Annotated in this window: 55 protein-coding genes and 1 pseudogene; 29 read left to right on the plus strand and 27 right to left on the minus strand. The window is 65.6% G+C overall.

The window, feature by feature from the left end:
• On the plus strand, positions 1-749 hold a 749-nt coding region (locus Q0105_RS15625; protein WP_298213057.1), incomplete at its 5' end, for an ABC transporter substrate-binding protein.
• Between the two features lie 170 nt (positions 750-919).
• On the opposite strand, the gene Q0105_RS15630 is transcribed toward Q0105_RS15625, so the two are convergent.
• From Q0105_RS15630 to hpaI, 3 genes are all read right to left on the minus strand, one after another.
• Complete coding sequence (locus Q0105_RS15630) at positions 920-1,534, minus strand: glutathione S-transferase N-terminal domain-containing protein (protein ID WP_298213058.1); 615 nt, start codon at positions 1,532-1,534, stop codon at positions 920-922.
• Between the two features lie 78 nt (positions 1,535-1,612).
• A complete protein-coding gene (locus tag Q0105_RS15635) occupies positions 1,613-2,590 on the minus strand; it encodes a 2-dehydropantoate 2-reductase (protein ID WP_298213059.1) in 978 nt (325 codons plus the stop codon).
• Between the two features lie 44 nt (positions 2,591-2,634).
• On the minus strand, positions 2,635-3,465 hold the full coding sequence (hpaI, locus tag Q0105_RS15640) for a 4-hydroxy-2-oxoheptanedioate aldolase (RefSeq protein WP_298213060.1): 831 nt from the start codon (positions 3,463-3,465) through the stop codon (positions 2,635-2,637).
• Between the two features lie 121 nt (positions 3,466-3,586).
• On the opposite strand from hpaI, the gene radA reads away from it, so the two are divergent.
• From radA to Q0105_RS15675, 7 genes are all read left to right on the plus strand, one after another.
• Entirely contained in the window at positions 3,587-4,963 is a 1,377-nt protein-coding gene (radA, locus tag Q0105_RS15645; protein WP_298213061.1) for a DNA repair protein RadA, read from the plus strand.
• A 61-nt stretch (positions 4,964-5,024) separates the two neighbouring features.
• Positions 5,025-5,441 (plus strand): glycerate kinase, encoded by a 417-nt coding sequence (locus Q0105_RS15650; RefSeq protein WP_298213062.1) that lies wholly within the window; start codon positions 5,025-5,027, stop codon positions 5,439-5,441.
• A 109-nt stretch (positions 5,442-5,550) separates the two neighbouring features.
• Entirely contained in the window at positions 5,551-6,489 is a 939-nt protein-coding gene (locus tag Q0105_RS15655; RefSeq protein WP_298213063.1) for a branched-chain amino acid transaminase, read from the plus strand.
• Positions 6,490-6,494: 5 nt separating this feature from the next.
• Positions 6,495-6,701, plus strand: coding sequence for a zinc-finger domain-containing protein (locus tag Q0105_RS15660; protein WP_124514066.1), 207 nt, complete (start codon positions 6,495-6,497; stop codon positions 6,699-6,701).
• 3 nt (positions 6,702-6,704) lie between these two features.
• Positions 6,705-7,520, plus strand: coding sequence for a glycosyltransferase family 2 protein (locus tag Q0105_RS15665; RefSeq protein WP_298213064.1), 816 nt, complete (start codon positions 6,705-6,707; stop codon positions 7,518-7,520).
• Positions 7,517-8,794 carry an O-antigen ligase family protein gene (locus Q0105_RS15670; RefSeq protein ID WP_298213065.1) on the plus strand — a complete coding sequence of 426 codons (1,278 nt, stop codon included), beginning with the start codon at positions 7,517-7,519 and terminating at the stop codon, positions 8,792-8,794. Before Q0105_RS15665 ends, Q0105_RS15670 begins: the two co-directional genes overlap by 4 nt.
• Before the next feature lie 18 nt (positions 8,795-8,812).
• Positions 8,813-9,787: a glycosyltransferase gene (locus Q0105_RS15675; protein ID WP_298213066.1), complete on the plus strand. Its 975-nt coding sequence runs from the start codon at positions 8,813-8,815 to the stop codon at positions 9,785-9,787.
• Between the two features lie 84 nt (positions 9,788-9,871).
• On the opposite strand, the gene Q0105_RS15680 is transcribed toward Q0105_RS15675, so the two are convergent.
• A complete protein-coding gene (locus tag Q0105_RS15680; RefSeq protein WP_298213067.1) occupies positions 9,872-10,969 on the minus strand; it encodes a nitronate monooxygenase in 1,098 nt (365 codons plus the stop codon).
• Positions 10,970-10,981: 12 nt separating this feature from the next.
• Positions 10,982-11,869, minus strand: a complete 888-nt coding sequence (locus tag Q0105_RS15685) for a LysR family transcriptional regulator (protein WP_298213068.1) — start codon at positions 11,867-11,869, stop codon at positions 10,982-10,984.
• Between the two features lie 72 nt (positions 11,870-11,941).
• Between Q0105_RS15685 and Q0105_RS15690 the strand changes: the two genes are divergently transcribed.
• Positions 11,942-13,198 (plus strand): YbfB/YjiJ family MFS transporter, encoded by a 1,257-nt coding sequence (locus tag Q0105_RS15690; protein ID WP_298213069.1) that lies wholly within the window; start codon positions 11,942-11,944, stop codon positions 13,196-13,198.
• A 19-nt stretch (positions 13,199-13,217) separates the two neighbouring features.
• Here Q0105_RS15690 and Q0105_RS15695 read toward each other — a convergent pair whose 3' ends face one another.
• The 3 genes from Q0105_RS15695 to Q0105_RS15705 form a co-directional block, all read right to left on the minus strand.
• Positions 13,218-14,501: an ATP-binding protein gene (locus tag Q0105_RS15695; protein ID WP_298213070.1), complete on the minus strand. Its 1,284-nt coding sequence runs from the start codon at positions 14,499-14,501 to the stop codon at positions 13,218-13,220.
• Between the two features lie 17 nt (positions 14,502-14,518).
• A complete protein-coding gene (locus Q0105_RS15700; RefSeq protein ID WP_298213071.1) occupies positions 14,519-15,241 on the minus strand; it encodes a response regulator transcription factor in 723 nt (240 codons plus the stop codon).
• A gap of 145 nt (positions 15,242-15,386) precedes the next feature.
• The gene (locus Q0105_RS15705) at positions 15,387-16,970 is read right to left on the minus strand and encodes a permease (protein WP_298213072.1); all 1,584 of its coding nucleotides are present in this window, start codon (positions 16,968-16,970) and stop codon (positions 15,387-15,389) included.
• A gap of 33 nt (positions 16,971-17,003) precedes the next feature.
• Here Q0105_RS15705 and Q0105_RS15710 point away from each other — a divergent pair, with 33 nt between their 5' ends.
• The gene (locus Q0105_RS15710) at positions 17,004-17,855 is read left to right on the plus strand and encodes a M48 family metallopeptidase (RefSeq protein WP_298213073.1); all 852 of its coding nucleotides are present in this window, start codon (positions 17,004-17,006) and stop codon (positions 17,853-17,855) included.
• Between the two features lie 131 nt (positions 17,856-17,986).
• Here the strand turns inward: Q0105_RS15710 and Q0105_RS15715 are convergent, their stop codons facing one another.
• From Q0105_RS15715 to Q0105_RS21580, 6 genes and pseudogenes are all read right to left on the minus strand, one after another.
• Positions 17,987-18,280, minus strand: coding sequence for a DUF2218 domain-containing protein (locus tag Q0105_RS15715; protein WP_298213074.1), 294 nt, complete (start codon positions 18,278-18,280; stop codon positions 17,987-17,989).
• Positions 18,277-19,104 (minus strand): ABC transporter ATP-binding protein, encoded by an 828-nt coding sequence (locus Q0105_RS15720; RefSeq protein WP_366145932.1) that lies wholly within the window; start codon positions 19,102-19,104, stop codon positions 18,277-18,279. Before Q0105_RS15720 ends, Q0105_RS15715 begins: the two co-directional genes overlap by 4 nt.
• Positions 19,101-20,105 (minus strand): iron ABC transporter permease, encoded by a 1,005-nt coding sequence (locus Q0105_RS15725; protein WP_298213107.1) that lies wholly within the window; start codon positions 20,103-20,105, stop codon positions 19,101-19,103. Before Q0105_RS15725 ends, Q0105_RS15720 begins: the two co-directional genes overlap by 4 nt.
• A 129-nt stretch (positions 20,106-20,234) precedes the next feature.
• Positions 20,235-21,197 (minus strand): alpha/beta hydrolase-fold protein, encoded by a 963-nt coding sequence (locus Q0105_RS15730; protein ID WP_298213075.1) that lies wholly within the window; start codon positions 21,195-21,197, stop codon positions 20,235-20,237.
• Positions 21,197-22,120 (minus strand): ABC transporter substrate-binding protein, encoded by a 924-nt coding sequence (locus Q0105_RS15735; protein WP_366145934.1) that lies wholly within the window; start codon positions 22,118-22,120, stop codon positions 21,197-21,199. Before Q0105_RS15735 ends, Q0105_RS15730 begins: the two co-directional genes overlap by 1 nt.
• Positions 22,117-22,173 (minus strand): annotated as a pseudogene (locus Q0105_RS21580) (hypothetical protein); the annotation flags it as partial. The pseudogene Q0105_RS21580 and the gene Q0105_RS15735, both read right to left, overlap by 4 nt.
• 437 nt (positions 22,174-22,610) lie before the next feature.
• On the opposite strand from Q0105_RS21580, the gene Q0105_RS15740 reads away from it, so the two are divergent.
• The 9 genes from Q0105_RS15740 to rbsK all read left to right on the plus strand — a co-directional run bounded on the left by Q0105_RS15740 (position 22,611) and on the right by rbsK (position 29,963).
• A complete protein-coding gene (locus tag Q0105_RS15740; protein WP_298213077.1) occupies positions 22,611-23,612 on the plus strand; it encodes a helix-turn-helix transcriptional regulator in 1,002 nt (333 codons plus the stop codon).
• 299 nt (positions 23,613-23,911) lie between these two features.
• Positions 23,912-24,700, plus strand: coding sequence for a FadR/GntR family transcriptional regulator (locus Q0105_RS15745; protein ID WP_298213078.1), 789 nt, complete (start codon positions 23,912-23,914; stop codon positions 24,698-24,700).
• Positions 24,697-25,599, plus strand: coding sequence for an NAD(P)-dependent oxidoreductase (locus tag Q0105_RS15750; RefSeq protein ID WP_298213079.1), 903 nt, complete (start codon positions 24,697-24,699; stop codon positions 25,597-25,599). Before Q0105_RS15745 ends, Q0105_RS15750 begins: the two co-directional genes overlap by 4 nt.
• Complete coding sequence (locus Q0105_RS15755; protein WP_298213080.1) at positions 25,596-26,273, plus strand: amino acid ABC transporter permease; 678 nt, start codon at positions 25,596-25,598, stop codon at positions 26,271-26,273. The genes Q0105_RS15750 and Q0105_RS15755 overlap by 4 nt, the downstream gene beginning before the upstream one ends.
• A gap of 7 nt (positions 26,274-26,280) precedes the next feature.
• On the plus strand, positions 26,281-26,979 hold the full coding sequence (locus tag Q0105_RS15760) for an amino acid ABC transporter permease (protein ID WP_298213081.1): 699 nt from the start codon (positions 26,281-26,283) through the stop codon (positions 26,977-26,979).
• A gap of 11 nt (positions 26,980-26,990) precedes the next feature.
• Positions 26,991-27,725 carry an amino acid ABC transporter ATP-binding protein gene (locus Q0105_RS15765; RefSeq protein WP_298213082.1) on the plus strand — a complete coding sequence of 245 codons (735 nt, stop codon included), beginning with the start codon at positions 26,991-26,993 and terminating at the stop codon, positions 27,723-27,725.
• Positions 27,726-27,769: 44 nt separating this feature from the next.
• Positions 27,770-28,561 carry a transporter substrate-binding domain-containing protein gene (locus Q0105_RS15770; RefSeq protein ID WP_298213083.1) on the plus strand — a complete coding sequence of 264 codons (792 nt, stop codon included), beginning with the start codon at positions 27,770-27,772 and terminating at the stop codon, positions 28,559-28,561.
• A 32-nt stretch (positions 28,562-28,593) separates the two neighbouring features.
• Positions 28,594-29,043 carry a ribose 5-phosphate isomerase B gene (rpiB, locus tag Q0105_RS15775; RefSeq protein WP_298213084.1) on the plus strand — a complete coding sequence of 150 codons (450 nt, stop codon included), beginning with the start codon at positions 28,594-28,596 and terminating at the stop codon, positions 29,041-29,043.
• Positions 29,040-29,963 carry a ribokinase gene (rbsK, locus tag Q0105_RS15780; protein WP_366145933.1) on the plus strand — a complete coding sequence of 308 codons (924 nt, stop codon included), beginning with the start codon at positions 29,040-29,042 and terminating at the stop codon, positions 29,961-29,963. The genes rpiB and rbsK overlap by 4 nt, the downstream gene beginning before the upstream one ends.
• A 12-nt stretch (positions 29,964-29,975) precedes the next feature.
• On the opposite strand, the gene Q0105_RS15785 is transcribed toward rbsK, so the two are convergent.
• Positions 29,976-30,764: a FadR/GntR family transcriptional regulator gene (locus tag Q0105_RS15785; protein WP_298213085.1), complete on the minus strand. Its 789-nt coding sequence runs from the start codon at positions 30,762-30,764 to the stop codon at positions 29,976-29,978.
• Between the two features lie 336 nt (positions 30,765-31,100).
• On the opposite strand from Q0105_RS15785, the gene Q0105_RS15790 reads away from it, so the two are divergent.
• Positions 31,101-33,272 carry a TonB-dependent siderophore receptor gene (locus Q0105_RS15790; RefSeq protein WP_298213086.1) on the plus strand — a complete coding sequence of 724 codons (2,172 nt, stop codon included), beginning with the start codon at positions 31,101-31,103 and terminating at the stop codon, positions 33,270-33,272.
• Positions 33,272-34,930 carry an enterochelin esterase gene (gene fes, locus Q0105_RS15795; protein WP_298213087.1) on the plus strand — a complete coding sequence of 553 codons (1,659 nt, stop codon included), beginning with the start codon at positions 33,272-33,274 and terminating at the stop codon, positions 34,928-34,930. Before Q0105_RS15790 ends, fes begins: the two co-directional genes overlap by 1 nt.
• A gap of 26 nt (positions 34,931-34,956) precedes the next feature.
• Here the strand turns inward: fes and Q0105_RS15800 are convergent, their stop codons facing one another.
• On the minus strand, positions 34,957-35,595 hold the full coding sequence (locus Q0105_RS15800) for an MBL fold metallo-hydrolase (protein WP_298213088.1): 639 nt from the start codon (positions 35,593-35,595) through the stop codon (positions 34,957-34,959).
• Positions 35,596-35,931: 336 nt separating this feature from the next.
• Here Q0105_RS15800 and Q0105_RS15805 point away from each other — a divergent pair, with 336 nt between their 5' ends.
• On the plus strand, positions 35,932-36,228 hold the full coding sequence (locus Q0105_RS15805) for a DUF4148 domain-containing protein (protein WP_298207745.1): 297 nt from the start codon (positions 35,932-35,934) through the stop codon (positions 36,226-36,228).
• Positions 36,229-36,392: 164 nt separating this feature from the next.
• Here the strand turns inward: Q0105_RS15805 and Q0105_RS15810 are convergent, their stop codons facing one another.
• Positions 36,393-37,196: an exodeoxyribonuclease III gene (locus Q0105_RS15810; RefSeq protein ID WP_298213089.1), complete on the minus strand. Its 804-nt coding sequence runs from the start codon at positions 37,194-37,196 to the stop codon at positions 36,393-36,395.
• A 10-nt stretch (positions 37,197-37,206) separates the two neighbouring features.
• Between Q0105_RS15810 and pyrE the strand changes: the two genes are divergently transcribed.
• Positions 37,207-37,905 (plus strand): orotate phosphoribosyltransferase, encoded by a 699-nt coding sequence (gene pyrE / locus Q0105_RS15815; RefSeq protein ID WP_298213090.1) that lies wholly within the window; start codon positions 37,207-37,209, stop codon positions 37,903-37,905.
• A gap of 33 nt (positions 37,906-37,938) precedes the next feature.
• Positions 37,939-38,613 (plus strand): DUF4124 domain-containing protein, encoded by a 675-nt coding sequence (locus tag Q0105_RS15820; RefSeq protein ID WP_298213091.1) that lies wholly within the window; start codon positions 37,939-37,941, stop codon positions 38,611-38,613.
• Between the two features lie 107 nt (positions 38,614-38,720).
• Here the strand turns inward: Q0105_RS15820 and gatB are convergent, their stop codons facing one another.
• The 3 genes from gatB to gatC are packed head-to-tail and all read right to left on the minus strand — an operon-like array spanning position 38,721 to position 41,980.
• Complete coding sequence (gatB, locus tag Q0105_RS15825) at positions 38,721-40,169, minus strand: Asp-tRNA(Asn)/Glu-tRNA(Gln) amidotransferase subunit GatB (RefSeq protein ID WP_298213092.1); 1,449 nt, start codon at positions 40,167-40,169, stop codon at positions 38,721-38,723.
• 1 nt (position 40,170) lies between these two features.
• A complete protein-coding gene (gene gatA, locus Q0105_RS15830; protein ID WP_298213093.1) occupies positions 40,171-41,673 on the minus strand; it encodes an Asp-tRNA(Asn)/Glu-tRNA(Gln) amidotransferase subunit GatA in 1,503 nt (500 codons plus the stop codon).
• 7 nt (positions 41,674-41,680) lie between these two features.
• Entirely contained in the window at positions 41,681-41,980 is a 300-nt protein-coding gene (gene gatC, locus Q0105_RS15835) for an Asp-tRNA(Asn)/Glu-tRNA(Gln) amidotransferase subunit GatC (RefSeq protein WP_298213094.1), read from the minus strand.
• Positions 41,981-42,184: 204 nt separating this feature from the next.
• Between gatC and Q0105_RS15840 the strand changes: the two genes are divergently transcribed.
• From Q0105_RS15840 to Q0105_RS15860, 5 genes are all read left to right on the plus strand, one after another.
• Positions 42,185-43,228, plus strand: coding sequence for a rod shape-determining protein (locus Q0105_RS15840; RefSeq protein ID WP_063460976.1), 1,044 nt, complete (start codon positions 42,185-42,187; stop codon positions 43,226-43,228).
• Positions 43,229-43,369: 141 nt separating this feature from the next.
• Positions 43,370-44,293: a rod shape-determining protein MreC gene (mreC, locus tag Q0105_RS15845; RefSeq protein WP_298213095.1), complete on the plus strand. Its 924-nt coding sequence runs from the start codon at positions 43,370-43,372 to the stop codon at positions 44,291-44,293.
• Positions 44,294-44,324: 31 nt separating this feature from the next.
• The gene (mreD, locus tag Q0105_RS15850; protein ID WP_298213096.1) at positions 44,325-44,843 is read left to right on the plus strand and encodes a rod shape-determining protein MreD; all 519 of its coding nucleotides are present in this window, start codon (positions 44,325-44,327) and stop codon (positions 44,841-44,843) included.
• 10 nt (positions 44,844-44,853) lie between these two features.
• Positions 44,854-46,794: a penicillin-binding protein 2 gene (gene mrdA / locus Q0105_RS15855; RefSeq protein WP_298213097.1), complete on the plus strand. Its 1,941-nt coding sequence runs from the start codon at positions 44,854-44,856 to the stop codon at positions 46,792-46,794.
• Between the two features lie 100 nt (positions 46,795-46,894).
• Positions 46,895-47,998, plus strand: a complete 1,104-nt coding sequence (locus Q0105_RS15860) for a hypothetical protein (protein ID WP_298213098.1) — start codon at positions 46,895-46,897, stop codon at positions 47,996-47,998.
• A gap of 106 nt (positions 47,999-48,104) precedes the next feature.
• On the opposite strand, the gene Q0105_RS15865 is transcribed toward Q0105_RS15860, so the two are convergent.
• The 7 genes from Q0105_RS15865 to Q0105_RS15895 form a co-directional block, all read right to left on the minus strand.
• On the minus strand, positions 48,105-48,995 hold the full coding sequence (locus Q0105_RS15865; RefSeq protein ID WP_298213099.1) for a DMT family transporter: 891 nt from the start codon (positions 48,993-48,995) through the stop codon (positions 48,105-48,107).
• A gap of 83 nt (positions 48,996-49,078) precedes the next feature.
• Positions 49,079-50,377, minus strand: a complete 1,299-nt coding sequence (locus Q0105_RS15870; RefSeq protein WP_298213100.1) for a DcaP family trimeric outer membrane transporter — start codon at positions 50,375-50,377, stop codon at positions 49,079-49,081.
• Between the two features lie 240 nt (positions 50,378-50,617).
• On the minus strand, positions 50,618-51,364 hold the full coding sequence (locus tag Q0105_RS15875) for an amino acid ABC transporter ATP-binding protein (protein ID WP_298213101.1): 747 nt from the start codon (positions 51,362-51,364) through the stop codon (positions 50,618-50,620).
• On the minus strand, positions 51,361-52,143 hold the full coding sequence (locus Q0105_RS15880) for an amino acid ABC transporter permease (RefSeq protein ID WP_298213102.1): 783 nt from the start codon (positions 52,141-52,143) through the stop codon (positions 51,361-51,363). The genes Q0105_RS15875 and Q0105_RS15880 overlap by 4 nt, the downstream gene beginning before the upstream one ends.
• Before the next feature lie 58 nt (positions 52,144-52,201).
• Positions 52,202-52,963, minus strand: a complete 762-nt coding sequence (locus Q0105_RS15885; RefSeq protein ID WP_298213103.1) for an ABC transporter substrate-binding protein — start codon at positions 52,961-52,963, stop codon at positions 52,202-52,204.
• Between the two features lie 238 nt (positions 52,964-53,201).
• A complete protein-coding gene (locus tag Q0105_RS15890; protein WP_298213104.1) occupies positions 53,202-53,960 on the minus strand; it encodes a TSUP family transporter in 759 nt (252 codons plus the stop codon).
• 295 nt (positions 53,961-54,255) lie between these two features.
• Positions 54,256-55,683, minus strand: a 1,428-nt coding sequence (locus tag Q0105_RS15895) for a GMC family oxidoreductase N-terminal domain-containing protein (RefSeq protein WP_298213105.1), incomplete at its 5' end; no start/stop codon positions are given.

The raw sequence follows: 55,683 nt of genomic DNA on the forward strand, positions 1-55,683 counted from the left end.
TGGACCAGTTCCGCGACGAGCTGCCCGGCTCGGACGTGAAGGGCAAGAACCCGCTCAAGGACCTGCGCGTGCGCAAGGCGCTGTACCAGGCGATCGACATCAACGCCATCCAGCGTGTGGTGCTGCGTGGCCTGGCTCAGCCCACGGGCGCACTGGTCGCCAACCAGGTCAACGGCTGGACCAAGAAGGCCGACGTGCGTTACCCCTACGACCCCAAGGCTGCCCAAAAGCTGCTGGCCGAAGCGGGCTACCCCAATGGCTTCGAGGTGGACTTTGCCTGCAGCGCGGGCCGCTACATCAACGATGAGCAACTGTGCCAGGCCATCACCTCGCACTGGGCCAAGGTGGGCATCAAGCCCAAGCTGCGCTCGCTGCCGTTTGCCACCTACTTCCCGATGATCCAGCGCAACGAGGCCAGCATCTACCTGCTGGGCTGGGGCGTGCCCACGTTCGATGCGTTCTACAGCCTGCAGTCGCTGGTGCGCTCACCCGGCGCAGGCGGTGACGGCAACTTCAACCTGGGCCGCTTCTCCGACCCGCAGATGGACGCGCTGATCGAGCGCGTGAAGAAGGAAACCGACGCGCCCACGCGCAACAAGCTGATCGAACAGGCGCTGATCAAGGAGCACGAGCTGATCTCGCACATCCCGCTGTACAACCAGGTGATTCCGTGGGCCGGGTCCAAGAAGGTGGAGATCATCCACCGTGCGGACAACCGCATCGACTGGCGGTATCTCAAGGTGAATTGAGGTGGCGGGACGTTGTGCACTCCCCGTCCGTTCGGGCTGAGCCTGTCGAAGCGCAGCGCTGCGCTTCGACAGGCTCAGCGTGAACGGTGGGTGAGGGTGCAAGGCACCCGGCCAGACGCTGCAAAGCCCCGCGCATTCGCTGCGGGGCTTTTTGTTTTGCTGCGCGTGGGTTATGCCAGCGCGCGTTGCACCGCCGGGCGCTCCAGCATGCGCTGCGTGTGCGCAAACACCTTGGGGAACTGGGCGATGTCCACGCTATCGCTCTTGAGCCAGCCCGCGATGGTGAACAGATACCCGTCGGCCACGGTGTATTGCTTTCCCATGACCCAGGGGCCATCGCCCAAATAGTGGTCCTCGATGAATTGAAAGCACTCGGTCATGTTCTGCGGCACCTTGCGCTGGATGGCGGCAATGGCCTCGGGCTCGTCGGCCCAGCGGCTGGCGCGGGGGCGGTGTGCATGGGCGATGTGCACCGTGGACGCGAGGTAGCTGTGAAACTCCTGCAGGCGCGCAAAGCCGTGGGCATCGGTGGGCGCGAGGCACGCTTCAGGAAATCGCTGCGCCACGTAGGCCAGCAGCGCGGACGTTTCGGTCAGGGTGCCGTGTTCGGTGGCCAGGGCGGGCACCCGGCCCTTGGGGTTGATGGCGAGGTATTCGGGCGTGCGCTGCTGGCCGCTGGCAAAGTCGATGCGCACCAGTTGGTGTTCGGCACCGGCCTCTTCCAGGGCGATGCGCACGGCCTGCGCGCAGGTGCCGGGGGTGTAGTAAAGCGTAAGGGTGGCCATAGATGTTTGCTATAAAATTAATAGCTGTTAGCGCTTGTTGAATAAGCGCTAGAGCCCGATTCTGCTTAAAACTCTTCTTCAGTAGAGGTTCCGCGTTCGCGCCATCAGGCGCACCAGGCCCAGCAGCGCATCGGTGTGGGGTGTGGGCGTGTGGGTGATCTGGCCCAGCTCGTGCACGGCGCCTACCAGGGCGTCGATCTCCATGGGCTTGTTCGCCTCCACATCCTGCAGCATCGATGTTTTGAAAGCGCCCAGCTTGCGCGTGACGGCGTGGCGGTCCTCCGGTTGCTGGTCGATGGGCAGGCCCAGCTTTTCGCCGATGGCCTTGGCCTCCAGCATCACGGCGCTGACAAAGCTGCGCACCAGGTCGTCGTCCAGGATGCGGTCGGTGGTGGCGCCGGTGAGTGCGCTGATCGGGTTCATGGTGAGGTTGCCCCACAGCTTGAACCAGATGTCTTTCTGGATGCGGTCCGACACCTCCACGTCGATGCCGCCGCGCTGCAGCGTGTCGGTCAGGGCCAGCACGCGGGCGCTGCGGGCGCCGTCGGGCTCGCCCACGATCAGGCGGTTTCCGAAATGCTGTTTGACGAAGCCCGGCGCTTCCAGTGAGCAGCTGGTGTGCACCACGCTGCCCACCACGTTGCGTGCGGGGATGGCGTCGGCAATCACGCCGCCAGCGTCCACGGATTCGAGCGCATGCCCCTGGGCTGCGCCGCCAAAGCCGTCCAGAAACCACCAGGGCACGCCGTTCATGGCCGTGAGCACAAGGGTGTGGGGGCCGATCAACGGGGCCATGGCGCGCGCTACCTCGGGCAGGCCGGGCGCCTTGACGGCCACGACGACCAGGTCTTGCACACCCAGCGCGGCTGGGTCGGCGTGGGCCGTAACAGCCACCTGCACCACCGTGCCGTCTGGCCGCCGCAGGCGCAAACCCTCGGCCTGCAAGGCCGCCAGCGTGGCGCCGCGCGCCACCAGGCTCAGGTTGCTGCCCGCCTGGGCCAGTGCCACGCCAAGCCAACCGCCGATGGCGCCCGCGCCGTAAATACATGCTTTCATAGTTGCAGAGCCTTTGTTTTTTGTGTGGTGTGATGGCCGACGATTCAGTAGCCCGCCGGGTGTGCTGGTGTGCTGGTCGTGCCGGTGCGAAACCGTGCCAGCAATGCCTGGGCGGCACTGGCCAGCAGCATGGTATCGACCCCCACGGCCACAAACAGCGCGCCCGCCGCCAGCCACTGGCGCGCCTGCGCCTCGCTGGTGGCCAGGATGCCCGGCGCCTTGCCTGCACGCAGGATGCGCGCAATGCCGTCGTGGATGGCAGCCTGCACGTCGGGGTGCCCAGGGTTGCCGGGGTGGCCCATCGACGCTGACAGGTCGGCCGGGCCGATGAACACGCCGTCCACGCCCGGTGTGGCGGCAATGGCGTCAAGGTTGCGCATTGCTTCCACGGTTTCGGCCTGCACCAGCAGGCAGACCTGCTGGTTGGCCTCGTGCACGTACTGCGGGTAGGCCTGCCAGCGCGACGAGCGGGCCAGCGCGCTGCCCATGCCGCGCACACCTTCGGGTGCGTAGCGCGTGGCGCGCACCAGTTGCTGGGCCTGCTCGGGCGTATCTACCATGGGCACCAGCAGCGTCTGCGCGCCAATGTCGAGGTATTGTTTGATGAGCGCCGTGTCGCCCACCGGCACGCGCGCAATGGGGTGGGGCGCGGGCGTGCCGGGCGGCAGGGCACTGGTGGCGCTGGCAATGGCCTGCAACTGGTGCAGGATGGAGCGCAGGTCGTTGGGGGCGTGCTCGCCGTCCACCAGCAGCCAGTCGTAGCCGGTGCCCGCGATGATCTCCGCGCTGTAGGCGTCGGCCAGGCCGAGCCACAGGCCGATTTGCGCCTGGCCCTGGGCCAGGGCCTGTTTGAAGGGGTTGGAGGGGGTTTGCAATCTGAACTCCTTGCGGCGATGCCAGGCCCGCCATCGTACGGGGTGTTGCCCGCGCTTGCAGGCGCAGGCCGCTATAGTCGGCTGCCTCCCGTTGGGACTGCCGTCTCGCTTTCTATCTGCCATGGCCAAAGAAAAATCCACGTTCACCTGCACCGAATGCGGCGGCACCAGCCCGCGCTGGCTGGGCAAATGCCCGGCCTGCGGTGCCTGGAACACACTCATCGAGCAGGCGGCGAGCGCTGGGCCGGGCAAGAACCGCTACAGCGGCTCGCAGTTTGCGGGCCTGGCGCAGGCACAGGCGGTGATGCCGTTGTCGGCCATCGAGGCCAGCGACGTGGAGCGCACCGCCAGTGGCATCGACGAGCTCGATCGTGTGCTGGGCGGCGGCATTGTGGAAGGCGGCGTGGTGCTGATCGGCGGAGACCCGGGCATTGGCAAATCCACGCTGCTACTGCAGGCGCTGGATGCGCTGCAACGGGTGGGCCTGCCCACGCTCTACGTGACGGGCGAGGAGAGCGGTGCCCAGGTGGCCCTGCGCTCGCGCCGCCTGGGGTTGGACCACAGCCAGGTCAACGTGCTGGCCGAGATCCAGCTCGAAAAGATCCTCGCCACCATCGAAACCATGCAGCCCGCCGTGGCGGTGATCGACTCCATCCAGACCGTGTATTCCGACCAGCTCACCTCGGCCCCAGGCTCGGTGGCCCAGGTGCGCGAGTGCGCGGCACACCTCACGCGCTGCGCCAAGGCCTCGGGCGTGGCCATCGTGCTGGTGGGGCATGTGACCAAGGAAGGCGCCCTGGCTGGCCCGCGCGTGCTGGAGCACATGGTGGACACGGTGCTGTATTTCGAGGGCGACACACACAGCCAGTTCCGCCTGGTGCGCGCCATCAAAAACCGCTTTGGCGCCGTCAACGAGATCGGCGTGTTCGCCATGACGGAAAAGGGCCTCAAGGGCGTGAGCAACCCGAGCGCCATCTTCCTCTCGCAACACTCTGAGCCCGTGCCGGGCAGTTGTGTGATGGTGACGCTTGAGGGCACGCGCCCGCTGCTGGTGGAAATCCAGGCGCTGGTCGACAGCGGCGGCCCCAGCCCCCGGCGCCTGTCCGTGGGCCTGGACAAGGACCGCCTGGCCATGCTGCTCGCTGTGCTGCACCGCCACGCGGGCGTGGCCTGCATGGACCAGGACGTGTTCGTGAACGCCGTGGGTGGCGTGCGCATCAGCGAGCCTGCGGCCGACCTGGCGGTGATGCTGTCCATCACCTCCAGCCTGCGCGGCAAGGCCCTGCCACGCGGCTTTTTGGCTTTTGGCGAAGTGGGCCTGGCGGGCGAGGTGCGGCCCGCGCCGCGCGGCCAAGAGCGCCTGAAGGAAGCCGCCAAGCTTGGTTTCAGCGTGGCGGTGGTGCCCAAGGCCAATGCACCCAAGAAACCCATCGAGGGGCTGACCATCCACGCGGTGGAGCGGGTGGAAGAGGCGATGAATGTGGTGCGCGGGCTGTAGGCGGATGGATCTACGCAATCCCCACAGCACCGGCCATGCAGCGCCATAAGACAATCACCCCATGAATTTGCGCAATATCCTGGTGCCCCTGGGGGCTGTGGCCCTGCTTGGGTTTGGTTTTACGGCCTACGGCTGGGCTGGCGTGGCGGCGGTTGTCGGCGGGCTGATGATGTGGGCCCTGCTGCACTTCACGCGGCTCATGAACGTGATGAGGAAAGCCGCCAAACGGCCCATCGGCTATGTGGGCAGCGCAGTCATGCTCAATGCGCGGCTGGCCGAAGGCGTCAACCTGATGCATGTGGTGGCGATGACGCAGGCGCTGGGCGAGCAGTTGTCCACCGAGGGGGCTGACCCCGAGATCTATCGCTGGACGGACGGCACCCGCTCGCATGTGACTTGCGAGTTTCGCCACGGCAAGCTGGTGAAGTGGACGCTGGTGCGACCTGAGGGCGAAGCCGCCGCTGAGCCCCAGGGCTGAGGGCCCTTGCGGGGCGATTGGCCGAGTGGCCCCTGGGGGGTTGCGCCCTGCTGCGGCGCGCGCCCGTAAAATCGGAGGTCTGCGACCCACAGCAACCAAAAGGATACCCATGAGCCCCGTAATTCCCTCGATGGCCGATCGTGACGGCAAGATATGGATGGACGGCCAGATGGTCGATTGGCGCGACGCCAAGATCCATGTGCTGACCCACACCCTGCACTACGGCTGCGGCGCCTTCGAAGGCGTGCGCGCCTACAACACGGCGAACGGCACCGCCATCTTCCGCCTTGAAGAGCACACCGACCGCCTGTTCAACAGCGCCAAGATCCTGCGCATGAAGATCCCGTTCACCAAGGAAGAAGTGAACGAGGCCCAGAAGGCCGTGGTGCGCGAAAACAAGCTCGAATCCTGCTATCTGCGCCCATTGACCTGGATCGGCTCGCAAAAGCTGGGTGTTTCGCCCAAGGGCAATCAGATCCACCTGATGGTGGCCGCCTGGGCCTGGGGCGCCTATTTGGGCGAAGAGGGCATGAAGCGCGGCATCCGCGTCAAGACCAGCAGCTACACCCGCCACCACGTCAACATCACCATGACGCAGGCCAAGGCGGTGAGCAACTACACCAACTCCATCCTGGCCAACATGGAAGCGCTGGACGACGGCTACGACGAAGCCCTGCTGCTCGACAGCAGCGGTTTTGTGAGCGAAGGCGCGGGCGAGAACATCTTCGTCATCAAGAACGGCGTGATCTACACGCCCGACCTGTCGGCCGGTGCCCTGAACGGCATCACCCGCAACACGGTGTTCCACATCGCCAAGGACCTGGGCCTGGAGATCGTGCAAAAGCGCATCACGCGCGACGAGGTCTACATCGCCGACGAAGCCTTCTTCACCGGCACGGCCGCCGAAGTCACGCCCATCCGCGAACTCGACCGCATCGAACTGGGCAGCGGATCGCGCGGCCCGATCACCGAAAAAATCCAAAGCGCCTTCTTCGACATCGTGAACGGCCGCAACTCCAACTACGCCCACTGGCTCACCAAGGTCTGAAGAACATGTCGCAAGCTTCCGTAGAACTCCTGGCCAAAGACCTGAATGCACAAGGCGGCGTTTTCTGCCCCAGCCCCAAGGCCGACATGAAGCTGTGGAACAGCCACCCCAAGGTGTACCTGGACGTGGCCCGCACGGGTGAAGCCAAGTGCCCGTACTGCGGAACCGTCTATCGCCTGAAAGCGGGCGAGCACGTGCACGCTGGCCACTGATTGATGCCAGTTGCCACCGGCGCGGCCTCGGCGCCGCCCACGTTGACCGTTGCGGTGCTGACCCACAACGAGGCGCACCGCATTGAAGCCTGCTTGAAGAGTGCCGCGTTTGCCGACCAGCTTTTGGTGGTGGACAGCGGCAGCACGGACGACACCGTGGCCATTGCCACGCGCCTGGGCGCCGAGGTGCACAGCTACCCTGACTGGCAGGGTTTTGCCGTGCAGCGCAACCGGTTGTTGGCGCATTCGCGTGGCGACTATGTGTTCTTCCTGGATGCCGACGAAGTGATGACGCCTGCGTTCGCCCAAGAGCTGCAGGCCATCGTGCGTTCTGGCGCGCAGGCCGTGTGGACCATCCGCTGGCGCATGGTGGCCTATGGGCACGAGCTCAAGTACTTTCGCTCGCAGTCGCAGATCGAGCGGCTTTTTGTGCGGGCGCTGGTGCGGGAGTTCACCGGCGTTGTGCACGAGCAGGCCGAGCTGCATCCCCTGCCCGGCGGCGGGGCGGTGCCGCGCCGTCTCATCAAAGCGCGCCTCTTGCACTACTCCCGCACCACGGTGCGTGGCAGCCTGGAAAAGCTCACGCAGTACGTGATGCTGGGTGCTGCCAAGCGGGCTGCGGCGGGCAAGCGTGGCGGGGTGCTGCGGGGGCTGGCGTCGGGGCTTTCCATGTTCTTGCGTTTGTATGTGTTCCGCCTGGGCTTTCTGTGCGGAGGAGCGGGTTTTCTGTACTGCCTGTTCGTGGCCCTGGAGGCTTTTTTCCGGTACGCGGCCCTGGAATACGACCGGGATCAACTGAGCGAAAGCGTGCGCCGTTGAACAAGTCAGATGTTTTTTTCGAGCGTGCATCGGGCGTTGCGGCGTTGATGGTGCCGGGCTTGGCCCTGTGGATGCGCTCTGGGTATTCCTGGGGGGCGGCGGTGTTGCTGATATGCAGCTTTGCCACCGCTGGCGTGTGGTTGCGCCGGCCTCCGGGGCGCGATACCTGGTGGCTCTTCGCCTCGGTGTTGGCGATGGGGGTTGTGTGGGCGCTTGACTTTGATGCGGGGCAGGGCAGTTGGTCCGACCTGGACCGGCCTGCCAAGTACCTGCTGGCCTTGCCCTGCCTTCTTTATGTGGTGGCCTACCCGCCCCGTGCGCGCATGCTCTGGTTGGGCTTGGCGATAGGCGCTTGTGGCGCAGGGTGCATCGGGATGTACCAGGCCATGGTGCAGCACATGCCGCGCGCCAATGGCTACACCAATGCCATCCAGTACGGAGGGCTCAGCCTCTTGCTCGGGTTGATGTGTTCGGCCGCGTTGCTGGTGCAGTGGGACCGGTGGAAGCCTTGGCAACGTGTGGCGTGGGCGCTTTGCATTCTGCTGGGCTTTCAGGGGTCGTTGTTGTCCGAGTCGCGCGGCGGTTGGCTGGTGCTGCCGTTGGCCCTGCCTTTGTGCGCCTGGTTACAAGCGCGCTTTGGACAGCGCAAACTGGCGGTGGTGGGCGCGGCCCTTGTGGTGGCCGGTGTGGCGGGGCTCATGGCGTTCAAGGCCCATGATGTGCGCCTGCGGGTTGGCGAGGCGTTTCAGGAGATCACCGAGTACGAGGCCAGCGGAGACGCCGCCAGCTCGGTGGGCCAGAGGCTGGCGCATTGGAAGCTTGCCTGGGCCATGGGCGCAGACCGGCCGCTGACGGGTTGGGGGCGTTATGGCTACGAGGCGGAAAAGCAGCGCCGCGTGGCAGCCGGTGAGGCCCATCCTTTTGTCCTGCAATTCAGCCACGCCCACAACGAGGTGCTGGATATTTTTGCCAAACGCGGCCTGCCCGGCGTGGCGGTGCTGCTGCTGTTCTACGGCGTGCCGCTGGTGCTGTTTTGGCCCACGCGGCGGCGCGTTTTTCCGAATCCCTCGGGGCCGCTGGATGAGGAAGGGCTGTGCCTGAGGCTGGTGGGCGTGCTGCTGCCGGTGTCGTACATGGGCTTTGGCGTCACACAGGTGTTTTTGGGGCACAACAGCGGCACCATGTTCTACCTTTTCATGTGCATGCTGGTGCTGGCCATATTGCAAGGCCGACACCGTGCCCGGGCGCTACAACCGGCGGCTGCCATTTCCTGAACCTGAAGGACTCCTGCCATGCACATCCTGCTGGTCAACAACTCTCCTATCCCCGTGTACGGCTACGGCGGCACCGAGCGCGTGATCTGGGACCTGGGCAAGACCTTGGTGCAGCAAGGCCACCGCGTGAGCTACCTGGTGCCCGAGGGGTCGAGTTGTGATTTCGGCCATGTGCTGCCCATCCGGCCCGATGCGCCCTGGGAGAAGCAGATTCCGGCCGATGTGGACATCACGCATTTCCAGTTCAACCCGCGCACCGAGCTGACCAAACCCTACCTCGTGACCGAACACGGCAACGCGCGCAAGCCCAAGCCGCTGCCGCGCAACACGGTGTTCCTCTCGCGCGACCATGCGGCGCGCTACGGCTCTACCGAGTTTGTCTATAACGGCCTGGACTGGAGCGGCTACGGTCCGGTGGATTTCAACCGGTCGCGCCCGCACTACCACTTCCTGGGCAAGGCGGCCTGGGGTGTGAAGAACGTGCGCGGCGCCATCCGTGTGGCCAAGCTGGCGGGGGTGGAGCTGGATGTGTTGGGCGGTGACCGCATCAACTTCAAGCGCGGTTTCCGCTGGACCTTGTCGCGCAAGATCCACTTCCACGGCATGGTGGGCGGCACGCAGAAGACCAGCCTGCTCAACGCCTCGCGCGGACTGATCTTTCCTGTGCGCTGGCATGAGCCTTTTGGCCTGGCGGTGATCGAGAGCCTGTATTTCGGCTGCCCCGTGTTTTCCACGCCCTACGGCGCGCTGCCCGAGCTGGTGCCGGTGCACTGCGGCGTGCTGTCGGTCGAGGCGAGCGTGCTGGCCGAGGCTGTGCAGGGCAACCACTTCGACCCCCGCGCTTGCCACGCGCATGTGGTTGAGCACTTTGGCGCCGAGCGCATGGCGCGCAACTACCTGCGCATGTATGAGCGCGTGCTGGCGGGCGAAACCCTGAATGCGCAGGCACCGGTCATCCAGGGCCCCGCGCGCGAACTGCCCTGGAAGAACTGACAGGGCAGGGCCCTGGGTTGTGATGAAAATGGCCGTTTGCGCCGGATGGATAAGCGCAAGCAGCTATCAAAGATATAGCAATCTTCAGGCGCTGGCTGCCTGCAGCTCCTGCTCCAGCACCGCCATCAGCTCGGCCGCAGGCAGCGGTCGCACCTGGGCCACGCCCTGGCCCGCCCACAGCGACAGGTGGTCGGCCCGGCCCGCCTGGGCCGCTGCGCGGCGCAGCGCGCCCGTCAGGGCGTTCTGAATGGGGTAGGGCGGCACGGTGCGCTCGTCGGCCCGCAGCCGGTCCATCATGGTGTTCACGATGCCGCGCGCCGGCCGGCCCGAAAAGATGCGCGTGGTGCGGGTGTCGGTGGCCCCGGCCTGGGTCAGCGCTGTGCGGTAGGCCGGGCCGATGCCCGACTCGGGGCAAGCCAGAAAGGCCGTGCCCATCTGCACCGCCTGGGCGCCCAGGGCCAGCGCGCCCGCAATGCCGCGCCCGTCCATGATGCCGCCCGCCGCGATCACAGGGATGGACAGCGCGTCGGCGCATTGCCGCACCAGCGTCAGCGTGCCCACCATGCTGGCCTCGAAGTCGTCCACCGACGGCCCGCCGGGCGGCGGCGCGTCGTGGCCGGGCGACAAGAAGGTGCCCCGGTGCCCGCCGGATTCCATGCCCGAGGCGCAGACCGCATCCGCCCCCACGGCGGCCCAGGCGCGGGCCTCGGCCACCGTGGTGGCGGTGCCGATGACATAGCTCCCCGCTGCCTGCAGCCGCGCCACCTGCGCAGCCGAGAGGATGCCGAAGGTAAAGCTGGCCACCGTGGGCCGCGCGGCCACGAGGGCCTCGAACTGTGCGGCGAAGTCCTCGCACCACTGCGCGGGCCGCTCGGGCACCAGGCCAAACTCGGCATAGAGCGGCGCCAGGCGCTGCAGCGCGGCCAACACCGTGGCTTCGTCGGGTGTGGGCGTGGTTTGCACGAACAGGTTCATGCCAAAGGGCTTGTCGGTGCGCCGCCGTACTTCGGCAGCCGCTTCGGTCATGGCAGCGGGCGAGCGCATGCCGCAGCCCAGCATGCCCAGGCCCCCGGCCTGGGACACGGCGGCGGCCAGTGCGGGCGTGTCGGAGCCGGTCATGGGGCCTTGGACGATGGGGAGCGCAAGGCCGAGGCGGGCGGTGATCGGGGAAGAAGAAAGCATCAGGAACTCCTGTCAGGCAATGGAACGGGATGGGCGGGGTGCTGCGCTGGCCTGCAGTGCCGCCAGCAGCGCCTCCAGCGCGGGCGACTGGTAGCCGCGCCGTTGCACCAGCACGGTGCCGCAGGTCGTCAGCGGCACCAGGCGCAGGGCCGGGGGCTCGCGCATCAGGTCGATGACGGCCTGCGGCACCACGCCCGCGCAGCGCCCGGCCGCCACACAGGCCAGGATGGCGTGGTACGAGGCCAGCTCCAGCACCTGCGGTGGCGTGCCGCTCTTTTGCTGCATGAAGGACTCGCCCATGCGGCGGTAGGTGCAGCCGTTGCCGAAAGCGGCCAGCGTGTCCAGTTGCAGGTCTTGGGGGGTGTGCACGGGCGGGTGGTTGGCGGGCAGGGCCAGCAGAAGGGATTCTGTGAACACGGCGGTGCGCTCCACCGGCGCGTCGGCATCCACGCCAGGGGGCGGCCAGGCGACCAGGGCGCAGTCGATGGTGTGGGACAGCACCTGTTCCACCAATTGGCGTGAGGGCGCGGTGCTCAGATCCAGCACCAGCCCCGGCCATTGCGCGTGCAAGCGTGCCAGCGGCTGCGGCAGGCGCGCGGCGGCGGTGCTTTCCATCGCGCCCAGGCGCAGGCGGCCAGCGGGCTGGCCGGGGTGCACCGACTGGCGCGCTTCTTCGGCCAGCGCCAGCAGGCGGTCGGCATAGCCGCGCAGCGACTCACCGGCGGGCGTGGTCACCATGCGCTTGCCCTCGCGCAGGAACAGCGTGGCGCCCAATTGCTCCTCCAGTTGCTGCACGCGCGTGGTCACGTTCGACTGCACGCGGCCCAACCGCTCGGCAGCGCGGGTCACGCTGCCTTCCTGGGCAACGGCGCGGAAGATTTCCAGTGCAGCAAGGTCCATGATTGTTCTCTTTGTGAGATGATTTAATAAAAATAAATCTCTAAAAAGAATCATAGACCGGAAAATGCCGCCATGGAATCGCAAACTGCCCCGCATGCTCCCGCCGCCACCACAGCCTTGTCCGACCAGCCGCTGGCCGTGGCGCTGGCGGGCATGGCGGCGCTGGCGGTGGCCATGGGCATCGGGCGTTTTGCCTTCACGCCGCTGCTACCGATGATGCTGCACGACGGCGTGATCACGCTGGCCGGGGGCAGTTGGCTGGCCACGGCCAACTACCTGGGCTACCTGATCGGTGCGCTGGCCTGCATGGCGCTGCCGTGGGTGGCGCCCCGCGCACGGCAGCGGTGGCATGCGGCGCGGTTGGCGCGCTGGGGGCTGGCGGCCACGGTGCTGCTCACGTTGGGCATGGCGCTTCCGCTGCCGGACACCTGGCCTGCGCTGCGCTTTGCGGCAGGGGTGGCCAGCGCGATGGTGTTCCTCAACGTCTCGGTGTGGTGCATGGTGCGGCTGGTGGCGCTGGGCCAGCCCGCGCTGGGCGGGCTGATTTTTTGCGGACCGGGGCTGGGCATCGTGCTCACCGGCCTGTCGGCCAGCGCCATGGTGGCCCTGCAGTGGCCTGCGGCGGCAGGCTGGGCCGTGTTCGGCCTGATGAGCGTGGGGCTGTGCGCCGCCGTCTGGCCGGTGTTGCAGGGCGTGGCCCAACCTGCCTCGGCGGCCACCGCGCATGCCGCGGGCCTTGCGCTGCCCGGCCACGGGCCGTTGGCGCGCACGGGGTTGACGCTGGCCTATGGGCTCGCAGGGCTGGGCTACATCGTCACGGCCACTTTTTTACCCGTGATTGCGCGCGCGGCGCTGCCCGCCGGATCGCCCTGGCCGGACCTGTTCTGGCCGCTGTTCGGCGCGGGCGTGGCGCTGGGGGCGCTGCTGTCCACCCGCACCCCCGCCGCGTGGGACCGGCGCTGGCTGTTGATGGCGGCCTATGGGGTGCAGGCGGGTGCCATCGCGCTCAGCCTGGTGTGGCCGGGGCCTTTGGGTTTTGCGCTGGGCAGCCTGTTGCTGGGCCTGCCGTTCACGGCCATCACGTTCTATGCCTTGCAGGAGGCGCGGCGGGTGTGGCCTGCGGCGGGCGACAGCTTTCCTGGCTTGCTCACGGCCGCATATGGCATCGGCCAGATCGTGGGCCCACCCATGGTGGCGTGGATGCTGCACCACACGGCCACGCCGGGCCAGGGTTTCGTCTACGGGCTGGCCGTGGCCGCTGCGGCGCTGGTGGTGGGGGCCGTGTTGTATGCGGCCATGGCCTGGCGTTGGCCCTTGGCGGCGCGCTGACAGCCGGGCGTTGTCGCTGCTAGTGGGGCGGCTGCACCGCCGCCGGTGTGGGTGCCAGCGGCAGGGCCAGCACAAAACACGCACCGCTCGCGCCATCGGGCCGGTCTTCGCAGTGCACGGTGCCCTGGTGGCGCCCGGCAATCGAGCGCACCAGCGACAGGCCCAGGCCCACGCCGCCCGCGCGCTCGCTGGCGCCCGGCAGGCGGTAAAAGGGCTCGAAAATGCGCTCGCGCTGGCCTGGCGGCACACCGGGGCCGTGGTCGCAGACGCGCACCTCGGCACGCCCTTGGCGGCGGTGCACGGTGACGGTGATCTCGCCGGTACTGTAGCGGCGCGCGTTTTCCAGCAGATTGCGGATGGCACGGCGCAGCAGCTTGGCCACACCGCGCACCTCCAGCGAGTCGGGGCTGGCGCTCACGTCCAGGTCGGCGTCCACGCGGGCGCATTCCTCGGCGGCCAGGCCGATCAGGTCCACCAGCTCCACCGTGCCCACATCGGCCTCGCGTGCATCGAGGCGGCTGGCCAGCAGGATCTCGTCCACCAATTGGTCCAGTTCGGCGATGTTGCGCAAAATCTCCGTGCGGAACGCGGGCGAGGGTTGCTGCCCGCCCATCAGCTCCAACCCCATGCGGATGCGCGTGAGCGGCGAGCGCAGCTCGTGCGAGGCATTGGCCAGCAGCGATTTGTGCGACTTGACAAGGGTTTCTACACGCTCGGCAGCGGCGTTGAACTGGCGAGCCAGGTCGGCCACTTCGTCTTGCCCCTGCTCGGGCACACGCACCGACAAATCGCCTTCGCCAAATTTTTGCACGCTGCGTTGCAGCGCCTCCAGCCGCTGCGTGAGGCGCCGGATGATGGGATAGACCCCGGCGGCCACGGCCAGGCCGACGATACCCAGCAGCCACAAGAAACCAAAGGGCGGGCGCGTCCAGAATGCGGCATCGCCCCGGCCCAGTCCGGGCTTGCCGCCGCCGCCGCCGCCACTGCGTTCACCCCGTGGCTGGCGGGGCGCCATCTGCAGGGTGAAGGCTTGGCCGGAGTCGGTTTCGATGCGGAATTCGGCGCCTTCACCGGGGTCACCGGGTTGGCGCGTGGCCATGCCGTGCAGCAGCAGCTTGCCATCGGGGTCGCGCAGCACCATCTCGCGCGAGGGCGGCACGAACGGTTGGTTGTTCAGCGCCTTCTGCTCCTCGGCCATGCGCCAGGCCCAGCCCACGGTGAGCGTGAGCACCGCGATGCCGCCGACCACGGCCAGCCAGATGCGCAGGTACAGGCGGCGTGAAAAGGGGGTGGAGAGGGACATCCTTCGCCGGGGACCCGTCAGTCTTGCTGCTTGGCGAAAACATAGCCCACGCCACGCACCGTGAGGATGCGGCGCGGGTTCTTGGCGTCGGCCTCGATGGCGGCGCGGATGCGGCCCATGTGCACATCGATGGAGCGGTCAAACGCCTCCAGCTCGCGGCCGCGCACGGCCTCCATGATCTGGTCGCGCGTGAGCACGCGGCCCGCGCGCTCGGCCAGCGCCACCAGCAGGTCGAACTGGTAGGAGGTGAGGTCGGCCAGCTCGCCGCCCACCGTCACGGTGCGCGCGTCGCGGTCGATCTCCAGCGTGCCGAAGCGCAGCACCTGGGTGGCCGCCGCCGCGTTGCCACCGTCGGTGCGGCGGCGCAGGATGGCGCGGATGCGGGCTAGCAGCTCGCGCGGCTCGAAGGGCTTGGGCAGGTAGTCGTCGGCGCCCAGCTCCAGGCCGATGATGCGGTCCATGGGGTCGCCCTTGGCGGTGAGCATGAGCACGGGCACCTGGGCGGCACCGCCTTGCAGCGAGCGGATGCGCCGACACACCTCCAGGCCGTCCATGTCGGGCAGCATGAGGTCCAGGATCACCAGATCGGGCAGCGGTCCGGCGTCCGGCCCCTGCAACTGCACCAGGCCGCTCTTGCCGTCCGCGCAGTGCGTCACCTGCAGACCCGACTGGCCCAGGTACTCACCCACCATCTGCGCGAGGCGGGCATCGTCTTCGATCATCAGCAGTTGCGAGCTCATGGGGCAGTGTAGTTCGGGGAATCAGGCCACCATGGTCTTGGCAGAGCGTCTCCCCGTGTTGAAGCCTCCGTAAAGTTACGGTAAACCGTTGCGGGTGACAGGGAAAAAAATTGCTGCTATTTCGATAGCAGTTTGCGCTTGATAGTCAAGCGCTAGATCCTGTTTTTACCTTGGACGCCAACCACACCAGCACCAGCACCGGCAGCCCCAGCAGCGCCGTCGAGGTGAAGAACTGTGCGTAGCCAAACGCGTCCACGAAGTCGCCCGAGAAGCCCGCGATGAATTTGGGCAACAGCAGCATCATGGAGCTGAACAGCGCGTACTGCGTGGCTGAATAGCTCACGTTGGTCAGGCTCGACAGGTAGGCGATGAACGCGGCCGATGCGATGCCGCTGGCCAGGTTGTCGGCCGACACCACGGCGATGAGCGCCGTCACATCATGCCCGTGGCCCGCCAGCCATGCGAACAGCAGGTTGCTGGCGGCGCTCAGGATGGCGCCCAGCATCAGGATGCGCATCACGCCAAAACGCATGGACAACACGCCGCCCACGAAGGCCCCGGCCAGCGTCATGATCACGCCGTACACCTTGGTTACGGCGGCCACCTCGTCCTTGGTGTAGCCCATGTCCACGTAGAACGGGTTGGCCATGATGCCCATCACCACGTCGCTGATGCGGTAGACGGCGATCAGCGCCAGGATCAGTGCCGCTTGGCGACGGTACCTGTGCACAAAGTCGGCAAAGGGCTCGAATACGGCTTGATGCAGCCACGCCAGTACTGGTGCCACCGTCCGGTGAACGGGAATGCGAATCAGCGTGCGTCGTCCCCAGGATTGGTCGAGCCCCACAAAGCCCGCGATGGTCAGTATGCCGAAGCCGATGGGTGCCATGGGCGAAAGCGTGGAGATGGCCAGCTGGACCATGCAACCCAGCAGGCCCGCCACGCCCAGTGCGGCAATCGCCAGCGGCCATGTAAAACGCATGCCTTGTTCCTTGAACACGTCGGCGGATGCGGCCAAGCGCTCTTTTTCGAGGGCCATATCGCGTGGTATGGGCTCTTTAGAAAACAGGGCAGAGAGCGTGCCAACCAGCATGGATGCGGCCATCACGAGGTAGGCCGTCTGCCATGCGTTGTTCTGATAGGTTGCGGTCAGGCTTGCCACTTCGGAGCGTGCCGCAATCCACAGCACGCCCGCACCGGCCCAGATCATCGCCAGGCGGTAGCCCGTTTGGTACGAGGCGGCGAGCGCCGCCTGGTGGTTGGCATCGGCCGATTCGATGCGGAAGGCATCGAGTGCGATGTCTTGCGTGGCCGATCCGAATGCCACGGCCAGTGCGCACCACACGATGGGCCCGAGCGTTTGGCGCGGGTCGGCCAGCGCCATGCCGATGAGTCCGCCCACCACCAGCGCCTGCGATAGCAGCAGCCAACTGCGGCGGCGCCCCAGTGCCCGCGTGAGCAGCGGGATGGGCAGGCGGTCCACCAGCGGTGCCCACACCCATTTGAAGCCATAGGCCAGGCCCACCCAGCTCAGGTAACCAATGGTGCTGCGGTCGATGCCCGCCTCGCGCAGGCGAAACGAGAGCGTGCCCAGCACCAAGAGCAGCGGCAGCCCGGCTGAGAAGCCCAATGTCAGCATGCGCAGGCTGGCGGGCTCCAGGTATACGCGCAGCGTCTGAAGCCAGGAGGGGCGGGGGGGCTGGGAGGAAGTGTCTGAAGTGTCTGACATGAGCGCCGGGAGGTTTTTGTCTATTATTCCTGCATGTGCCTGTTCTGCCCCTCTCCTTCCGCTGCGCCTTCATCTCCATGGTCGGCGCGCCGTGCATTCCTGCTTGCCGCGGGTGCCAGTGCCGCCGCGCCGGTGCTGGCGCAGGTGGATGTCGGGTCTTCATCCAGCCTGCGCAAACTGATACCGGCGGAAACGCTGGAGAACTCCGCTGCGCAGCAATACCAGCAGATGCTGGAGCAGGCCAGGGCCAAGCGCGCGCTCGCCCCCGAGGGGAACCCGCAGCTGCAGCGCCTGCACGCCATCGCCCGGCGCCTGATCCCCCACACCGCGCCCTGGAACGACCGCGCCAAACAGTGGCGCTGGGAGGTCAACCTCATCGGCAGCTCGCAGATCAACGCCTTTTGTATGCCTGGCGGAAAGATCGCGTTCTACACCGGCATCCTCGACCAGCTCAAGCTCACTGACGACGAGGCCGCGATGATCATGGGCCACGAAATGGCCCATGCGCTGCGCGAGCATGCGCGCGAGCGCCTGGCCAAAACACAGGGCACGAACCTGGCCCTGCGCCTGGGCTCGCAGTTGCTGGGCCTGGGCGACCTGGGCCAGGCGGCTGCCGGGCTGGGTGGGCAACTGCTCACGCTGCAGTTCAGCCGCTCGGATGAGAGTGATGCCGACCTGGTGGGGCTGGAGCTGGCCGCGCGCGCAGGCTACCAACCGGCTGCCGCCGTGAGCCTTTGGCAGAAGATGGGCAACGCCACCGGCAGCAAACAAGGCGGCCTGGCCTTTTTGTCCACCCACCCCTCGGGGCCTGCGCGCATCAAGGAGCTGGAGCAAAACGTGCCCAAGGTGCAGGGCCTGTACGAGGCGGCTCGGCGCAATGGGTGACGATTGTCACTGCATTTGCTATAAAAAACATAGCTACTAGCGCTTATTGATTAAGCGCTAGACGCCAAAAACGCTCTGATTTTGCGCCGCTGCGCAATGGCGCAGGCCTGCCGTCCGCCCGCTGTGGGCTGCTATGCCGCCTGCACCGGCTGCCAATCCACGGCCATGGGGTTCTTGCGCGAAAACAGCTCTACGTGCGAGTCGATGGCGAGCTGCACGCGTGCCAGGCTGGCGTCGTCTTCGGCGCTGCAGTCGAAGTGCAGCGCCGCATCGTCGGCACGCAGCACGCACAGGCCCCAGGGGAACTGGGCCTCGCCCCGGTGCTCGTCGTAGGTCACCGTGATCTTGCGGGTGAAGTGGTAGCACAGGCGCTGCAGGTAGCGGCTGGCGTCGGGCGTGGGCACCTGGCCCTGGCGTCGCATCATGGGTGGGAGTGTGTTGTTGTGGGAGAGAAGGGGGTGGACAGCGGCAGTGCCGTATCGGCCAGCACCAGCAGGTTGCCTTGCGAGCAGCGCTCCACCCGCGCCTGCACGCCGTAGGCGCGCTGCAGCAGCGCGGGGGTGAGCACCTCGGCGGGGTCGCCCGCCGCCAGCACACCGCCACCGCCCAGCACCAGTACATGCTGGCAAAAGCGCAGCGCCAGGTTCAGGTCGTGCACGGCCACCAGGCCGATGGCGCCCTGCTGCTGCACCATAGTGCGCACGGCCTGCAGCACCTGCAGTTGCCAGCGCAGGTCGAGCGCGCTGGTGGGCTCGTCCAGCAGCAACAGGCGCGGCGCACGCACGATGACCTGGGCCAGGCCCACCATCTGGCGCTGCCCGCCCGAGAGTTCATCCAGCCGCCGCAGCGCCAGCGCCTGCAGGCCCAGCGCGGCCACTACCGCCTCGATGGCTGCCTCGCGCTGGGCGGTGCTCCATTCGCTGCGGCTGGCGCGCAGCGCGCTCTGCCAGGTTTCGTAGGCCACGAGCGAGGTGCTCTGCGGCAGCGCCTGGGGCAGGTAGCCCACGCGGCGCAGGCGCTCACGCGGGGGCAGCGTGGTCAGGTCGGTGCCTTCCAGCCACACGCGGCCCTGCGCGGGCCGCAGCCCGGCCACGGCCTTGAGCAGGGTGGACTTGCCCACGGCATTGGGCCCCACCACCGCCATCAGCGTGCCAGCGGGCACGCCGGGCAGGGTCACACCCTGCAGCACGGGCCGGCCGGGGTAGCCTGCGGTGAGTTGTTCGAGGGCAAAACCGCTGCGCTCCATCATGCAGCCCTCCGTTGACGGAGAACGAGCACCATGAACAGCGGCACGCCCACCAGCGCGGTGATGATGCCAATCGGCAGCACCACGCCGGGCACCAGCGCTTTGCTCAGGATGGAGGCGAGCGACAGCATCAGCGCCCCGGCCAGCGCGCTGCCCGGCAGGTAGTAGCGGTGGTCCTCGCCCAGCAGCATGCGTGCGATGTGCGGCCCCACCAGGCCGACGAAGCCGATGGTGCCCACGAACGACAGCGCGGTGGCGGCCAGCAGGCTCACGCGCAAAAGCGTCACCAGGCGCAACCGCTCCACGCTGATGCCGAAGCTGCGCGCCTGGTCCTCGCCCGCGCGTAGCGCCGTGAGCGCCCAGGCCTGGCGTGCCGACCACAGCAGGCAGAGCAACAACACCGTGCCCACGATGCCGATCTTGGTCCAGGTGGCGCGGCCCAGGCTGCCCATGGTCCAGAACACGATCTGCTGCAGCGCGTTGCTGTCGGCGATGAACTGCAGCAGCCACAGCAGGGCCTCAAAGCTGAACAAGAGTGCTATGCCGAACAGCACCACGGTGTCCACTGTGGCGCCCTGGCGCCAGGCCAGCAACTGGATCAGCGCCGTGGCGCAGGCCGCGCCCACAAAGGCACACAGTGGCACGGCCATGTTCTCGCCCCAGGCTATGAGCGTGAAGCCGCTGACCACGGCGGCCGATGCGCCCACAGCGGCGGCGGCCGACACACCCAGGGTGAACGGGCTGGCCAGCGGGTTGTTCAGCGCGGTCTGCATCTCGGCGCCCGCCAGGCCCAGGCTGGCACCCACCAGCACGGCCATCACGGCATACGGTAGGCGCACTTCCCACAGGATGACCTGCTGCGCCTGCGGCAACGCGTTGGGCGCGAACAGGCCGCGCAGCACGTCAGCAAATGCGAAGGTGGAAGGACCGAGCGCAATGTCGGCCACCACGCTGGCGCACAAAACGGCCAGCAGCACTGCCAGCAGCAACAGGCGTCGGCGCACGAAATGCCGGTAGCGCTGCGCGAGCGGGCCGGTGGCGGCAGAGGGGGAGGTGTTCAACAAGGCCATTCAGGGGCAGTGCACGCACGGTGCGAAAAGGGTTCCAGGGGCGGTGGCGGTTTTCTCTGAAAACTACCAGCGGGGCTGCTGGGCCAGCGCCAACGCATCGATCAGGCCGGGTGCCATGGCGCCGCCGTGGTCCAGGCCGGGCAGCATGGCCATGTCTACGCGCAGCTCGGGCCACTGCAATGCGCGCAGTTGGTCGGCCAGCGCCTGGGTGTGTTCGATCATGCGGCGTTCGGCCTGCACAGCGGCGCGCGCTGCGGTGGGGGCGGCCTGGGCTTGCTCCAGGCTGCCCACGCGCAATTGCAGCCGCGCCTTGAAGGGGCGCGGTGCCGTGGCATGGGCCTGCGTGAACTGGTGGGCCGTCTGCAAGAGCTGCGCGCCGTTCCACCACACCGAGGGGCTGGTGGCGGCGTACCGCGTGAATTGCGCGGGGCGCGTGAACAGCGCATGCAGCACCAGCAGGCCGCCGAACGAATGCCCGCTCAGCGTCTGGCGCTCTGGGTCGGTGGCAAAGACCTGGGCCACGCGCGGCTGCAGCTCGCGGGCGATGAAGTCGAGCAGGATATCTGCGCCGCCCGCTTCGGGCGTGGCCGCGCGGCCGGGGGTGGGCGGTGTGTAATCGCGCTGGCGTTCGGCGGGGTGAATCACCGCATCGCCGGGGTGGCCGATGCCGACCACGATGGCGCTGTCCATGCCCATGTCACCGGGCCGCCCCGCGCTGTTGCGGGCCAGTTGGGCTGCCAGTGCAAAGGCGGCGTTGCCGTCCAGCAGGTACAACACCGGATGACCTGTGGCGGGCGCGGGGCCTGCAGGCTGTTGCACCCAGATGCGCCAGGTGTGTCCGCTGGCCGGGTCGCGCAGGTCGAATTGGTGCGTGCCGGGCAGGCGGGCAGCGGGCGCCCGCAGCCACAAAGCCTGCGGTGGTGCAGTGGCCGTGGCTGCGCACCCCACCAACCCGAGGCTTGTTGCGCCCCACGCCGCCAGCAGCGCGCGGCGGCGCGGGCCGCTGGGCGTTGTGGGGGTGGGCATCAGAGACTGGTCCAGTACACACCCGTCAGCGGGATCGGCTGGAACTGGGTGAACATCGTTTGCAGAGTGGCGCGCGGGTCCAGGTCGGCGAAAAGCTCGGGGTGCAGCCATTTGGCAAACACCTGCACGGCCACCACGTTGAAGGGCGAGTTGTAGTAGTGGTGCCAGATGGCATGTGCGCGGCCGGGCTGCTGCACGGCCTGCAGCTGGGCAATGCCCCGGCGCTGCGTGGCGCGCAGCAGCGAGGCGCGGGCCGCATCCGGTGTGGCGTCGGCACCCAGCACGATGCGCAGGGGCGATTTTTCGGCCGTGGCCATGCTGCCGATGCCGGTGCCGATGTACAGCCGGGGCTGCGTGGCGATCAGGAACTCGGGGTTCAGCGTGCCGTGCTCGCCAGGGATGCGGCCGCGCGCCACGTTCTCTGCGCCAGCGGCATCCAGCAGCACGCCCACCAGGCCCACCATGGTGGTGCAGCATTCATCGGACAGGCCCACGCGGTTTTCAAGGAACACGCTCGGGTGGCGCGTGTTTGCGGGCAGGGTGCGCAGGCGCGACTCGACGCGCTCCAACTGCGCCCGCCAATAGGTGTTGAAGGCCTCGGCCTCCTTGCGCTTGCCCAGCACGGTGCCCAGCAGCTCCATGCTGCGCGTCGTGTTTTTGAGCGGGTCGTGGCGAAAATCGACGAACACCACGGCCACGCCCGCTGCCTCCAGGCGGCCCAGGGTTTCGCGGTCGTTCTTGCTCGGGCCGTGGCCACCTGCCAAGCCCAGGATGGCGAGCTGCGGGCGCAGTGCAATCGCCTGCTCGTCGCTGAAGCTGCCACTGCTGTTGCGACCCACGCGCGGCACCTTGTCGAGCTGCGGAAAGCGGGTGCGCCACTGGGCATAGCCCGCAGCGTCCAGGGTTTCGTAGTCGCCCATCATGCCCACCAGGCGGCGGGCCACGTTGTCACGCTCGAACACGCCCAGCGCGGGCAGCAACCGGCCTTCGCCGAGCAGGATGCGGTCCACCTTGGTGGGCACGGTGACGGTGCGGCCCGCCAGGTCGGTCACGGTTTGGGTGGTGCCCTGGGCATGCAGGGGCGAAGAGGTGCCCAGAAGCAGGGCGCAGAACAGGGCCGCCAGCGGGGCCAGGGAGCGAAGGCGTGTCAGCAGCATGAGGGACGGTGTGGCAAGAGGCGGACCATGGCGATGTTTGCATCGATGGCAATATTGAGAATCATTTGCATTTATTATGACAACTTGCTAGCATCCCATGCGCGGGCTTCCGCCGTGTTTGCCAAGAAGAGAAAAACCTTTGCGTAAACGGTGGACATGGTCAGGGCACTGTTCGTGGTGCACCGGCCCCTCGGCTACCCCGCGCTCCTCTTTGCCGCCACGCCTGCTTTTCGTCTGTCTGTTTGTTTGTCTCCCCATGTCTGTCGTCAGCCCCTTGAATGTCCTGTCTGCCGCTCCTGCGTCGGACGGCATGCAGGCGTCGCTGCAGCGCCATCTGCAGCGCCTGCGCGTGCTGCGCCCCGGCCTGCACCTGCATGCCGACGATGCATCCGACGCGCAGGACTTCACCGCCAGTGGCGAGATGGACGCGGGCCTGCGCATCGTTGTGCTGCTGGAGGGCTCGGTGGATGTGAGCTATGGGCCGCGCCGCGTGGCGCTGTCCAGCGCCGCAGGCCATGCGGCCCGTGCATCCGGCCAGCCCGGCCTGCCCCGAGCGCTGCTGGTGTCGGTGGCCGAGCCCGAGCGTTTTGAACGCCATGCGCACAAGGGTGCGTATGCGCGCCGCGTGAGCGTAGGCCTGGGCGGTGAGTGGCTGGAGCAGGTGGCCGGGCCCGCAGCCTCAGATGCCATCGAAGCCTTTCGTCGCCAACACCTGGCCATGCACCACTGGCAGCCTTCGGCGCGTATTTCCGCGCTGGCCGAGCAGATCACCCGTGCGCCGGACCTATCCCCCCTGTTGCTGCATCTGTACATGGAAAGCCGCGCGCTGGAGCTGGTGGGCGAGGCGCTGGGCAGCCTGGCACAGCACGCGCCGGGGCCCGCGCCCGCCCCCGTGCCTGCACCCGCCCCTGCCCCCACGGCGCTGCGGCTGCTGCCCCACGAGCACCGTCGTATGCGGGCACTGCACGCCTTTTTACAGACCGAAGGCGCCATGGACCTGTCGCTCGACGCACTGGCGCGCCAGGCCGGCACCAACGCCAACACACTGCAGCGCCACTTCCGCGCGGTGTACGGCACCACGGTGTTCGACTTCGTGCGCGAAAGCCGCCTGCAGCGTGCCCGCCACGCCCTGGAGCAGGACGGCCTGACTGTGGGCCAGGCCGCTTTGGTGGCGGGCTACAACAGCGCCGCCAACTTCGCCACCGCGTACCGCAAGCGCTTCGGCATGCCGCCCAAGCTGGCACGCGCCAGGGTGTGATGGCAGCTCCTCTGGGAGTGTAGACGCGTTCCTAAAGGGGCTTGAGGGAGCTTCAACCCGTGTCTTCCACGGGTTGGCATGCATTCGCTCGCCGACCTTCGTTTGCGTGCGCTGGGGGCGCAAACACGCCCAATTCCAAGCCCGACCTCATTCCACTCGCTGCCACTAAGGGCGCAGTCTTTGCCAGCGCACCGGCTTGGCACCCGTTCACTTTCTCGCAGCCCACCGTGCAAGTGCAGATCCGACCGTTCGGGATTTCCCTGTAGTACGTATTGGTAAGCCGCTGGTAAAACCACGGTATGACAACAAAGAACAAGGCCCCCAGCGTGACGCGGCCCGCCTCAGAAGCACCGGTATCGGGCTTCGAGAAGGTGTTCGGCTTCCTGCGCGAGCAATTGCTCGATCGCCGGATCCGCAATGGCGATCGCCTGCTGCCCGAGCGTGAACTTGCCGAGCAGCTGGGTGTGAGCCGCCCGATCGTTCGCGAGGCCTTGCGGGCACTGTCGATGTTGGGGGTTGTGGAGATCCGCGAGCGCCTGGGCACGGTGGTGCGCCAGCCCGATATCTCGGTGCTGGGCGATGTCTTCGCTTTCTCGCTGGCGCAGACCGGCGATGCCATCGATGACGTCATGCAGGCGCGCGTCGCGCTGGAGTGCCAGGCGATCCGCCTGGCCTGTCAGCGGGCCACCAATGCAGACATCGATCGGCTCCGGGCCGCCCTGGATCTCATCGAGGCCACGGTGGACGACACCGCCAATGGTGGCTTGGCCGATTTCGACTTTCACTACGCCCTCGTGCGTGCCAGCAAGTCAGACACCATCGTGCAGATGTATGGGGCGATAGCAACGCTGCTGACGCGCTCGCACAAGGACCGCCGCAGGATCGTGGGGGACCACGACGAGTCGATGAAGCGTGCGGTGGTGGAGGACCATCGCCGTCTGCTGCAGGCCGTTGTTACGGGTGACGAGGACGCTGCAGACCAGGCATTGCGTGCCCATTTCAAGATCGGAAACGAGTTTCGGCGGCAGAAGGCACTGGCCCCCAGCGTCAGGCCGCCCACCACCAACGGAAAGGAAATGACATCGTGAGCGAACACAGTCAAAACGGCCAGGTCGGTTTTATCGGCGTTGGCACCATGGGCCGTGAAATGGCCCGCAACCTTGCACAAAAGGGCTACCAAGTCACCGCCTACGACGTGCATCCAGAAGCGGTGCAGCCGCTTGCGCAGTTCGGTGTGCATGCGGCTGGCACGGTGGCGGAGGCCGCTGCCGGGGCGGATGTGGTCATCACCATGCTGCCCGATACGCCCGACGTCGAGGCCGTCATCTACGGTGAAGGCGGCCTGCTCGCGAACCCGCCGCAGGGCCGCCTGATCATCGACATGAGCACCATCGCGCCGGGTGCCGTTCGCCGCATGCATGCCGACTGCGCGAAGCAGGGGGTGGCCTTCATTGACGGGCCGGTGTCGGGTGGGCCGGGCGGTGCGAAGAACGGCACGCTTTCGATCATGGCTGGCGGCGATGCAGAGGCCTTTGAGCGGGCCACGCCTTTCTTCGCCGCCATGGGCACGACGATCACCCACGTTGGCACCAGCGGTGCAGGCCAGACCGTGAAGCTGTGCAACCAGCTGATTTGTGGCATCAACATCCAGGCGATCTGCGAAGCCATCGCCCTTGGCCGTGCCAATGGTGTCGATCTTCACCAGTTGCGCAACGTGCTGCAGGGGGGCTCGGCGGCGTCGTGGATGCTGGACAAGCTCGGCACCGCCATGATCACCGGTGATGCAGCCGCAGGTTTCCGCATCGATCTGATGCTCAAGGACCTGCGTCTCGTCGCGCAGCAGGCGCAAGAAAGCAATGTGCCGCTGCCTGCCACGGCATTGGTCACCACCCAGTACATCGATGCGCGCGCTCATGGCGAAGGAAGCAATGGCAACCATGCGCTGTTCCGCGTCTATGACCGCATGACGGGGCAGGGCCGCAAATGACGCTCGACTTCGACGTGGTGCTTGCGCGCTGGCCGATGTTCCTCGACGGCGCGCTCATGACACTGCGCTTGTCGGTCGGTGCCACAGCGCTTGGCTTCGTCATCGGCGCGCTCTGTGCCGTGGCCCGCCGCAGCGAGCAGGGCTGGGCCCGCAAGGCGAGCACGGCGTATGTCGAACTGGTCCGCAACACGCCGTTGTTGGTGCAGATCTTCATCGTGTACTTCGGCATGGCCAGCGCTGGCATGAAGTTCTCGGCCACCACCGTGGCGCTGACGGCCCTGACGATCAATGTCGGTGCCTACACCACCGAGATCATGCGAGCAGGGTTCGACTCTATCCACAAGGGCCAGATCGAAGCTGCTGAATGCCTCGCACTGGGTCGACGCCAGGTGTACTGGCATGTGGTGCTGCTGCCAGCGCTCGAGCGTGTGTACCCGGCGCTGACGAGCCAGTTCGTTCTGCTGATGCTGGCCTCTTCCGTCTGCTCGCAGATCTCGGCGGAAGAGTTGACGGCCGTGGCGAACTTCGTGCAGTCGGATACCTACAGGCCCTTTGAGACATACATCTTCGTGGGCGCCGTGTACGTGCTTTTGTCGATGTTGATGCGTGCAGGTTTTTGGGGTCTGGGCCTTTTTCTGTTCCCCCGGCGCCGTCGGCTGGGAACTGCGCTGTGAGGCCGCCATGGAAACCGCACTGAACGCCAACCATCTGCAATTTCTTCTGCACGGCGCTGCCTGGACCGTTGGGTTGTCACTGATCGCCTTTGCGGGGGGCGGCCTGTTCGGGCTGGCTGTCGCACTGTGCCGTGTTGCACGCTCTAGGGCGGTGCGAATCGCCAGCGCAGGCTATGTGCAGCTTGTGCAGGGAACCCCGCTGCTCGTCATCCTCTTCATGACGTTCTTCGGCCTGCCGTCGCTCGGATTGAAGATATCGCCCCTGGCTGCCGCAGGGATCTCGCTGACGATCTACGTCTCCGCCTACCTGGGCGAGATCTGGCGCGGCTGCATCGAGTCGGTTCCGCGTTCGCAGTGGGAGGCGGCCGAGTGCCTGGCCCTCACGCGCATTCAGCGCATGCGGCTCGTGATTCTTCCGCAGGCCGTGCGCATCGCAACGCCGCCCACGGTGGGCTTCATGGTTCAGATCGTGAAGAACACTTCGTTGGCGTCCGTGGTCGGTTTTGTCGAACTGGCGCGCTCCGGGCAAATCATCAACAACTCCGTGTTCGAGCCGTTCCTCGTCTTTGTGATCATCGGAGTCATCTATTTCGCGCTGTGCTACCCGCTCTCGCAGTGGAGCCAGCGGCTGGAGCGCCGCAGCGCGCGGACGAGGGGCCCTGCTGTCTTGGCCGCAGAGCAACCATCAATCGCGTCACCCGCGTGAGGAGTTTTTCCATGGAACAAGCAACCGCTGTCGTTCTGCGCAACGTACACAAGAGCTTTGGCCATCACAAGGTGCTGGCCGGGGTCGATCTGGAGGCAAAACGTGGTGAGGTCACGGCCCTGATCGGCCGCAGTGGGTCTGGCAAGAGCACGGCGCTGCGCTGCATCGACCGCCTGGAGCAGGTCGATAGTGGCGAGATCACAGTGTGCGGGCGCCGGGTCGATGACCCGAATGTGGACCTCAAGGCCTTGCGACTCGACGTGGGTATCGTCTTCCAGAGCTACAACCTCTTTCCCCACCTCTCCATCGAAGAGAACATCATGCTGGCGCCCCGCGTGGCCAAGGGCCTGAAAAGAGGCGAAGCCCGCGAGCTTGCGCACACGGTGCTGGCGCGCGTGGGCCTGTCGGACAAGGCGCAGGCATATCCGGAGCAACTCTCCGGAGGCCAGCAGCAACGGGTGGCCATTGCACGATCGCTGGCGATGCAACCCAAGGTGATGCTGTTCGACGAAGTCACTTCCGCGCTGGACCCGGAGCTGACGGGCGAAGTCCTCAAGGTGATCGAAGAGCTGGCTGCCGGTGGAATGACCATGGTGATGGTGACGCACGAAATGGCGTTCGCCCGGCGCGTGGCCCATCAAGTGGTCTTCATGCACGACGGTCGCGTGCATGAGCGCGGTAGCGCCGACATCCTCACCCATCCCAGCACCCCTGAGCTCAAGCAGTTCGTGCAGAGCGACTTCTAGGCACTTGTTTTTCATCCCCCATCACCAACCCAAAGGAGACAACCATGTCCATGATCCGCACCGCCCTTGTGGCGACTGGCCTCGCCGTTGCTGCGCTGTCTGCCCACGCAGATTTGCTCGACGACATTCTGAAAGCCAAAAAAATCCGCATCGCCACCGATATGGCGGTTCCGCCGGCCGCCATGATGGATTCGAGCATGCAGCCCACGGGCTCTGACGTGGAGACCGCCAAGCTGCTGGCGCAGGATTGGGGCATGCAGATCGAGTGGGTGCCGACCACGGGTGCAACGCGGATTCCCAACGTCAACACCGGCAAGGCCGACATCATCATCTCCACGTTGTCCGTCACGCCTGACCGCGCCAAGGTGATCGATTTTTCGAAGCCCTATGCAGTCCTGCAATCCGTCTTTGGTGCGCGCCAGGATCTGGCGATCAAGGACTGGCCTGACCTGAAAGGCCGTAGCGTGACGGTGACCCGTGGCACCACGCAGGACACAAAACTGAGCGCCATGGCGGCCGAGAAAGACTTCAAGGTCGTGCGCTATGACGATGACGCCACGATGGTGACTGCGGGTGCCACGGGCCAGGCCGAGATCGTTGCCACCTCTGTGGCGCTGGTGAACCAGATCTCCGCGAAGAACCCGCAAAAGCCCTGGGAGCCGAAGTTCGTGATCCAGAATTTCGATCTGGCCATCGGCATCAAGCAAGGCGAGCCTCGCCTGTTGGCCAAGCTCAACGAGTGGATCGCAGCCAACATCAAAAACGGCAAGCTGAACGCCATCTACAAGAAGTTCTACAACGTGGACCTCCCTGCTTCCATGCAACAACAGCCATGACTTCTTCTACAACCATCAGGAATGAAAGACACATGAAAATAGTTATCGGATCGGACCACGCTGGCTGGGCCCTCAAGGCCGACGTGATGGCCCACATCAAGCAACTGGGCCACGACGTGGTCGACGTGGGCAGCCACGGGCCGGCGCCAGTGGATTTTCCTGACATCGCGCGCGCCCTCACGCAAAAGGTTCTGGCGGGTGAAGCCGAGCGGGGCGTCATGGTCTGCGGCACAGGCGTTGGTGCCGCGATCGCCGCGAACAAGGTGCGCGGCATTCGGGCCGCCGTGTGCCATGACGTTCACTCGGCACACCAGAGCGTCGAGCACGACGATGTCAACGTGATGTGCATTGGCGCGCAGATCGTCGGCCCCTGGCTGGCCAACGACCTGGTGGCGTCATTTCTTTCTGCGCAGTTTGAAGACAGCGAGGACTACCGTCGCCGGGTCGATAAGCTGCACCAGATGGACGCGGCATTCAAGTGACAAGCCCCACCGTTGTCGTCTTCGGTAGCCTCAACATGGACCTGGTGGTCCGTGTCGAGCGCGCACCCCATGCCGGGGAGACGGTCGCGGCCGAGTCGTTCTTGATGAATCCAGGGGGCAAGGGGGCGAATCAGGCCGTGGCCTGTGCGCGCCAGGCCGCGCGTGTGGTGATGGCCGGTCGTGTCGGCGACGATGACTTCGGGGTGGCCCTGAAGAGTGCGCTCCAAAGGCAAGGCGTGGATGCCTCCTCGGTCCAGGTTGGCTCGGGAAGCAGTGGAATCGCGATGATCACGGTGGACGATGCGGCGCAAAACCGCATTGCCGTCGTGGGCGGGGCGAACGCTGAAGTCTCTGAAGCCGATGCTGACGGTTTGCGCACTCCACTGCGCGAAGCGGGCCTGCTGCTGCTGCAATTGGAGATACCGCTGCCAGCAGTCATTCGCGCAGCCCAGGTCGCTCGCTCGCTGGGCTGCACTGTGCTGTTGAACCCTGCACCGGCGCGGATGCTGCCGCCCGAGCTTCTGGCGCTGGTCGATATTCTGGTTGTGAACGAAACCGAAGCCCAGGTACTGACGGGCCTGAACAACGTGGACGCTTCAAACGCCGCGGAAGCCGCCGCGCTGCTGACCAGGCGTGGGCCTCGGGATGTCATCGTTACGCTGGGCGAACACGGCGTGGTTTGGCATGGCCCGCTCGGAACCCGAAGCGTGCCCGCTGTTCCTGTGCGTGCCGTGGACACCACTGCTGCAGGCGACACCTTCATTGGTGCGCTTGCCGCGCTGCGGGTTGAAGGGCGGAGCATGGACGAAGCCCTTGCCCATGCGGTGAAGGCGGCAACGTTATGCGTTACACGACACGGCGCTCAGGCCTCGATCCCGTCACGCGCTGAGGTGGAAGCGTTCGAGGCGGGAGTGTGTTGATCGCCTTTGCTTTCAGAGAGGATCTTTCTCTGACCTGCCGAGAATGGCTTTGCCACTGGGAGCCAGCGCTTTCTGTCGGCGCAGGTTGTCTCCGATCTTGAAATGGGCACGCAATGCCTGGTCAGCAGCATCCTCGTCACCCGTAACAACGGCCTGCAGCAGACGGCGATGGTCCTCCACCACCGCACGCTTCATCGACTCGTCGTGGTCCCCCACGATCCTGCGGCGGTCCTTGTGCGAGCGCGTCAGCAGCGTTGCTATCGCCCCATACATCTGCACGATGGTGTCTGACTTGCTGGCACGCACGAGGGCGTAGTGAAAGTCGAAATCGGCCAAGCCACCATTGGCGGTGTCGTCCACCGTGGCCTCGATGAGATCCAGGGCGGCCCGGAGCCGATCGATGTCTGCATTGGTGGCCCGCTGACAGGCCAGGCGGATCGCCTGGCACTCCAGCGCGACGCGCGCCTGCATGACGTCATCGATGGCATCGCCGGTCTGCGCCAGCGAGAAAGCGAAGACATCGCCCAGCACCGAGATATCGGGCTGGCGCACCACCGTGCCCAGGCGCTCGCGGATCTCCACAACCCCCAACATCGACAGTGCCCGCAAGGCCTCGCGAACGATCGGGCGGCTCACACCCAGCTGCTCGGCAAGTTCACGCTCGGGCAGCAGGCGATCGCCATTGCGGATCCGGCGATCGAGCAATTGCTCGCGCAGGAAGCCGAACACCTTCTCGAAGCCCGATACCGGTGCTTCTGAGGCGGGCCGCGTCACGCTGGGGGCCTTGTTCTTTGTTGTCATACCGTGGTTGTTCCAGTGGCTAGCCAAATACCATGTTAACCCCCGGCTAACGGCGCGGCCTCTGCAGAGCGGGGCCGTTCTGAGGAATTTGCCAGCGGGGCCGTGGCAAACATCTTTGTTGCCCGCGCAAACACAGGCCGTGGAGCTGCGTGGAATCATCGAACCCACGCCGGATGCTATCTATCGGCACGTCGGGTCACGAAATTCCTGCTCTTATCCCGCTGAGTGCGGCCGTTTTCTGGGCCTCTGTGGGTGTTGTTGATGGAATCGCACTCATTCTTGTTTGCAATTCGATGATCCGGATCCTCTCTATCTCAATTTTGTTCCAGGACCGTTATGCATACTCGCCGCCCTTCCCGGAGTGCCTCACCGGCACATCCTTTTGCCCTGCGCCAGATCGCCCAAGCCTGCGCGTGGACCTTGCTGGCCGGTGCCGGTGCGGCCCTGGCGCAAAGCCCAGCTGCCACCGTGGCTCTCAAGGAGGTGACGGTCAACGCATCCGCTGAAACACCCGAAAGCCTGCCCGCCGCAGCGCCCGGTGGCCAGGTGGCCAAGGGCACGCGCCTGGGCGTGCTGGGCAATGTGGGCGTGATGGACACGCCCTTCAACATCACGGGTTACACCGCCGAGGGCATTGCCGACCAGCAGGCACAGACGGTGGGCGCGGTGCTCAAGAACGACCCTTCGGTGCGCACGACGACCAACGAAGGTCACATTGTTGAAAACTTCACCATCCGTGGCTTTGGTGTACTGGCCGGTTCGATGGCCATCAATGGCGTCTATGGCTTGGCGCCCGAGCAGAACACTCCCACCGAGATTTTCGAGCGCGTGGAAGTGCTCAAGGGGCCTGGCGCCATGATGATGGGCATGCCGGCCACGGGGGATGTGGGTGGCGCCATCAACCTCGTGCCCAAGCGCGCGGGCAAGGATCCGCTGACGCGCGTGACCACCACCTATTCGTCCAAGTCGAATGTGGGCGTGCACGCCGATGTGGCGCGCCGGTTCGGCGAGGACAAGCGCCTGGGTGTGCGCGTCAACGGCGTGGTGTCGGGCGGCGAGACCTGGCTCGACCATCAGACCAAGGCACGCGAGATTGGCCACCTGGCGCTCGATTACCAAGGCGAGGGCTGGAGCATGGAGGCCGATGCCTATTCGCTCAAGAACAAGGTGCGCAAGGGCTCACCCATGCAGCCGATCATCACCGGCTGGACCACGGTGCCCAAGGCGCCCGATGGCTCCACCAATTTCTTCTATGGTGAAGGCGTGTACAGCAACACGCAGACGCAGGGTCTCATCGTGCGTGGCCAGGCCAAGATCAACGCGGGCTGGACGGCTTTTGCTTCCGCAGGCAAGGCCCAGCATGGCTATGACGGCTTTATTTTTGGCACCCGCCCGGTGTGGACGGCAGCCAATGCGGCCACCGGCAATGCCACGGGAACGGCCTACAACTCCTGGGGCGAGTACGACACCACCACGGCTGAGTTGGGTCTGCGCGGCCAGTTCAGCACCGGCGCCGTGGCGCACAAGCTCACCCTGGCCGCCAACTTGATGAACTACGAAGGCGGCGGCCGTGGCAACGGCACTGCGCCCATCCGCAGCAATATCTACAACCCCACGCCGATCACCATGCCTGCAGGGGCAGCTGCATCCACCTTCACCAAGTACAACGACGATGTGATGACGGCCCTGAGCGTGGCTGATACCTTGTCCTTTGCCGATGACAAGGTGCAGCTCACCCTGGGCCTGCGTGCACAGCAGGTAGAGCAAAAACTCAGCAAGTACAAGGAGAGCGCCGTGACGCCTTTGGTGGGCGCCGTGTTCAAGCCCTGGGGCGAGAACGTTTCGCTGTACGGCAATTACGTGGAAGGCTTGAGCGCGGGCACTACCGTGAAGGCACCCTATGCCAATGAGGGCGAGACCTTCAAGCCCTACAAGAGCAAGCAGATGGAGGTGGGCGTGAAGTGGGTGAGCGGCAGCCTGACGCAGACCGTGAGCCTGTTCCAGATCAGCAAGCCCGCCCTCATCGAGGCCAACAATCGCCAGGTGCTCGATGGCGAACAGCGTAACCGGGGTGTGGAGTGGAACGTATTCGGCCAATTGAACCCGGCCCTCACACTGCTGGGCGGTGTGGCCTACACAGAGGCGGATCAGACCAAGACCAACAAGGGTGTGAACCAAGGCCGTGCGCAGTTCGGCGTGCCCAAGCTCACGCTGAACCTGGGCGCGGACTGGGCCATCCCTGGCGTGCAAGGCCTGTCGGTGAACGGCCGTGTCAACCACACGGGATCGCAGTGGCTCACAGGCGACAACAGCGTGAAGCTGCCGTCGTGGACCACCGTGGATGTGGGCGCCCGCTACGCCACGCGCTTTGGCGCCCAGCCAGTGGTGCTGCGCGCCACGGTGACCAACCTCGCCAACCGCGCGTACTTTGAAAGTATCTGGGGCGCGGGCCGGGTGAACGTGGGCGCTCCACGCGCCGTGCGCCTGTCGGCCACGTTCGACTTCTGATGCACAGCGGCACCGGGCGCTGGATGGCGGGAAAGAAGGGCTGGCTATCGAAGGGAGCTGCGTGTGTCCTGGTGGGCGCGCTGGTCCTGACGATGAAGGCGCATGCCGCCACCGACACACCACCCGGTGGGCCGCTTGCCATGGGCGGTGTGGCTGAGGGGGTGCTTGCGCGGATGACAGCCCGTGCCCATCCACTGGACGCACAGCCGGGCGACCTGGTGCGTGGCAGCCTGGGTGGGGACCGCATGCGCCTGGTTTTGGTCAACGCAGCGGGCCAGCGTGAGCGTGTGCTGGCCACCGGGGTCGGTAACCCGCAGGACTTTGTCTTTGTGGCGGGCGCCAATCCGCCGTATGCGCTGGAGGTGCGCGCTCCCGTGGAGGGCGGCTACAGCCTGCGCGTGAGTGAGGTAGTGCCCCGTGCGGCCCAGGTGCCGCCGCCCCATGTCTTGGAAAGCCTCCGTTTGCGGGCCTTGCAACAGGCGCTGGTCAGTGGAGGAGCGGACACCGAAGCGTTTTGGACTGAGATGCGTGAGCGTGGCACCCCGCTGGTGGAGCCGGACGCCCACCCAGCGCCAGATGGCTCGGTGCTGGTTACCTTCTTGTGGCGTGGCGCGCAGCGCAACGCCTGGGTGTTCGGCGCGCCTTCAGGCAACCATGATGCAATGGCCCGGTTGGAGGGCAGCGATGTTTGGTACCGCAGCTACCGTGTACCCCCCGATACCCGGCTGGGCTACAAGCTGGCCCCCGACGTGCCGGAGCTCAATGCCCCTGCACCGGTGCGCCGCCGCGCCATCGTCGCCACGGCGCAGCGTGATCCGCTCAACGCCCGCAGTTTTCCCGCTCGGCCGATCGACATATTCGCAGGCGAATCTGTGCTGGAACTGCCGCAAGCCCCGGCGCAGGAATGGGTGGCGGCCCGAGAGGGCGTCGCGCAAGGGGTAGTGGCCCGACACAGGGTTTCCAGCACGGTGCTTGGCAATACGCGGAACGTCACGCTGTATCGGCCGGTTGGATGGCAGCCGGACGCGGCAGGTAACGCCCTTTTGGTGGTGTTCGATGGCGATGCCTACCAAAACGAGATCCCGACGCCGACCATTCTGGACAACCTGATCGCGGCTGGCGAATTGCCGCCCACGGCGGCCATCCTGATCAGTAACCCCAGCCGCAAGGCGCGCAACGAGGAACTACCGCCCAACCCCGCGTTCATGCGGTTTTTGGCGACGGAGCTCATGCCCTGGGCACGAAGCCAGGGAGTGGCTGCCGACGCAGACCGCACGGTGGTGGCGGGTGCCAGCTATGGCGGGCTGGCTGCGGCTTATGCAGGGCTGCAGCATCCCGAGTGGTTTGGCAACGTCTATAGCCAGTCGGGCTCCTTTTGGTGGAGTGCCGAGGGGCAGGAGCCCTCGTGGCTCACGCGCGAATTCGTGCGGCAGCCGTTGCGGCCGGTGCGCTTTTATCTGGAGGCCGGTTTGTTTGAAGGCAACCGGGCAGAGCAGGTGGGAATTCTCGAATCCACGCGCCACCTGCGCGACGTGCTGCGAGCCAAAGGCTATGCGGTGCATCACCGCGAATATGCTGCCGGGCACGACTACCTGCACTGGCGCGGCACCTTGGCCACGGGACTCATGGCCTTGCTCGGGAAGACGGCCACCAGATAGGAAGTAGCAAGAAAGCAGAGCGCGTTTCAGGTTCCGCCCACGTAGGGGTTGCTCTTGCGCTCTCGCCCAAATGTGCTCTCCGGCCCATGGCCGGGGATGAACACTGTCTGATCCCCCATCGGCCACAGGCGCCCGGTGATGCTGTCGATGAGGTCTTGGTGGTTGCCCTGGGGGAAATCCGTGCGGCCGATGCTGCCTGCAAACAGCACGTCACCCACAAAGGCCCGGTCGATCTGTGGAGCATGGAACACCACATGGCCCGGCGTGTGTCCAGGGCAGTGGCGCACGTTCAGGGTTTCATTGCCGATCTGCACTTGGTCGCCATCGTGCAGCCAGCGTGTGGGCGTGAAGGGCTGCGCGGGCGGAAAGCCGAACATCGCGCTTTGTTGTGGCAGGCCGTCGATCCAGAACTGGTCGCCAGGGTGGGGCCCGACGATGGGAATGGACAGCCGCTGCGCCAACTCACCCGTCCCCCCTGCGTGGTCGATGTGGGCGTGGGTGAGCCAGATCTGTTCCAACGCAAGGCCCAGGCGCTTGGCCTCGGCCTGCAGCACATCCAGATCGCCGCCGGGGTCGATCACGGCAGCCTGCATAGTGGCATCGCACCAGACGAGGGAGCAGTTTTGCTGGAACGCGGTGACGGGGACGGTGAGGTAGCGGAGCATGCGGGCAGGGCGTTGGGTTGAGGTGGACGAAAAGGGCTTCTTGTACACAGAGCGCGGTCGCAGACCGTGGGCCATTTGTTCGCGTGTTCCGTGAAGTATGCCAATGGAGTGCGGGTGATGCTCCCTCAAGGTACAACTATTCCGAAAACTGAAACAGTCAGTTCGTGACTGAATGGTTTTTCATTGCCCTTCACCGGCGTAAAGTTCAACCCATCGATGAGCCGAACCCGCAAGGCGACTCACCGAACCCGGTGTGAAGTGGTTATGAGCATGTCGCTTTCACTCTCTTTACCCCGGCTTTTTTGAGACGCTTTTTAACTTCAAAGGATTTCCATCATGAACAAGACCGCACGTTTCCTCTCCGTCGCTGCTGTGACTGCTTTCGTTTCTTTTGGCGCCCTGGCTGATGAAGCCGATGGTTCGCAATTTGCCCTGCAGTTCGAGACGAACCGCACCCGCGCTGAAGTGAACGCAGAAGCCGTGGTCGAAGCCCGCACCCACAACATGGAACCCGCAGGTTCGCGCGTGGTGACTTACTCGTCCACAGCCGACCGCTCTGCCGTGCGTGCCCTGGCTGCTGAGGCTGTGCGCACGGGCCAGATTCCTCACGGCGAAATCGGCACCATCATGTAATTGAGGAATTGACGCAGTTGCGGGCCTTCCCATGGTGGTGGCATTTCACGGTCGTGGGTGCTGCTGCCATGGGGAGTGTTTTTAGACCCCCGCACTGATGCCAAGCAGACTGGGCTCCTATTGGGAGCCCTTTTTGTTGGTGTGTTGCTGAAGGGCGCGTCAGGTCACAGCCCGAACTCGTAGTCCACCGTGATCGGCGCGTGGTCGGAGAATTTCACGTCCTTGTAGATGGACTCCGTGCGTGCCAGCGCCGCGAGTGCTGGGGTGGCCAGGTGGTAGTCCAGCCGCCAGCCCACGTTGTTGGCATAGGCCTGGCCGCGGTTGCTCCACCAGGTGTAGGCGGTGTCGGTGGCTGTGGGTTGCAACTGACGGTAGACGTCGATGATGCCGCCGCCTTCATCAGTTGTGTGCAACAACTTTGTCATCCAGGCCCGTTCTTCAGGCAAAAAGCCGCTGTTCTTCTGGTTGCTGCGCCAGTTCTTGAGGTCGATTTGCTGGTGCGCGATGTTGATGTCGCCACACAGGATGAATTCACGCTCAGCCTTCAGGCGCATGAGTTGGGGGTGGAACTCGGCGAGGAAGCGGAACTTGGCTTGCTGGCGTTCTTCGCCCGAGGAGCCGCTGGGAAAATAGGCGCTGATGATGGACAGCTTGCGGGCCGGTGTGTCAAAGCGCAGCTCGACATAGCGGCCTTCTGCATCGAATTCTTCAGATCCATAGCCAATCACTATGTCTGAAGGTTCGCGCCGGGTGTAAATGCCTACGCCCGAATAGCCCTTTTTTTGGGCATAGTGGAAGTGGCCCTGCAGGTCGGCCAGACGTTCAAAGCGGTTGGCCATGTCGGGCGCTTGTGCCTTGACTTCCTGCACACAAATACAATCCGGCCGCGTGGCTGCCATCCAGCTTTCCACGCCTTTGCTGGTGGCCGAGCGGATGCCATTGAGATTGAGGCTGGTTAATTTGAACAAGGATTTCCCCATGGTGGATGTTGGCGGGCAAGCCCCTGAGCAGGGCCAACTGGCGCAGGATTTTGTACGTTTTGCCGTCGAGTCGGGCGTGCTGCGGTTTGGCGAGTTCAAGACCAAGGCCGGGCGCCTGAGCCCCTATTTCTTCAATGCCGGCCTGTTCGATGATGGCCGCAAGATCGGCCAGTTGGCGGAATTCTATGCAAAAGCCCTGCTGGCCAGCGGCATCGAGTTCGACATGGTCTTTGGCCCCGCGTACAAGGGCATTCCGCTGGCGGCCACCGTGGCGGTGGAGCTGGCCCGGCTGGGGCGCAACGTGCCCTTTGCCTACAACCGCAAAGAGGCCAAGGACCATGGCGAGGGTGGTACGCTGGTGGGGGCGCCGCTTCAGGGTCGGGTGCTTATCGTGGACGACGTGATGTCTGCCGGAACCGCCGCCCGCGAGTCCATCGCCATCATTCGCGCAGCCGGTGCCACGCCCCATGCGGTGGCCATTGCACTGGACCGGCAGGAAAAAGCCACGGAGAATGGTCAGGACGTGGCGCACAGTGCCGTGCAGTACGTGCGCAATCAATTGGGCATGCAGGTGTGTGCTATTGCGTGCCTGGCAGACTTATTGCTCTATCTGGAGCGTAATGGGGACGAGGTGATGCGCTCCCACCACGAGAAAGTGCTGGCCTACCGCCAGCGTTATGGTGTTAACGAGGGGTAGAAAACTTTGAGCAGCAAATCGGCGTGGAGGTTCATGGGCGGGGTTCTGTTGGTCACCCTGGCCGCCGATTTTGCGTGGGCGCAGGGTACGTCCAGCGGCATCTATACCTGTGTGGACCGCAATGGGCGGCGGCTGACCGCAGACCGCCCCATCGCCGAATGTCTGGACCGTGAACAGCGCGAACTGAGCCCATCGGGCACGGTGCGCAGGCAGATCGGCCCCTCGCTCACAGAGCAGGAACGCGCCGCCCAGGAGGCTCAGCGCCGTAAAGAGGCCGAGGCGCGCAGCCGTGACCTGGAAGAGCGGCGCCGCGAGCGCGTGCTCACCACCCGCTACCCCGACAAGGCCACCCACGACGTGGAGCGCACGGCGGCCATCCAGATGATCGATGACGTGACCGTCACCGCCGAGAAACGCATTGCCGAGCTCAAGCAGCAACACAAGGCCTTTGACGTGGAGATGGAGTTCTACAAGAGCGATCCCAACAAGGCGCCCATGGCACTGCGCCGCCGGATTGCCGAAAACGAAGACAGCATCGCCGAGCAGCAGCGCTTCATTGCGGGGCAAGACCAGGAAAAACGGCGTGTGCACCAGCGCTTTGACGCCGAACTGGCCCATCTGCGCAAGCTGTGGGAGGCGCAACGCCTGCCAGCATCGGCCATGGCTCCCGCCAGCGAGGCTGCATCCCCGGCCCCAGGCACACGCTAACAGCCGCTTGTTTGCTGGCTGCTGCTGGGTATAGGCGGGCAGGAAAAAGGTGGGTCACAAAAGAACAAAGGGGCCTCGTGGCCCCTTCGTTCTTTTTGCGCTTGGCCTCAGCCCGCCAGCTTTGCGCGCAGCAGCTCGTTGACCTGCGTCGGGTTGGCCTTGCCCTTGCTGGCTTTCATGATCTGGCCCACCAGCGCGTTGAAGGCCTTGTCCTTGCCTGCACGGAACTGCGCCACGTTGTCGGCGTTGGCGGCGATGACCTCGTCGATGATTTTCTCCAGCGCGCCGGAGTCGTTCATCTGCTTGAGGCCCTTGGCTTCGATGACGGCATCCACCTCATGGCCCTCGCCGGTCCACAGAGCGTCGAACACCTGCTTGGCCGCGTTGTTGGAGACTGTGCCATCGGCAATGCGTGCAATCAGAGTGGCCAACTGGGCTGCGGACACCGGGGCTTGCTCGATGCCGGTTTCGGCCATGTTCAGGCGGCGCGACACCTCACCCATGATCCAGTTGCTGGCCAGTTTGGCCTGGCCGCAGGCCTTGGCCGCTGTCTCGAAGTAGGCGGCCATGGCTTTGCTCTGTGTGAGTGTCGTGGCGTCGTACTCGGGCAGGCCGTACTCGGCGACGAATCGTGCGGCCATGCTGCGAGGTAATTCGGCCATCAGCGCCCGTTGCTCTTGCACCCACTGCTCTGAAATATGTAGCGGAGGCAGGTCGGGATCAGGGAAGTAGCGGTAGTCGGCCGCGTCCTCCTTGGTGCGCATCGCACGGGTCTCGCCTGTGTCGGGGTCGAACAGTACGGTGGCCTGCTGGATGGCGTGGCCGTCCTCAATCTGCTCGATCTGCCAGCGGATTTCGTAGTCGATGGCCTGCTGCATGAACTTGAAGCTATTCAGGTTCTTGATCTCGCGGCGCGTGCCCAGGGGCGCGCCGGGCTTGCGCACCGACACGTTGGCGTCGCAGCGGAAGCTGCCCTCTTGCATGTTGCCGTCGCAGATGCCGATCCAGGTGACGATCTTGTGCAGCTCCTTGGCATAGGCCACGGCCTCGTCGGACGAGCGCATATCGGGCTCGGTCACGATTTCCAGGAGCGGTGTGCCCGCGCGGTTCAGGTCGATGCCGCTTTGACCAATGAAGTCTTCGTGCAGCGACTTGCCTGCGTCTTCTTCCAGGTGAGCGCGCACCAGCCGCACGGTCTTCTTCTCGTCGCCCAAGAAGAACTCGACCTCGCCGCCTTGCACCACCGGGATCTCGAACTGGCTGATCTGGTAACCCTTGGGCAGGTCGGGGTAGAAATAGTTTTTACGAGCAAAAATGCTCACTGGCGCAATGTGGGAGCCCAGAGCCAGTCCTAATTTGATAGCGCAGACCACCGCTTCGCGGTTCATCACCGGCAGCGTGCCGGGCAGGGCCAGGTCCACAGCGCAGGCCTGGGTGTTGGGCTCGGCGCCAAAGGCGGTGGGCGCGCGGCTGAAGATTTTGCTCTGCGTGGCGAGTTGGGTGTGGGTCTCGAAGCCGATGACGACCTCGTAGCCGTGGATCAGTTTGGCGGTCATGTCAGAAACCCTCCGGACGGCGGAGGTGGAAATCGGTGGCTTGCTGCAGGCGGTGCGCAGCGTTCAGAAGGCGGGCTTCCTGGAAGTAGTTGCCAATGAGCTGCAGGCCCACAGGCATGCCGCCTTCGCCAAAACCAGCGGGCACGCTCATGCCGGGCAGGCCGGCCAGCGAGCCGGGCAGGGTGAAGATGTCTGCCAGGTAGTCGGCCAGCGGGTCGTTGCCATGGTCGCCCAGCTTCCAGGCCACGGTGGGGGCCACGGGGCCGGCGATCACGTCGCAATTCTTGAAGGCGTTCTGGAAGTCGTCGGCAATCATGCGGCGGATTTTTTGCGCCTGCAGGTAGTAGGCGTCGTAGTAGCCGTGCGAGAGCACGTAGGCGCCAATCATGATGCGGCGCTTGACCTCGTCGCCAAAGCCTTCGGCGCGGGTTTTCTTGTACATGTCCACCAGATCGGTGTAGTCCTTGGCGCGGTGGCCGAACTTCACGCCGTCGAAACGGCTCAGGTTGGACGAGGCCTCGGCAGGCGCGATGATGTAGTACACCGGGATGGACAACTCGGTGCGCGGCAAGCTGATGGGCACCAGTTTGGCGCCGAGTTTTTCGTATTCCTTGAGCGCAGCGTCCACGGCGGCGCGCACGTCGGGCGCCAGGCCGTCGCCAAAAAATTCAGCCGGGATGCCGATGCGCAGGCCGTCGATGCTGTTGTTCAGCTTCGCGCTGAAGTTCTCGGCAGGCACGTCAAGCGAGGTGGAGTCGCGGTCCGGGTCAGGGCCGCACATGGCCGACAGCAGCAGCGCGCAATCCTCGGCGCTGCGGGCCATGGGGCCGGCCTGGTCCAGGCTGGAGGCAAAAGCGATCATGCCGTAGCGGCTGGCGCGGCCATAGGTGGGCTTGATGCCGGTGATACCGCAGAACGAGGCGGGCTGGCGGATGGAGCCGCCCGTGTCGGTGCCGGTGACGGCCGGGGCCAGGCGTGCGGCCACGGCCACAGCGCTGCCGCCGGACGATCCGCCCGGGATGCGGTCGGTGTCCCAGGGGTTGCGCACGGGGGCGGGGGCATCAAAGCCCACGGGGGCCACGGCCGAGTTTTCGTTGGACGAGCCCATCGCGAACTCGTCGCAGTTGAGCTTGCCCAGCGTTACGGCACCCGCATCGGCCAGCTTGGTGACCACGGTGGCGTCAAACGGCGACTGGTAACCCGCAAGCATCCTGGAGCCTGCGGTGCTGGGGAAGTTGCGGGTGACGAAAATGTCCTTGTGCGCAATCGGCACGCCCTCCAGCGCGCCTGCGGTGCCCGCAGCAAGGCGTGCATCGGCGGCTTGCGCTTGTGCCAGGGTGGCGTCTTCATTCAGTGCCACGTAGGCGCCCAGATTCTGGTGTGCCTGGGCGCGGGCCAGAAAATGCCGGGCGGCTTCGACGGCAGAAAACTGCTTGTTTTGCAGGCCAGCGGCCAGCTCGGTCACGCTGAGGTCGTGCAGGGCTTTGTGGGTTGTGGTTGTCATGCGGGCCTCACTCGATCACTTTGGGCACGAGGAACAGGCCGCGTTCGACAGCGGGGGCGCTCTTTTGGTTGGCTTCGCGCTGGTTGGGCTCGCTGGCCACGTCTTCGCGCAGCCGCAGGGCCACATCCTGTATGGCGGCCACGGGGTGGGCCAGGGGCGTGAGGCCCGAGGTATCCACAGCCCGCATCTGTTCCACGATGTCAAAGAAGCCGTTGAGCTGTGTGAGCATGCGCTCACTTTCGGAGGGTGTCAGCTCAAGCCGTGCCAGATTGGCAATGCGGCCGATGTCCTGGGGGGTCAGTGCCATAGGGAGAAGAATCAAGAGAAACCAGAAGTAAAGCTGTGCTCCGGGCTGGGCCACGGGGAGTTATTCACAGGGGATGGGGTATTATCCCGGCTTTGCCGCAAAGCTCCCAAAATAGGAGTCATTTGCGTGAAAACAGCCCTAGACAGCCCCCAAAACCAGGCGATAGCAGGCCGACGCGCGCGCTATGCCCGAGAGGATTCTTGAATGTTCGGAGCCTTCCGTCGGTACTTCTCCACCGACCTTGCCATTGACCTTGGCACAGCCAACACCCTCATCTTCGCCCGCGACAAAGGCATTGTGCTCGATGAGCCCTCTGTCGTCGCCATCCGCCACGAAGGCGGGCCGCACGGCAAGAAAGTCATCCAGGCCGTAGGCCACGAAGCCAAGGCCATGCTGGGCAAGGTGCCTGGCAACATCGAAGCCATCCGGCCCATGAAGGATGGCGTGATCGCCGACTTCGTGATCACCGAGCAGATGATCAAGCAGTTCATCAAGATGGTGCACCCGCGCACGCTGTTCACCCCCAGCCCGCGCATCATCATCTGCGTGCCCTGCGGTTCCACCCAGGTCGAGCGCCGCGCTATTAAAGATGCGGCCGAGGCCGCAGGCGCAACGGCGGTGTATCTGATTGAAGAACCCATGGCCGCCGGTATCGGCGCTGGCCTGCCCGTCTCGGAAGCCAGCGGCTCCATGGTCGTGGACATCGGCGGCGGCACCACCGAGGTGGGCGTGATCTCGCTGGGCGGCATGGTCTACAAGGGCAGTGTGCGCGTGGGTGGCGACAAGTTTGACGAAGCCATCATCAGTTACATCCGCCGCAACTACGGCATGCTGATCGGCGAGCCCACGGCAGAGTCCATCAAGAAGAACATCGGCTCGGCCTTCCCCGGCTCCGAAGTGCGTGAGATGGAAGTCAAGGGCCGCAACCTCTCCGAAGGCGTGCCGCGCAGCTTCACCATCTCCAGCAACGAAGTGCTGGAGGCGCTGACCGACCCGCTCAACCAGATCGTCTCGGCCGTCAAGAACGCGCTGGAGCAGACCCCGCCCGAACTCGGCGCCGACATTGCCGATCGCGGCATGATGCTGACCGGCGGCGGTGCGCTGCTGCGCGACCTCGATCGCCTGTTGGCCGAGGAAACCGGTCTGCCGGTGCTGGTGGCCGAAGACCCGCTGACCTGTGTGGTGCGCGGCTGCGGTATTGCGCTGGAGCGCATGGACCGCCTGGGCAGCATCTTCACGAGCGAGTAAGCCAGTGGGCCTGGTAATTGCAGGCACTTTCCACTCTGAAATCCGCTCATGAACTGCATGACCGCACCCGCCCCAAGGCTTCATCTTGAGCATGTGCCCGTGGAACGGCTTCCACGCGGCCAGTCCTGATCGCGGCGCACCATGCCATTGGGTACCCTGGAGCGCAGCGCTCCCCCATTCTTCAAGCAGGGCCCTTCGGCCCTGTCGCGTTTGGCCGTGTTCAGCGCGCTGGCCCTGTTCCTGATGGTGGCGGACGCGCGGTTCAAGATCACCGACCCGTTCCGCAAAGTGGTGGCCACCGTGCTGTACCCGGTGCAATGGCTGATGCTCCAACCGGTGGAATTCGCCAGCCACGGCTCCAGCTATTTCCAGTCGCTGAAGACTGCGCAGAACGATCTGGACGCAGCCCATAAAAAGATGACGGCGATGGGCCAGCGCGCCAACCAGGCCGAGCAACTCGCCCTGGAAAACGGCCGCCTGCGCGCGCTGCTGGCATTGCGTGACCGCCTGGAAACCCCCGCCCAGGCGGCCGAGGTGATCTACGACACCGCTGACCCGTACACGCGCAGCGTGGTGCTGGACCGGGGCCAGGTGGGTGGTGTGGAGCTGGGTTCGCCGGTGATGGACGAGGCCGGGGTGCTGGGCCAGGTCACGCGTGTTTTCCCCCTGGTGAGCGAGGTCACTCTGTTGGTGGACCGCGACCAGGCCATCCCTGTGCTGAACATCCGTACCGGCGTGCGGGGTGTGGCCTATGGCGACCCTGTGGCGGGCCACGGCGGTGGCATGGAACTGCGTTTCATGCCCGCCAATGCCGACATCCGCGAAGACGATTTGCTGACCACCAGCGGCGTGGACGGCCTGTACCCGCCGGGTTTGCCCGTGGCGCGGGTGGTGCGCGTGGAGCGCCGGGCCGATTCTGCCTTTGCCCGGATTTACTGCGTGCCGTTGGCCCAGGTGCAGGGTGCCCGCCATGTGGTGGTGCTCAAGCCGCTGGCCGACAACGAACTGCCCCGGCCTGAACCTGCGCACCCAGCGCCTGCCGCCAAACGGGGAGGACGCAAGTGAGCCACACGCCCCTTCTGAAAGGATGCACGCCATGATCATGCCGCGTGGTGAGCCTCTGCTGATGCCGGTGAACCCGGTGTTCATCTGGGCCAGCCTGGTGGCGGGCCTGGCCCTCAACATGCTGCCGCTGGGCCGCATCGTCTGGACGCCCGATTGGCTGATGGTGCTGCTTGTCTTCTGGGGTGTGCACCAGCCGCTGCGCATTGGCATGGGGGCTGCTTTCGTGCTGGGGCTGTGTATGGACGTGAGCCAGTCGGCCTTGTTGGGGCAGCATGCCTTGTCCTACACGGTGCTGTCTTTTGGCGCCATCGCCATGCACCGCCGCTTGCTGTGGTTCAGCGTTCCCTCGCAGGCACTGCAGGTGTTTCCCCTGTTTGCGCTGGCCCACGCGATCGAGCTCTTGCTGCGCATGGCCGCCGGAGGCATCTTTCCGGGGTTGTTGAGTTTTCTGGCGCCGCTGATCGAAGCGCTGCTCTGGCCCCTGGCCAGCTGGGTGCTGTTGGCGCCCCAGCGCCGCCCGCCCGACAGCGACCAGAACCGACCCCTATGAAGGCCTTGGCATGACCGAACTGCGCAGCAGCGAAGCCGACGCCTCGCGCTTTCGGTTGCGCGCCGTGGTGGTGGGCTTGGTGGTGTTCGCCGCGTTCTGCCTGGTGGTGGCCCGGCTGGTTTTTTTGCAAGTGGTGCGTCATGAGGATCTGGCCGCCCAGGCCGAGAGCAACCGCACGGCGGTGGTGCCCATCGTGCCCAACCGGGGGCTCATTCTGGACCGCAACGGCGTGGTGCTGGCCACCAACTATTCGGCCTATACGTTGGAGATCACGCCGTCGCGCGCAGGTGTGCTCGACGAGACCATCGACGCGCTGTCGAAGGTGGTGGACATCCAGGCGCGGGACCGCAGGCGCTTCAAGCGGCTCATGGATGAGTCGCGCAACTTCGAATCCCTGCCCATCCGCACTCGCCTGACCGACCAGGAGGTGGCGCGCTTCACGGCCCAGCGCTACCGGTTCCCAGGCGTGGACATCAAGGCGCGCCTGTTTCGCAACTATCCGCTGGGCGATGTGGGCGCCCATGCCATCGGCTATATCGGCCGCATCAACCAGAACGAGAAAGCCCGCATCCAGGATTCGGAGGACGAGGCCAACTACCGGGGCACTGAATACATCGGCAAGCTCGGCATCGAGCAGAGCTTCGAGTCGGCCTTGCATGGCGCCACCGGCGTCGAGCAGATGGAAACATCGGCGGGTGGGCGCGCAGTGCGCAAGCTCTCCAGCCACGCGGCCACGCCCGGCGACAGCGTGATGCTGTCCATCGACATCAAGCTGCAAAAGCTGATCGAGGAGTTGTACGGCAGCCGCCGTGGCGCGTTGGTGGCGATCGACCCGCGCAACGGCGAGATCCTGGCCCTGGTGAGCAAACCCACGTTCGACCCCAACCTCTTTGTTGAAGGCATTGACGTGGAAAACTGGACCGCGCTCAACGAGTCCATCGACAAGCCCCTGCTCAACCGCGCCCTGCGCGGCACCTACCCGCCGGGCTCCACCTACAAGCCCTTCATGGCGCTGGCGGCGCTGCAGTTGAACAAGCGCTCGCCCAGCCTGGTGATCAACGATCCGGGCTTCTACACCTTCGGCGGTCACACCTTCCGCAGCCACGAAGGCGGGCTGGGCGGGGTGGACATGCACCGTGCGATCCAGTTCTCCAGCAACACCTACTTCTATTCGCTGGCCGTAGAGATGGGCGTGGACGCCATCCACGACTTCATGAAGCCCCTGGGCTTGGGCCAGTCCACCGGCATCGATCTCAACGGCGAGGTGCGCGGCACGTTGCCCAGCATGGAGTGGAAGCGCAACACCTACAAACGCGCCGACATGAAGCGCTGGTTTCCGGGCGAGACGGTGTCGCTGGGCATCGGCCAGGGTTACAACAACTTCACCATGCTGCAACTGGCGCTGGCCGAAGCCACGCTGGCCAATGGCGGCACCCGCCACCGGCCGCACCTGGCCAAGGCCGTGAAGAACTCGGTCACCGGGGTCATTACCGAAATTGTCCAGCCCCCCGGCGAGAACCTGGGCTACCTGCCCAAGCATGTAGAGCTGGTGCGCAATGCCCTCATGGCCGTGAACAAGGGCGGCACGGGCACCCGCGTGTTTGCGGGCGCGCCCTACACCTCGGCAGGCAAAACGGGCACGGCCCAGGCCGTGAGCCTGGGGCAGAACGTGAAGTACAACGCCAAGGCGCTGGAGGAACACCAACGCGACCACTCCCTCTTCGCTGCCTTCGCGCCTGCCGAAGCACCCACGATCGCGCTGGCGGTGATCGTGGAGAACGCCGGTTTTGGCGCCGCACACGCTGCGCCTATCGCCCGCCGGGTGTTCGACTATTGGCTGCTGGGGGAGTACCCCAGCGAGGAAGACATTGCCGCCGTGCAAAAGGGCCAGGCTTCGGCCCCCATCGGCAAGCCCCGCCGGGCGGCCGACGTGGCGCTACCCTTGCCTTAGCGCAGCGAACATCTGCTAACAGGCCGCGCGCACCTTCGGCGGCAGAATCCGCCCAGCCCCTCCGGGGGGCTTTCACGGACTGCCACGCAACGGAGATGCCATGCAACGCCAACGCCGCCGGGCCCTGGGGGCCCTTCCTGTTCTGCTACTCACCGCTTGCGGTGGAGGCGGCGGCGGGGATGACACGCCCGCCAGCCCATCCAGTCCCCCAGCGCCATCCACGCCTCCTGCGCCGCCCGCGCCACCACCGCCGCTGCCACCGCCGCCGCCACCTTCGGGCAGCGTGGCCTACGGCAACCTCTCGCGCGCAAGCCTGGGGGCGGGCGCGGCGCTCAACGGTGCGATTCCCTTCCCGGTCGACAACCCGTGGAACACGAACATCAGCGATGCAGAAGTGGACCCGGCCTCGGACAGCCTGATCGCCAGCATCGGCGCCGACAAGGGCCTGTACCGCGACTTTGGCTCTGGCCTGTGGGAGGGCGCGCCCATCGGCATCCCCTACCGGGTGGTCGCAGGCCAGCAGGCCAGGGTGGCAGTCGAGTACCAGGCCTACGGAAATGAAAGCGACCCCGGCCCGTTCCCGGTCCCGCTGGACGCTCCCGTGGAAGGGGCGCCGGGGCTGGATGGCGACCGGCATGTGCTGGTGATCGACCGCGACAACCACCGGCTGTATGAACTGGGTCGTGCCTTTGTGCGCGGGGACCGGTGGCAGGCCGATGTGGGGGCCGTCTTCCATCTGGATAGCAACAACGTGCGGCCCACTGCGCGGAGCGGCTGGACCAGTGCCGACGCCGCCGGGTTGCCCATCTTTCCCGGGCTGGTGCGGTACGACGAAGCCTCACAGGGCGCGGGTGGCATCCGCCATGCGCTGCGCTTCACGGCGGCGCGCACACGCCGGGCGTTTGTGCCGCCAGCCACCCACTACGCGTCCTCACGCACCGACACGAACCTGCCGCCCATGGGCATGCGGGTGCGTTTGAAGGCGGGCTTTTCTATTCCCGCCACGTTCAGCCCGGAGGCCAAGGCCATCCTGACGGCGCTCAAAACCCACGGAATGTTTTTGGCCGACAACGGCTCGGACTGGTTCATCAGCGGCGCACCCGACAGCCGCTGGGACAACGACCGCCTGCGTGCCGAGCTGGCCTCGGTCAAGGGGCGCGATCTGGAGGTGGTGAAGATGACCGGGCTGGTCACCCAGGTGTGAGGCACGCCGTACCCGCCTGGGTATGGGTGGTAGATTGCTATTATTTTAATAGCTTTTTGCGCTTATTGAATAAGCGTTAGGGCCTGTTTTTGCTTGAACGCCGCGCTCAGGCGGGCTGCGCCTTTGCAGGCGGTGCAAGCTGGCTGAACACCAGTGCAGCCACGATCAGCGCCGCACCCGCCAGGCCCGCCCAGCCCAGCCGCTCATCCAGCAGCGCCCAGGCCGTAAGAGCGGCAAACACCGGCTCCAGCCCGAACACGATGGCGCTGCGCATCGCGTCCACCCGCTGCTGGCCCCAGGCTTGCAGGGTGACGACCACCACGCTGGCCAGCAGACCCAAGTACAGCAGCGCCACCCAGGCATCGGTAGGCAGTTGTTGCGCGGCGGACTGCAGCCAGTCCATGCCGCCATCGCGGCCGAGCAGCAGCGCTGTAGAGGCCAGCGCCATCACCGTGGCCTGTGCGGCGGCCATGCGTGTGGCCCGCAGCGGCCGCTGTGCGGTGCGGCGCGCGCATTCCTCCAGCGCCAGGATGTAGAGGGCATAGAACACGGTGCTGGCCAGCGTCAGCGTATCGCCCAGGTTCCAGGGCTCGTTTTCGTGGAACATCAAGGTCATGCCTGCGAGGGCCATAACGCAGGCGGCCCACAGGCGCCAGCCATAGCGGCGGCCCAGTGCGGCCATGGCGATCAGCGGCACCATCAGTACGTTCAGGCCGGTCACGAAGGCATTGCGGTTGCTGCTGGTGCGCGCCAGCCCCTCGATCTGCAGCCAGAACGCCAGGAACAGCAGCAGGCCCAGCGCGCAGCCCCACAGGCGCTCGTGGCGCCGCATGCCCCACCACAGCGGTGCCAGCACCACCAGCGCGATCACGAAGCGCAGCCAGATGATCTGCAACGCATCGAGCTGGGCGGACAGCAGCTTCATGGCCGGAAAGGTAGTGCCCCACACCACGGTGACCACCAGCAGGGCCAGCAGGCCCCAACGTTCTGAACGCATTGGAAGAAAGAAGAGAGAGAAAGACGAAAAGGAAAAAGGGCTGGCCGGTTGCCCGGCCAGCCCGTCCGCTGAGAGTAACGGGATCAGTTAAACAGGTAGCGCGCCTGCAGGTTCACGCGCAGCATGTCGCCGTGCTGACCATCGTAGGTGGTGCGGCGGCCGCCGATCAGCTCGCCGCCCAGTTCCACGTTCTTGATCGGCAGGTAGTACATGCCGGCGTGCCATTGGTAGAGCTTGTGGTTGCCTTCGGCGCCATAGGCGGTCACGTAGGCGTCGCCCAGCTTGTTGCGCGAGCGCACCATGCCCAGCGAGACGGTGCCGCGCAGTTTCTCGCTGAACACGTTGGACAGGCCCAGCACCACGCCGTGCGCCTTGTCGAGGCGCACGGTGCCGCCGTCGAGCACGGGGTAGTTGGCGCCCACCAGGTAGGCGCCGTCGCCGTCGCCGTCCATGCGTGTGTACTGCGCCATCAGCGTGGTGGTGCCGGTGAGCTTGTAGCCCGCGCCCAGGCCAATGCCCAGGCCGCGCTTGTTGAAGCCGCTCAGGCGTTGTTCGTGCGACAGCAGGCGGGCGTTCACGTTGCCCCAGTCGAATGTTTTGTCCACGCGGGCCACCAGGTTCGGGCTTCTCGCGCCGTCGGTGGGTTCTTCCACCGCGAACTGGAACTTGGCGATGTCGGGGTTGTTGTAGGTATAGCGGATCTGGGTCGGGCGGCGGGACGTGGCGCCGGGCGGGCCGTTGAAGTCCACGGTTTCGGGCAGGTTGTCCAGGTCCATGAAGGTGGACCAGGTCTGGCCGATCAGCCAGCCCGCGTATTCGCCATAGGCGTGGCGCAGGCGCAGGCGGTTGCGGTTGCACTCGGCGCCGCAGTAGGCGTAGAAGTCGGCTTCGATCTTGGTGTTGAAGGTGCCGACACTGGTGGGCGTGGAGGTCTCGAAACCAAAGCGCGAGGTCTGTGCGGTCAGGCTGGTTTTGCCGTTGCGAGTGTCGCCCAGAGGCTGCTCCATCAGGTTGGTGAAGGTGTCGCCAGTGGCCGTGCCCTTGATGTCCTTGACCATGTTGGCTTCGGCATGGCCATAGATGCGGATCGAGGTCTCGCTGCCGGGCAGGCGGAAGCTGCCGGGGATGTCGCCCAGCACCACGGCGTCTTTTTGCTTGAGTTCCACCGCGTCGATGCGGTCGTTCCAGGCCGAGGCCGACGCGGCGGGCGCAGCGGCCGGCGTCTGGGCTTGTTGGGCCTTGATGGCGTTGAGCTCGGCGCGCAGGGCCTTGAGCTCATTGCGCATGTCTTCGAAATCCTTGGCGGTCTGGGCAAAGGCTGCGGGTGGCAGGCTGCACAGGCCGGCGGCCATCAGGGCAAGGAACGTGTGGTTCAGTTTCATGGTCACTCCGGTAGGGGTTGTTGGCTTTTTTGTGGATGTTGCATGGATCTGGATCTCAGGTGTCCATGGCATTGGGTGCTGGTCAGTGCTCGTCAAGTGGGCGCGGCCTGAGGTGAGTGCCCCCGCGCAAGGGCCGCCCCGCCGCGAAGGCGGCGTATCCAGCCTTTGCGCTGGGGGGCGTCCCCCTCCCGCGAAGCGAGAGAGGGGGAAGGCGCGAAGCGACTCAGGGGGTGGAGCATTTCAGGCGCTCATGCGGCCGATGAAGGCGCGGATGCGGTCGTTGGCGGGGTTGCTGAAGAATTCAGCGGGCGGCGCGTCGTGCGCGATGCAGCCCTGGTCGAAGAACATGACGCGGTCAGACACCTCGCGGGCAAAGCCCATCTCGTGGGTGACCACGATCATGGTCATGCCGCCACGGGCGAGTTCGCGCATCACGTCCAGCACCTCCTGCACCATCTCGGGGTCGAGGGCGGAGGTGGGTTCGTCGAACAGCATCACCTTGGGTTGCATGGCCAGCGCGCGTGCAATGGCCACGCGCTGCTGCTGGCCGCCCGAGAGCTGCCAGGGGTACTTGTGGGCGTGGTCTTGCATGCCCACGCGGCGCAGCAGGACCATGGCCTGCTCGTTGGCCTTCGCGCGTGGCGTGTGGCGGATGCGCCGGGGCGCCAGCGTCACGTTGTCGAGCACGCTCATGTGGCCGAACAGGTTGAACTGCTGGAACACCATGCCCACCTCGCTGCGCTGCTTTTGCAGGGTGTGCAGATCGTCGGTGACTTCTTCGCCGTCGATGGTGATGCGCCCCGAGTCGTGCGGCTCCAGCCGGTTGATGGCGCGCAGCAGCGTGCTCTTGCCCGAGCCCGAGGCACCGATGATCACGGTGACTTCGCCGGTGTTGAACACGGTGGAGACGTCGCGCAGCACCTGGTGGGTGCCAAAGGATTTGCAGACGCGGTCCACCACGATGAAGGGCGTGGCCTGGCTGGTCATTTGTTGCGCCCTTCCACGTCGAAGCGGTATTCCACGGCGTTCGAGATCTGCGTGACCAGCGTGGTCAGCAGCAGGTAGGTGATGGCTACGGTAGACAGCGTGGCAATCGGCTGGAAGGTGGCCGACTGGATGCGGTTGCCCACGTTGGTCAGCTCCACCACGCCAATCGCATAGGCCAGCGACGAATCCTTGAGCAGCGCCACGAAGTTGCTCACCAGCGGTGGCAGCGAGATCTTGAACGCCTGCGGAAACACCACGTCCAGAAACACATGCACCCGGCCCAGGCCCAGGGCCTTGGCGGCCTCGGTCTGGCCGCGCGGCACGGCCAGCAGCCCGGCGCGGATGGCCTCGGCGTTGTAGGCCCCCACGTTCAGGCCCAGGGCCAGCACGGCGGCGGCGAAGTCGGGCAGGTTCAGGCCTGGCACCAGCACGGGCAGCGCAAAGTACACGAACAGGATCTGCACCAAAAGCGGCGTACCCCGGATGACCCAGATGTAGAAGCTGGCCACCCAGCGCACCGCCGCCCAGCGCGCGGTGCGGGCCAGGGCTGCGGCCGTGCCCAGCACCAGCCCCACGCTGCCGCTGATCAGGGTGAGCCACAGGGTGGTGCGTGCGCCGTCAGAGAACGCCTGGGCGTTGGGGCCGATGGGTTCGGGCAGGAAGGAGAGCAACTGGCCCAGCAGCGCCAGCGCCAGGACCATCAGGATGACGGCCGAGACGAGCGTGGCGTTGCTGCGCTGCTGGCGAGACCAGCGCTCGGGCCAAAGGGCAGTGAGCATGGGAAATCCCGTTCAGGGAACGTTCAAGAGTAGAAAAAGCGCGAGGCGCTTTTTCTTTTTAGTTGCAGCGGACGTCTTCGTTGAAGTACTTCTTGGACAGCGCGGCGTAGCTGCCGTCGGCCATCACTTCGGCCAGCGCCTTGTTCCAGCCAGCGGCCAGCGAGGTGTTGCCCTTGGCCACGGCTGAGGCGATACGCTCGATGAACAGCATGTCACCCAGCTTGAAGCCCGCGCCGGGGTTCTTCTCGGCCACGGCCTTGGCCACGAAACGGTCGGTCACCCAGGCGTCCACGCGGCGCGAGTTCAGGGCGCTGCGGGCGTCCACGTCGGTGGGGAAGTTCTTCATTTCCTTGATGGACGAGACCTTCTGCACGTTTTCAAGGTAGCTGGTGCCGGTCTGCACCGCCACGATCTTGCCGGCCAGGTCCTTGGCGGTCTTGATGGCGGGGTCCATGGCGATGATCATGCCGCCCGAGCAGTAGTGGGGGGCGGTGAAGGTGACGGCCTTGGCGCGCTCGTCGGTGATGCCGTGGGAGGCGATCACCAGGTCCCAACGGTCCTGGCGCAGGCCGGTGAGCAGGGCGTCGAAGCCCAGGGTCTTCCACTGGATGGTGAGGCCCATCTTCTTGGCCACGAGTTCGGCCACTTCCACTTCGAAGCCGGTCAGGGTGGTGCCGTTGAAGTAGTTGAACGGAGCGAACTGCCCTTCGGTGGCGATGAGGATCTTGCCGTCTTTCTTGACCTCGTCCAGTGTCCGGGCCTGGGCGGCGAATGCGGCGCAAAGCGCGAGGGCGGTGGCGACAGCCTTGAACAATTTCATGGAATAGGTCCTGTGGGGGTGTTTCAGGTACAAAAAAATCCGGCAGGCGGGTAAGCAGGCCGGAGGCTTGGTGAATGAGGGCCGGGTCATCGCCAAAGACGAGGCCTGCCGTCATCAAATGGACACGATTATAAAGAGGCGCTTTTTTCCCTTGACACTGCGGACAACCCTTGACGCCCTTTTGTGGGCCTATTCGCAACAGTTGAGGGGGATTTCCTGCGCTTTCGGGGCACGCGCATCAGCGCAAGAACGCGTCGTAGCCGGTCTTGAGGATCAGCGTGCTGACCACCACGATGAAGATGCCGCGCACAAAGCCCGCGCCGTGTTTGAGGGCCATGTGTGTGCCCAGCAGGCTGCCCACCACGTTGGCCACGGCCAGGGTCAGTGCAAAGTGCCACCACACATGGCCTTTGGCGGCAAACAGCGCAATGGCCGCGATGTTGGTGGCGCAGTTGAGCAGCTTGGCCGAGGCCGAGGCATTGAGAAAGTCGTAGCCCAGCAGCCGCACGAACAAGAAGACGAAGAAGCTGCCGGTGCCGGGGCCGAAGAAGCCGTCATAAAAACCGATGAGCACACCGATCAGGCCCGCCACGAGTGTCTCGGTGCGGCCCGCGAAGCGCGGCGTGTGATGGCGCCCCAGGTCCTTTTTTGCAAGGGTGTAGATCAGCACGCTCAGCAGCACCAGGGGCAGCAGCTTGCGCAGAAAGTCTGCCGACACCACCGTGACGGCCCAGGCCCCGGCAAACGAGCCCACAAAACCGGCAGCGGCCGCAGGCAGCATGGCCTGCCAGCGGATCTGCACCCGGCGACTGTATTGCCAGGTGGCCATGGCGGTGCCCCACACCGACGCGGCCTTGTTGGTGCCCAGCAGTGTGGCTGGTGCCGCCCCCGGAAAAGCCGCAAACAGGGCGGGCACCATCACCAGGCCCCCACCCCCCACGATGGCATCCACAAAGCCTGCGAGCAGAGAGGCCAGGGTCGTAAAAATCCATTCCATCGCGCTATTTTCGCACCTGGATTGCTATCAATTCAGGACTGATGGAGCGTCCAGGGCCGGTGGAGCATTTTGCGAGCGGGCAAGAAAAAGGCGCTGGGATCGCCAGCGCCTGGAAAGAAAATGCACCTCGTTGGGTGCTTGAATTTTGGATCTTGGTAGAAAGAGTGTCTCCTCGGGCCCCTCGCTTGGCACACCGAAGCGCGCTTTCGAGTGGCGTAACTGTAACGGCTGCACCCTGGTGGTGCATTGGGGGTTTCCCGCCCCTTTTTGCGGAACGGGGACCTCCCTGGAGACATTACACGCGGCGTGTCCGCCGCTCCTGCATGATCCATTCGGCCGCCTTCTCGGCCAGCATCAGCGTGGGCGAGTTGGTGTTGCCGCTGGTGATGGTGGGCATGGCGCCCGCATCCACCACACGCAGGCCTGCAATGCCACGCACGCGCATTTGCGAGTCCAGCACTGCCATCGGGTCGTCATCGCGCCCCATCTTGGTCGTGCCCACGGGGTGGAAGATGGTGGTGGCGATGTCGCCCGCCAGGCGCGCCAGGTCTTCGTCGCTTTCAAACTGTGTGCCGGGCTTCCATTCTTCGGGCTGGTATTTGGCGAGCGCTGGCTGGGCCACGATGCGGCGCGTGACGCGCAGGCTGTCGGCGGCAACCTGGCGGTCTTCGGCCGTGGAGAGGTAGTTGGGCACTATGGCCGGGGCGGTCTTGAAGTCTGCGTTCTTGATCTGCACCGTGCCCCGGCTGGTGGGGTTGAGGTTGCACACGCTGGCCGTGAACGCCGGAAAGCTGTGCAGCGGATCGCCAAATGCGTCGAGCGACAGCGGCTGCACGTGGTATTCGATGTTCGGGTAGGGCTGGTCGGGGCTGCTGCGTGTGAAGGCGCCCAGTTGCGAGGGCGCCATGCTCATGGGGCCGCTGCGCTTGGCGACGTATTCGAGCCCGATCTTGGCCTTGCCCCACAGCGAATTGGCCATGGTGTTGAGTGTTTGCACCCCTTGCACCTTGAACACCGCGCGGATCTGCAGGTGGTCTTGCAGGTTGGCGCCCACGCCGGGCAGGTCGTGCACCACGCCAATCCCATGCCGGTGCAGCAGCGCGGCGGGGCCGATGCCCGAGAGCTGCAGCAACTGCGGTGAGTTGACGGCGCCTGCACAGAGGATGACCTCGTCCGTGGCGCGGGCCGTGACCATTTCCTGGCCGTCCCACACCTGCACGCCGGTGCAGCGTTTGCTGCCGTCCTCCTGGGTTTCGATGATGAGCTTGGAGACCTGTGCGCTGGTCCACATCTCGAAGTTGGGGCGGCCGTAGCAGGTGGGACGCAAAAATGCCTTGGCGGTGTTCCAGCGCCAGCCCGCTTTCTGGTTGACTTCGAAATAGCCCACGCCCTCGTTGCTGCCGCCGTTGAAGTCTTCGGTGGCCGGGATGCCAGCCTGCTGCGCGGCCTGGGCAAAGGCGTCAAGCACCTCCCAGCGCAGGCGCTGCTTTTCAACGCGCCATTCGCCCGTGCTGCCGGTGGCTCGGTTGCCGTGCAGGCGTTTGAATTTTTCGCTCACGCCTGCGGGCTGGTCCAAGCGCCAGTGGTCCTCGTGGCGACGGAAGTAGGGCAGGGTGTTGTCCCAGCGCCAGTTGATGTCGCCGGTCAATTCGGCCCACTGGTCGTAGTCGCGCGCCTGGCCGCGCATGTAGATCATGCCGTTGATGCTGCTGCAGCCGCCCAG

The organism is Acidovorax sp. (assembly GCF_027492855.1).
Classification (GTDB): Bacteria; Pseudomonadota; Gammaproteobacteria; order Burkholderiales; family Burkholderiaceae_C; genus Acidovorax.

Excerpts from the sequence above, each read along its gene's own strand:
- Q0105_RS15630 (WP_298213058.1), bottom strand. The coding sequence starts at position 1,534 with ATGGCCACCCTTACGCTTTACTACACCCCCGGCACCTGCGCGCAGGCC.
- Q0105_RS15635 (WP_298213059.1), bottom strand. The coding sequence starts at position 2,590 with ATGAAAGCATGTATTTACGGCGCGGGCGCCATCGGCGGTTGGCTTGGC.
- radA (WP_298213061.1), top strand. The coding sequence starts at position 3,587 with ATGGCCAAAGAAAAATCCACGTTCACCTGCACCGAATGCGGCGGCACC.
- Q0105_RS15650 (WP_298213062.1), top strand. The coding sequence starts at position 5,025 with ATGAATTTGCGCAATATCCTGGTGCCCCTGGGGGCTGTGGCCCTGCTT.
- Q0105_RS15655 (WP_298213063.1), top strand. The coding sequence starts at position 5,551 with ATGAGCCCCGTAATTCCCTCGATGGCCGATCGTGACGGCAAGATATGG.
- Q0105_RS15660 (WP_124514066.1), top strand. The coding sequence starts at position 6,495 with ATGTCGCAAGCTTCCGTAGAACTCCTGGCCAAAGACCTGAATGCACAA.
- Q0105_RS15665 (WP_298213064.1), top strand. The coding sequence starts at position 6,705 with ATGCCAGTTGCCACCGGCGCGGCCTCGGCGCCGCCCACGTTGACCGTT.
- Q0105_RS15675 (WP_298213066.1), top strand. The coding sequence starts at position 8,813 with ATGCACATCCTGCTGGTCAACAACTCTCCTATCCCCGTGTACGGCTAC.
- Q0105_RS15680 (WP_298213067.1), bottom strand. The coding sequence starts at position 10,969 with ATGCTTTCTTCTTCCCCGATCACCGCCCGCCTCGGCCTTGCGCTCCCC.
- Q0105_RS15685 (WP_298213068.1), bottom strand. The coding sequence starts at position 11,869 with ATGGACCTTGCTGCACTGGAAATCTTCCGCGCCGTTGCCCAGGAAGGC.
- Q0105_RS15690 (WP_298213069.1), top strand. The coding sequence starts at position 11,942 with ATGGAATCGCAAACTGCCCCGCATGCTCCCGCCGCCACCACAGCCTTG.
- Q0105_RS15695 (WP_298213070.1), bottom strand. The coding sequence starts at position 14,501 with ATGTCCCTCTCCACCCCCTTTTCACGCCGCCTGTACCTGCGCATCTGG.
- Q0105_RS15700 (WP_298213071.1), bottom strand. The coding sequence starts at position 15,241 with ATGAGCTCGCAACTGCTGATGATCGAAGACGATGCCCGCCTCGCGCAG.
- Q0105_RS15705 (WP_298213072.1), bottom strand. The coding sequence starts at position 16,970 with ATGTCAGACACTTCAGACACTTCCTCCCAGCCCCCCCGCCCCTCCTGG.
- Q0105_RS15710 (WP_298213073.1), top strand. The coding sequence starts at position 17,004 with ATGTGCCTGTTCTGCCCCTCTCCTTCCGCTGCGCCTTCATCTCCATGG.
- Q0105_RS15715 (WP_298213074.1), bottom strand. The coding sequence starts at position 18,280 with ATGATGCGACGCCAGGGCCAGGTGCCCACGCCCGACGCCAGCCGCTAC.
- Q0105_RS15720 (WP_366145932.1), bottom strand. The coding sequence starts at position 19,104 with ATGATGGAGCGCAGCGGTTTTGCCCTCGAACAACTCACCGCAGGCTAC.
- Q0105_RS15730 (WP_298213075.1), bottom strand. The coding sequence starts at position 21,197 with ATGCCCACCCCCACAACGCCCAGCGGCCCGCGCCGCCGCGCGCTGCTG.
- Q0105_RS15735 (WP_366145934.1), bottom strand. The coding sequence starts at position 22,120 with ATGATGGGCGACTACGAAACCCTGGACGCTGCGGGCTATGCCCAGTGG.
- Q0105_RS15740 (WP_298213077.1), top strand. The coding sequence starts at position 22,611 with ATGTCTGTCGTCAGCCCCTTGAATGTCCTGTCTGCCGCTCCTGCGTCG.
- Q0105_RS15745 (WP_298213078.1), top strand. The coding sequence starts at position 23,912 with ATGACAACAAAGAACAAGGCCCCCAGCGTGACGCGGCCCGCCTCAGAA.
- Q0105_RS15755 (WP_298213080.1), top strand. The coding sequence starts at position 25,596 with ATGACGCTCGACTTCGACGTGGTGCTTGCGCGCTGGCCGATGTTCCTC.
- Q0105_RS15760 (WP_298213081.1), top strand. The coding sequence starts at position 26,281 with ATGGAAACCGCACTGAACGCCAACCATCTGCAATTTCTTCTGCACGGC.
- Q0105_RS15765 (WP_298213082.1), top strand. The coding sequence starts at position 26,991 with ATGGAACAAGCAACCGCTGTCGTTCTGCGCAACGTACACAAGAGCTTT.
- Q0105_RS15770 (WP_298213083.1), top strand. The coding sequence starts at position 27,770 with ATGTCCATGATCCGCACCGCCCTTGTGGCGACTGGCCTCGCCGTTGCT.
- rpiB (WP_298213084.1), top strand. The coding sequence starts at position 28,594 with ATGAAAATAGTTATCGGATCGGACCACGCTGGCTGGGCCCTCAAGGCC.
- Q0105_RS15785 (WP_298213085.1), bottom strand. The coding sequence starts at position 30,764 with ATGACAACAAAGAACAAGGCCCCCAGCGTGACGCGGCCCGCCTCAGAA.
- Q0105_RS15790 (WP_298213086.1), top strand. The coding sequence starts at position 31,101 with ATGCATACTCGCCGCCCTTCCCGGAGTGCCTCACCGGCACATCCTTTT.
- fes (WP_298213087.1), top strand. The coding sequence starts at position 33,272 with ATGCACAGCGGCACCGGGCGCTGGATGGCGGGAAAGAAGGGCTGGCTA.
- Q0105_RS15800 (WP_298213088.1), bottom strand. The coding sequence starts at position 35,595 with ATGCTCCGCTACCTCACCGTCCCCGTCACCGCGTTCCAGCAAAACTGC.
- Q0105_RS15805 (WP_298207745.1), top strand. The coding sequence starts at position 35,932 with ATGAACAAGACCGCACGTTTCCTCTCCGTCGCTGCTGTGACTGCTTTC.
- pyrE (WP_298213090.1), top strand. The coding sequence starts at position 37,207 with ATGGTGGATGTTGGCGGGCAAGCCCCTGAGCAGGGCCAACTGGCGCAG.
- Q0105_RS15820 (WP_298213091.1), top strand. The coding sequence starts at position 37,939 with ATGGGCGGGGTTCTGTTGGTCACCCTGGCCGCCGATTTTGCGTGGGCG.
- gatB (WP_298213092.1), bottom strand. The coding sequence starts at position 40,169 with ATGACCGCCAAACTGATCCACGGCTACGAGGTCGTCATCGGCTTCGAG.
- gatA (WP_298213093.1), bottom strand. The coding sequence starts at position 41,673 with ATGACAACCACAACCCACAAAGCCCTGCACGACCTCAGCGTGACCGAG.
- gatC (WP_298213094.1), bottom strand. The coding sequence starts at position 41,980 with ATGGCACTGACCCCCCAGGACATCGGCCGCATTGCCAATCTGGCACGG.
- Q0105_RS15840 (WP_063460976.1), top strand. The coding sequence starts at position 42,185 with ATGTTCGGAGCCTTCCGTCGGTACTTCTCCACCGACCTTGCCATTGAC.
- mreC (WP_298213095.1), top strand. The coding sequence starts at position 43,370 with ATGCCATTGGGTACCCTGGAGCGCAGCGCTCCCCCATTCTTCAAGCAG.
- mreD (WP_298213096.1), top strand. The coding sequence starts at position 44,325 with ATGATCATGCCGCGTGGTGAGCCTCTGCTGATGCCGGTGAACCCGGTG.
- mrdA (WP_298213097.1), top strand. The coding sequence starts at position 44,854 with ATGACCGAACTGCGCAGCAGCGAAGCCGACGCCTCGCGCTTTCGGTTG.
- Q0105_RS15860 (WP_298213098.1), top strand. The coding sequence starts at position 46,895 with ATGCAACGCCAACGCCGCCGGGCCCTGGGGGCCCTTCCTGTTCTGCTA.
- Q0105_RS15865 (WP_298213099.1), bottom strand. The coding sequence starts at position 48,995 with ATGCGTTCAGAACGTTGGGGCCTGCTGGCCCTGCTGGTGGTCACCGTG.
- Q0105_RS15870 (WP_298213100.1), bottom strand. The coding sequence starts at position 50,377 with ATGAAACTGAACCACACGTTCCTTGCCCTGATGGCCGCCGGCCTGTGC.
- Q0105_RS15875 (WP_298213101.1), bottom strand. The coding sequence starts at position 51,364 with ATGACCAGCCAGGCCACGCCCTTCATCGTGGTGGACCGCGTCTGCAAA.
- Q0105_RS15880 (WP_298213102.1), bottom strand. The coding sequence starts at position 52,143 with ATGCTCACTGCCCTTTGGCCCGAGCGCTGGTCTCGCCAGCAGCGCAGC.
- Q0105_RS15885 (WP_298213103.1), bottom strand. The coding sequence starts at position 52,963 with ATGAAATTGTTCAAGGCTGTCGCCACCGCCCTCGCGCTTTGCGCCGCA.
- Q0105_RS15890 (WP_298213104.1), bottom strand. The coding sequence starts at position 53,960 with ATGGAATGGATTTTTACGACCCTGGCCTCTCTGCTCGCAGGCTTTGTG.